Source organism: Halomonas meridiana, from assembly GCF_009846525.1.
GTDB lineage: Bacteria > Pseudomonadota > Gammaproteobacteria > Pseudomonadales > Halomonadaceae > Vreelandella.
On sequence record NZ_CP024621.1, the window covers coordinates 2,268,807 to 2,326,295 of the forward strand.

At 59.1% G+C, this 57,489-nt stretch carries 55 protein-coding genes and 1 pseudogene (2 of these 56 running past the window's edge); 6 read left to right on the plus strand and 50 right to left on the minus strand.

The genetic code is table 11. The features are described from left to right. The 7 genes from lepB to rpoE all read right to left on the minus strand — a co-directional run. On the minus strand, positions 1-184 hold the beginning of the coding sequence (gene lepB, locus CTT34_RS11020; protein WP_159342482.1) for a signal peptidase I. The gene continues 620 nt to the left of window position 1, outside the view; the window shows 184 of its 804 coding nt (coding positions 1-184); its start codon is at positions 182-184; its stop codon lies off the left edge, out of view. Positions 185-199: 15 nt separating this feature from the next. Next, entirely contained in the window at positions 200-2,017 is a 1,818-nt protein-coding gene (gene lepA, locus CTT34_RS11025) for a translation elongation factor 4 (protein WP_153843674.1), read from the minus strand. Between the two features lie 187 nt (positions 2,018-2,204). After that, positions 2,205-3,617, minus strand: a complete 1,413-nt coding sequence (locus tag CTT34_RS11030) for a DegQ family serine endoprotease (RefSeq protein ID WP_159342483.1) — start codon at positions 3,615-3,617, stop codon at positions 2,205-2,207. A 66-nt stretch (positions 3,618-3,683) separates the two neighbouring features. Next, positions 3,684-4,139 (minus strand): SoxR reducing system RseC family protein, encoded by a 456-nt coding sequence (locus CTT34_RS11035; RefSeq protein WP_159342484.1) that lies wholly within the window; start codon positions 4,137-4,139, stop codon positions 3,684-3,686. 2 nt (positions 4,140-4,141) lie between these two features. Beyond that, positions 4,142-5,101, minus strand: a complete 960-nt coding sequence (locus CTT34_RS11040) for a MucB/RseB C-terminal domain-containing protein (RefSeq protein ID WP_159342485.1) — start codon at positions 5,099-5,101, stop codon at positions 4,142-4,144. Between the two features lie 52 nt (positions 5,102-5,153). Then, positions 5,154-5,888, minus strand: a complete 735-nt coding sequence (locus CTT34_RS11045; protein ID WP_159342486.1) for a sigma-E factor negative regulatory protein — start codon at positions 5,886-5,888, stop codon at positions 5,154-5,156. Positions 5,889-6,128: 240 nt separating this feature from the next. Further along, on the minus strand, positions 6,129-6,728 hold the full coding sequence (rpoE, locus tag CTT34_RS11050; RefSeq protein WP_159342487.1) for an RNA polymerase sigma factor RpoE: 600 nt from the start codon (positions 6,726-6,728) through the stop codon (positions 6,129-6,131). A gap of 354 nt (positions 6,729-7,082) precedes the next feature. Between rpoE and CTT34_RS11055 the strand changes: the two genes are divergently transcribed. After that, complete coding sequence (locus tag CTT34_RS11055; RefSeq protein WP_159342488.1) at positions 7,083-8,159, plus strand: 3-deoxy-7-phosphoheptulonate synthase; 1,077 nt, start codon at positions 7,083-7,085, stop codon at positions 8,157-8,159. Between the two features lie 83 nt (positions 8,160-8,242). Here the strand turns inward: CTT34_RS11055 and dinG are convergent, their stop codons facing one another. Together dinG and rhlB are read right to left on the minus strand one after the other, a co-directional pair. Continuing rightward, the gene (dinG, locus tag CTT34_RS11060) at positions 8,243-10,372 is read right to left on the minus strand and encodes an ATP-dependent DNA helicase DinG (RefSeq protein ID WP_159342489.1); all 2,130 of its coding nucleotides are present in this window, start codon (positions 10,370-10,372) and stop codon (positions 8,243-8,245) included. A gap of 5 nt (positions 10,373-10,377) precedes the next feature. Continuing rightward, positions 10,378-11,652: an ATP-dependent RNA helicase RhlB gene (rhlB, locus tag CTT34_RS11065; protein ID WP_159342490.1), complete on the minus strand. Its 1,275-nt coding sequence runs from the start codon at positions 11,650-11,652 to the stop codon at positions 10,378-10,380. Positions 11,653-11,797: 145 nt separating this feature from the next. On the opposite strand from rhlB, the gene CTT34_RS11070 reads away from it, so the two are divergent. Both CTT34_RS11070 and xthA read left to right on the plus strand, forming a co-directional pair. Next, positions 11,798-12,046, plus strand: a complete 249-nt coding sequence (locus CTT34_RS11070; protein WP_159342491.1) for a hypothetical protein — start codon at positions 11,798-11,800, stop codon at positions 12,044-12,046. Continuing rightward, entirely contained in the window at positions 12,046-12,873 is an 828-nt protein-coding gene (gene xthA, locus CTT34_RS11075; RefSeq protein ID WP_159343765.1) for an exodeoxyribonuclease III, read from the plus strand. The genes CTT34_RS11070 and xthA overlap by 1 nt, the downstream gene beginning before the upstream one ends. A gap of 123 nt (positions 12,874-12,996) precedes the next feature. Here xthA and CTT34_RS11080 read toward each other — a convergent pair whose 3' ends face one another. The 13 genes and pseudogenes from CTT34_RS11080 to CTT34_RS11140 all read right to left on the minus strand — a co-directional run bounded on the left by CTT34_RS11080 (position 12,997) and on the right by CTT34_RS11140 (position 24,865). Beyond that, positions 12,997-14,154, minus strand: coding sequence for a tetratricopeptide repeat protein (locus tag CTT34_RS11080; RefSeq protein ID WP_368026774.1), 1,158 nt, complete (start codon positions 14,152-14,154; stop codon positions 12,997-12,999). Positions 14,155-14,161: 7 nt separating this feature from the next. Next, on the minus strand, positions 14,162-14,914 hold the full coding sequence (locus CTT34_RS11085) for an energy transducer TonB (RefSeq protein ID WP_159342492.1): 753 nt from the start codon (positions 14,912-14,914) through the stop codon (positions 14,162-14,164). Further along, positions 14,911-15,318, minus strand: coding sequence for an ExbD/TolR family protein (locus tag CTT34_RS11090; protein ID WP_159342493.1), 408 nt, complete (start codon positions 15,316-15,318; stop codon positions 14,911-14,913). The genes CTT34_RS11085 and CTT34_RS11090 overlap by 4 nt, the downstream gene beginning before the upstream one ends. Further along, positions 15,311-15,853, minus strand: coding sequence for a MotA/TolQ/ExbB proton channel family protein (locus CTT34_RS11095; RefSeq protein WP_159342494.1), 543 nt, complete (start codon positions 15,851-15,853; stop codon positions 15,311-15,313). Before CTT34_RS11095 ends, CTT34_RS11090 begins: the two co-directional genes overlap by 8 nt. 1 nt (position 15,854) lies before the next feature. Next, a pseudogene (locus CTT34_RS11100) lies at positions 15,855-17,215 on the minus strand (MotA/TolQ/ExbB proton channel family protein). Continuing rightward, positions 17,212-17,991, minus strand: a complete 780-nt coding sequence (locus CTT34_RS11105; RefSeq protein ID WP_159342495.1) for a DUF3450 domain-containing protein — start codon at positions 17,989-17,991, stop codon at positions 17,212-17,214. The pseudogene CTT34_RS11100 and the gene CTT34_RS11105 overlap by 4 nt, the downstream one beginning before the upstream one ends. Positions 17,992-18,207: 216 nt before the next feature. Further along, positions 18,208-19,179 carry a class 1b ribonucleoside-diphosphate reductase subunit beta gene (gene nrdF / locus CTT34_RS11110; RefSeq protein ID WP_159342496.1) on the minus strand — a complete coding sequence of 324 codons (972 nt, stop codon included), beginning with the start codon at positions 19,177-19,179 and terminating at the stop codon, positions 18,208-18,210. A 41-nt stretch (positions 19,180-19,220) separates the two neighbouring features. Further along, complete coding sequence (gene nrdE / locus CTT34_RS11115; RefSeq protein ID WP_174788525.1) at positions 19,221-21,416, minus strand: class 1b ribonucleoside-diphosphate reductase subunit alpha; 2,196 nt, start codon at positions 21,414-21,416, stop codon at positions 19,221-19,223. Beyond that, entirely contained in the window at positions 21,383-21,832 is a 450-nt protein-coding gene (gene nrdI, locus CTT34_RS11120) for a class Ib ribonucleoside-diphosphate reductase assembly flavoprotein NrdI (RefSeq protein ID WP_159342497.1), read from the minus strand. Before nrdI ends, nrdE begins: the two co-directional genes overlap by 34 nt. Positions 21,833-21,841: 9 nt before the next feature. Continuing rightward, complete coding sequence (nrdH, locus tag CTT34_RS11125; protein WP_058577666.1) at positions 21,842-22,063, minus strand: glutaredoxin-like protein NrdH; 222 nt, start codon at positions 22,061-22,063, stop codon at positions 21,842-21,844. Positions 22,064-22,316: 253 nt separating this feature from the next. Beyond that, on the minus strand, positions 22,317-22,928 hold the full coding sequence (locus CTT34_RS11130; protein WP_159342498.1) for a superoxide dismutase: 612 nt from the start codon (positions 22,926-22,928) through the stop codon (positions 22,317-22,319). Positions 22,929-23,143: 215 nt separating this feature from the next. Beyond that, the gene (locus CTT34_RS11135) at positions 23,144-24,070 is read right to left on the minus strand and encodes an electron transfer flavoprotein subunit alpha/FixB family protein (RefSeq protein ID WP_159342499.1); all 927 of its coding nucleotides are present in this window, start codon (positions 24,068-24,070) and stop codon (positions 23,144-23,146) included. A gap of 45 nt (positions 24,071-24,115) precedes the next feature. Beyond that, complete coding sequence (locus tag CTT34_RS11140; protein ID WP_062373473.1) at positions 24,116-24,865, minus strand: electron transfer flavoprotein subunit beta/FixA family protein; 750 nt, start codon at positions 24,863-24,865, stop codon at positions 24,116-24,118. Between the two features lie 374 nt (positions 24,866-25,239). On the opposite strand from CTT34_RS11140, the gene CTT34_RS11145 reads away from it, so the two are divergent. Further along, the gene (locus CTT34_RS11145; protein ID WP_159342500.1) at positions 25,240-26,904 is read left to right on the plus strand and encodes an electron transfer flavoprotein-ubiquinone oxidoreductase; all 1,665 of its coding nucleotides are present in this window, start codon (positions 25,240-25,242) and stop codon (positions 26,902-26,904) included. Positions 26,905-26,969: 65 nt separating this feature from the next. Here the strand turns inward: CTT34_RS11145 and CTT34_RS11150 are convergent, their stop codons facing one another. From CTT34_RS11150 to CTT34_RS11235, 18 genes are all read right to left on the minus strand, one after another. After that, positions 26,970-28,478 (minus strand): diguanylate cyclase domain-containing protein, encoded by a 1,509-nt coding sequence (locus tag CTT34_RS11150; RefSeq protein WP_159342501.1) that lies wholly within the window; start codon positions 28,476-28,478, stop codon positions 26,970-26,972. Then, positions 28,471-28,896 (minus strand): type 2 periplasmic-binding domain-containing protein, encoded by a 426-nt coding sequence (locus CTT34_RS11155; protein ID WP_159342502.1) that lies wholly within the window; start codon positions 28,894-28,896, stop codon positions 28,471-28,473. Before CTT34_RS11155 ends, CTT34_RS11150 begins: the two co-directional genes overlap by 8 nt. Positions 28,897-28,907: 11 nt before the next feature. Then, on the minus strand, positions 28,908-30,077 hold the full coding sequence (locus CTT34_RS11160; protein WP_254436368.1) for a porin: 1,170 nt from the start codon (positions 30,075-30,077) through the stop codon (positions 28,908-28,910). Between the two features lie 153 nt (positions 30,078-30,230). Next, the gene (locus CTT34_RS11165; protein WP_159342504.1) at positions 30,231-32,441 is read right to left on the minus strand and encodes an ATP-dependent helicase; all 2,211 of its coding nucleotides are present in this window, start codon (positions 32,439-32,441) and stop codon (positions 30,231-30,233) included. Then, positions 32,438-32,998, minus strand: a complete 561-nt coding sequence (locus CTT34_RS11170; RefSeq protein ID WP_159342505.1) for a DUF1285 domain-containing protein — start codon at positions 32,996-32,998, stop codon at positions 32,438-32,440. The genes CTT34_RS11165 and CTT34_RS11170 overlap by 4 nt, the downstream gene beginning before the upstream one ends. Positions 32,999-33,024: 26 nt before the next feature. Beyond that, complete coding sequence (locus tag CTT34_RS11175; RefSeq protein WP_159342506.1) at positions 33,025-33,858, minus strand: TatD family hydrolase; 834 nt, start codon at positions 33,856-33,858, stop codon at positions 33,025-33,027. A 36-nt stretch (positions 33,859-33,894) separates the two neighbouring features. Beyond that, on the minus strand, positions 33,895-34,230 hold the full coding sequence (locus tag CTT34_RS11180) for a PilZ domain-containing protein (protein ID WP_159342507.1): 336 nt from the start codon (positions 34,228-34,230) through the stop codon (positions 33,895-33,897). A 23-nt stretch (positions 34,231-34,253) separates the two neighbouring features. Further along, on the minus strand, positions 34,254-35,237 hold the full coding sequence (locus CTT34_RS11185) for a DNA polymerase III subunit delta' (protein ID WP_159342508.1): 984 nt from the start codon (positions 35,235-35,237) through the stop codon (positions 34,254-34,256). Next, positions 35,228-35,881 carry a dTMP kinase gene (tmk, locus tag CTT34_RS11190; protein WP_159342509.1) on the minus strand — a complete coding sequence of 218 codons (654 nt, stop codon included), beginning with the start codon at positions 35,879-35,881 and terminating at the stop codon, positions 35,228-35,230. The genes CTT34_RS11185 and tmk overlap by 10 nt, the downstream gene beginning before the upstream one ends. A 49-nt stretch (positions 35,882-35,930) precedes the next feature. After that, a complete protein-coding gene (gene mltG, locus CTT34_RS11195) occupies positions 35,931-36,935 on the minus strand; it encodes an endolytic transglycosylase MltG (protein WP_159342510.1) in 1,005 nt (334 codons plus the stop codon). A gap of 18 nt (positions 36,936-36,953) precedes the next feature. Further along, positions 36,954-37,760, minus strand: a complete 807-nt coding sequence (pabC, locus tag CTT34_RS11200; protein ID WP_159342511.1) for an aminodeoxychorismate lyase — start codon at positions 37,758-37,760, stop codon at positions 36,954-36,956. 6 nt (positions 37,761-37,766) lie between these two features. Next, positions 37,767-39,005: a beta-ketoacyl-ACP synthase II gene (fabF, locus tag CTT34_RS11205; protein WP_159342512.1), complete on the minus strand. Its 1,239-nt coding sequence runs from the start codon at positions 39,003-39,005 to the stop codon at positions 37,767-37,769. Positions 39,006-39,199: 194 nt separating this feature from the next. After that, the gene (acpP, locus tag CTT34_RS11210; RefSeq protein ID WP_008956801.1) at positions 39,200-39,433 is read right to left on the minus strand and encodes an acyl carrier protein; all 234 of its coding nucleotides are present in this window, start codon (positions 39,431-39,433) and stop codon (positions 39,200-39,202) included. A 124-nt stretch (positions 39,434-39,557) separates the two neighbouring features. Next, positions 39,558-40,301, minus strand: a complete 744-nt coding sequence (fabG, locus tag CTT34_RS11215; RefSeq protein ID WP_159342513.1) for a 3-oxoacyl-ACP reductase FabG — start codon at positions 40,299-40,301, stop codon at positions 39,558-39,560. Between the two features lie 52 nt (positions 40,302-40,353). Continuing rightward, complete coding sequence (gene fabD / locus CTT34_RS11220; protein WP_159342514.1) at positions 40,354-41,313, minus strand: ACP S-malonyltransferase; 960 nt, start codon at positions 41,311-41,313, stop codon at positions 40,354-40,356. Positions 41,314-41,467: 154 nt separating this feature from the next. Further along, complete coding sequence (gene plsX, locus CTT34_RS11225) at positions 41,468-42,481, minus strand: phosphate acyltransferase PlsX (RefSeq protein ID WP_159342515.1); 1,014 nt, start codon at positions 42,479-42,481, stop codon at positions 41,468-41,470. Between the two features lie 40 nt (positions 42,482-42,521). Further along, entirely contained in the window at positions 42,522-42,692 is a 171-nt protein-coding gene (gene rpmF, locus CTT34_RS11230) for a 50S ribosomal protein L32 (RefSeq protein WP_009099300.1), read from the minus strand. A 36-nt stretch (positions 42,693-42,728) separates the two neighbouring features. Beyond that, positions 42,729-43,277: a YceD family protein gene (locus tag CTT34_RS11235; protein ID WP_159342516.1), complete on the minus strand. Its 549-nt coding sequence runs from the start codon at positions 43,275-43,277 to the stop codon at positions 42,729-42,731. Positions 43,278-43,436: 159 nt separating this feature from the next. Here CTT34_RS11235 and CTT34_RS11240 point away from each other — a divergent pair, with 159 nt between their 5' ends. Beyond that, entirely contained in the window at positions 43,437-44,039 is a 603-nt protein-coding gene (locus CTT34_RS11240) for a Maf family protein (RefSeq protein ID WP_254436369.1), read from the plus strand. Positions 44,040-44,041: 2 nt separating this feature from the next. On the opposite strand, the gene sppA is transcribed toward CTT34_RS11240, so the two are convergent. The 3 genes from sppA to CTT34_RS11255 are packed head-to-tail and all read right to left on the minus strand — an operon-like array spanning position 44,042 to position 46,811. Then, a complete protein-coding gene (gene sppA, locus CTT34_RS11245; RefSeq protein WP_159342517.1) occupies positions 44,042-45,157 on the minus strand; it encodes a signal peptide peptidase SppA in 1,116 nt (371 codons plus the stop codon). 9 nt (positions 45,158-45,166) lie between these two features. Beyond that, positions 45,167-45,859, minus strand: a complete 693-nt coding sequence (locus tag CTT34_RS11250) for an HAD family hydrolase (RefSeq protein ID WP_159342518.1) — start codon at positions 45,857-45,859, stop codon at positions 45,167-45,169. 10 nt (positions 45,860-45,869) lie between these two features. After that, the gene (locus tag CTT34_RS11255) at positions 45,870-46,811 is read right to left on the minus strand and encodes an RluA family pseudouridine synthase (RefSeq protein WP_159342519.1); all 942 of its coding nucleotides are present in this window, start codon (positions 46,809-46,811) and stop codon (positions 45,870-45,872) included. A gap of 688 nt (positions 46,812-47,499) precedes the next feature. On the opposite strand from CTT34_RS11255, the gene rne reads away from it, so the two are divergent. Beyond that, positions 47,500-50,910: a ribonuclease E gene (rne, locus tag CTT34_RS11260; protein ID WP_159342520.1), complete on the plus strand. Its 3,411-nt coding sequence runs from the start codon at positions 47,500-47,502 to the stop codon at positions 50,908-50,910. A 60-nt stretch (positions 50,911-50,970) separates the two neighbouring features. On the opposite strand, the gene murB is transcribed toward rne, so the two are convergent. The 7 genes in view from murB to CTT34_RS11295 are tightly spaced (at most 55 nt apart) and all read right to left on the minus strand, a layout consistent with a single transcriptional unit that may run on beyond the window. Further along, positions 50,971-51,990: a UDP-N-acetylmuramate dehydrogenase gene (murB, locus tag CTT34_RS11265; RefSeq protein WP_254436370.1), complete on the minus strand. Its 1,020-nt coding sequence runs from the start codon at positions 51,988-51,990 to the stop codon at positions 50,971-50,973. After that, the gene (locus tag CTT34_RS11270) at positions 51,980-52,447 is read right to left on the minus strand and encodes a low molecular weight protein-tyrosine-phosphatase (RefSeq protein ID WP_159342521.1); all 468 of its coding nucleotides are present in this window, start codon (positions 52,445-52,447) and stop codon (positions 51,980-51,982) included. Before CTT34_RS11270 ends, murB begins: the two co-directional genes overlap by 11 nt. After that, complete coding sequence (kdsB, locus tag CTT34_RS11275) at positions 52,444-53,229, minus strand: 3-deoxy-manno-octulosonate cytidylyltransferase (RefSeq protein WP_159342522.1); 786 nt, start codon at positions 53,227-53,229, stop codon at positions 52,444-52,446. The genes CTT34_RS11270 and kdsB overlap by 4 nt, the downstream gene beginning before the upstream one ends. Then, a complete protein-coding gene (locus CTT34_RS11280) occupies positions 53,229-53,438 on the minus strand; it encodes a Trm112 family protein (RefSeq protein WP_159342523.1) in 210 nt (69 codons plus the stop codon). Before CTT34_RS11280 ends, kdsB begins: the two co-directional genes overlap by 1 nt. Next, entirely contained in the window at positions 53,431-54,447 is a 1,017-nt protein-coding gene (gene lpxK, locus CTT34_RS11285) for a tetraacyldisaccharide 4'-kinase (protein ID WP_159342524.1), read from the minus strand. The genes CTT34_RS11280 and lpxK overlap by 8 nt, the downstream gene beginning before the upstream one ends. Beyond that, a complete protein-coding gene (msbA, locus tag CTT34_RS11290) occupies positions 54,444-56,180 on the minus strand; it encodes a lipid A export permease/ATP-binding protein MsbA (protein ID WP_159342525.1) in 1,737 nt (578 codons plus the stop codon). The genes lpxK and msbA overlap by 4 nt, the downstream gene beginning before the upstream one ends. A gap of 55 nt (positions 56,181-56,235) precedes the next feature. Continuing rightward, positions 56,236-57,489: the 3' portion of a DNA internalization-related competence protein ComEC/Rec2 gene (locus CTT34_RS11295; protein ID WP_159342526.1), read on the minus strand. The gene runs 1,011 nt beyond the window's last position; 1,254 of the gene's 2,265 nt are visible here — the last part of the coding sequence; the start codon falls outside the window, past its right edge; it ends in the stop codon at positions 56,236-56,238.

The window sequence follows — 57,489 nt, forward strand, 5'->3', positions numbered from 1 at the left end:
AGTAGTCAACGGGCCACGGCTCTTTTAAGAGCTTCTCCCGCGTCGGCGCATCCAAGCCTTCCATGGTGGCTTTTTCCGCCTTGGCCACACGCTCACGGCGCTTTGGCCGAAGCACCAGCACATCCAACAGGTAAATGGCCCCGGAGAGCGCAACGGCGAGTACCAGTAGTAGTGAAAAATCCATGTGGGGTTCGTATCCCTAGTCGTTAACCTTGAGCACAGCAAGGAAGGCATCCTGGGGAATTTCGACACGCCCCACCTGTTTCATCCGTTTCTTACCGGCCTTCTGTTTCTCTAGCAGCTTTTTCTTACGGCTAACGTCGCCGCCGTAACACTTCGCCGTGACGTTTTTACGCAGCGCCTTCACCGTGGAGCGGGCCACGACTTGGCCACCAATCGCCGCCTGGATCGCGACGTCGAACATTTGCCGTGGGATCAGCTCTTTCATCTTTTCCACCAGCAAGCGACCGCGCGAGTGGGCATGGTCACGGTGAATGATGACCGCCAACGCATCGACTTTGTCGCCGTTGATCAAGACATCCAGACGTACCAGCTTCGCGGCTTCGAAACGTTCGAAGTTGTACTCCAGCGAGGCGTAGCCACGAGAGATGGATTTTAAACGGTCAAAGAAGTCCATGACCACTTCGGACATGGGCAGCTCGTAAGTAAGCTGGATCTGATTGCCCAGGAACTGCATGTCGAGCTGGGTACCGCGGCGCTGCTCGCACTCGGCGATGACGTTGCCGACGAATTCCTGCGGCACCAGAATGCTGGCCCGCACGATGGGCTCACGCATCTGCTCCACATCGGCCATGTCGGGCAGTTTGGAGGGGTTGGAGACATACTGAATGTCGCCATTCTTCATGGCCAGCTCGTACACAACCGTCGGCGCCGTGGTGAGCAGGTCCAGATCGTACTCACGCTCCAGACGCTCCTGGATGATCTCCATGTGCAGCGTACCGAGGAAACCCACGCGGAAGCCGAAGCCCAGCGCATCGGAGTTTTCCGGCTCATACTCCAGCGACGCGTCGTTGAGAGCCAGTTTTTCCAGGGCATCGCGGAAGTCTTCGTAATCGTCTGCGCTGACCGGGAACATACCGGCATAAACCTGAGGCTTCACTTTCTGGAAACCGGGGAGACGCGGTACGTCTGGCGTCTTGGTATGGGTAATGGTATCCCCCACCGGCGCGCCGTGAATCTCTTTGATACCGGCGACGATAAAGCCAACCTCACCGGCGCGAAGAATATTGGTCTCTTTGCGCAGCGGTGTGAAGATACCGACTTCGGTGGCGTTCCAGTCGCGACCCGTCGACTTGATACGGATCTTGTCGCCTTTGCGCAGCGTGCCGTCGAACAGGCGCACCAGCGACACGACGCCCAGGTAGTTATCGAACCAGGAGTCGATGATCAGCGCTTGCAGCGGTGCTTCGGGGTCCCCCTTGGGCGGCGGAATGTCACGCACCAGCCGTTCGAGCAGCTCGTTGATGCCGATACCGCTTTTTGCCGACACTTGGCAGGCATCCGTGGCATCCAGGCCGATGATCTCCTCTACCTCCTGAGCAACCCGGTCCGGGTCGGCCTGGGGCAGGTCGATCTTGTTCAGAACGGGCAGCACTTCTAGGCCCTGTTCGATGGCGGTGTAACAGTTGGCCACCGACTGCGCTTCCACCCCTTGTGCCGCATCGACGACAAGCAGCGCCCCTTCACAGGCGTAGAGTGAGCGCGACACTTCGTAGGAGAAGTCGACGTGCCCTGGCGTGTCGATGAAGTTGAGCTGGTAGACCTGGCCATCGGCAGCGGTGTAGTCCAGCGTCACCGACTGCGCTTTGATGGTAATGCCCCGCTCACGCTCGATATCCATGGAGTCGAGCACTTGCTCCTTCAGCTCACGTTCTGTCAAACCGCCACAGGTCTGAATCAAACGGTCAGAGAGCGTCGATTTACCGTGGTCGATGTGGGCAATGATGGAGAAATTGCGAATATGCTTGAGCTTTCCGCTGGAAACGTCATGAGACATCGAGTGTGTTCTGCCTTATTGGTACGCAAGCGTAGGTGTTGCGGCGCTGGGCCGAAGGGCGAAAAACGGAAACCGCACCACTGCATTGCCAAAGTTCATCAAAAGATAAGCGCTATTGTAGCGATATGCGCGGGATAGGAACAGCAGTCCGGCGAGAACCGCCGGACTGGAGGGAGTGGCGTACAGATTATTCGAGGCGAAGCGCGACGAATAGAGAGCGACCATCGCGATACAAACGCACTGGAATCGCCCGATCGTTAGGCAGCGCTTCGACGATACGCATTAGCTCGTCCGCCGATGCGACACTGCGATGGTCGATACTCACCAGGATATCGCCAGCGCGAAGCCCTGCCTGCGCCGCAACGCTGTCCGGCTCGACCTGACGCACCTCAACGCCGCCATTGATCCCCAAACGCTCACGGGTGGCTTGGTCGATTTCTGCAACGGCCACGCCCAAGCGCACTTGATTGTCGCTGCCCGATGCCGAAGCGGACGCTTGCATATCTGGCCAGCTACCCAGCTCGACGGTTTCCGATACCTGCTCGCCATCACGCATCAGCGTGAGTTCGACATCGTCTCCCGGTGCCACGCGACCAATCAGACGGGGCAGCGTGCTGGAGCGATCCACTTCTTCGCCGTTGACTTCGAGGATCACGTCACCTGCTTGCAAACCACCTTGAGCCGCCGGTCCTTCTGGGTCTAAATCGGCAATCAGTGCTCCAATCGCTTCACTCATACCGAACGACTCGGCCAAGTCCTGCGAGACGGGTTGGATCATCACGCCCAACCAACCGCGATTCACGCGACCATCTTCACGAAGTTGGTCAGCCACATCCATGGCGACGTTGATGGGAATGGCGAACGAGAGCCCCATGAAGCCGCCACTACGGGTAAAGATTTGCGAATTGATACCGATGACTTCGCCTTCCAGATTAAACAGCGGGCCACCGGAGTTGCCGGGGTTAATGGCGACATCGGTTTGAATGAACGGCACGTAAGCATCACGCGGCAAGGTGCGGTTGATCGCGCTCACGATCCCTGCCGTCACCGAGTGATCGAACCCAAACGGAGAGCCAATGGCCGCGACCCACGCCCCCACTTTCAACTCGTCGGAATCGCCCAAATTCAGCACCGGCAAGTTATTGGCGTCGATTTTCAGCAGCGCCACATCGGTTTGCGCATCGCTACCAATCAGTTCGGCGGGCAATTCACGACGGTCGTTGAGGCGCACTAGAATTTCATCGGCATCCTGCACCACGTGCGCATTGGTCATCACATAGCCATCGGCACTGATGATGAACCCCGAGCCGAGCGATTGGCGCTCTTGACTTCGACCACCGCCGCCGCCACTGCCGGGAGGCGTGGGAAAGCTATCGCCAAAGAAGTGACGGAATATTTCGGGGATTTCCTGATTGCCAAACCCCTGTAGGGCCGGGCTTCGCTGGACCGTTCGACTCGTGGAAATATTGACGACACCCGGGGCGGCGTCTTCTACCAGCTCAGTGAAATCGGGCAGCGTTTGCGCATGGGCATGTTGGCCGATCAAGAACATCGCGACCAAGCATATCCATAGTGTCGAGGGGAGAACCAAGCGCTTCATGCAACAGCTCCTAGTCAAGCAGATACGAAACGAAGGGAGTGCAACTCTTAGCGAGCTACGGAACAACTAACTGACCAAGCGCGGCCGGAAGCGTTCCATCCGCCCGCGCATTAGGTATTTAAGGGTCAATACGCTGCACATCAAGGTACCAAAGAACAGCATCACACCTAGCCATTCACGCCCTCCAAGCAGCGAGGCCAACCCTGCCGCCAGCATTGCCAGGAACAGCGGCACGGCATATATCAACAGCGTTAGGTGGCTGACTTGATGCTTGGGCAGCGCAATCGTGACGGTGCTACCTAAGGGATACGCTGCGTGGTGTGAAAGGGGCGAGGGGGAAGGAAGTACGGTGATGCGCTGCTGTTGGCGGCGGGCTAGTAATCCCATACCGCAACCACGTCCCTCGGCGCACTGCTGACAAGTGTTAGCAAGGGAGACATCGACGATCACCCCGGTCTCGGTATGCCCTACTACACTGCCCGTTCTGAATAGCGGCTCGCCTCCAGTGTCAGAGTGTGCCATGGCTAGGGCGCTATACGGACGGATTGCACGATACGCTGCAGCATATCTGGCGGCAGCTCACCAACGCCGACCAGCTGCCAGCACTGCTCACCCTCGGACACCAACGAAATCGCTGCCGTGGAGACGCCCAATCGGTGCACGCCCTCTTCGAGCATGGGTTGCTCGACAGGGCTGACGAAGAGGCTCACCGCTGCCAAACCATCGCTATAGACCCGTTGATTCGTGACCGCTTGCCCTGGCTCCTGTGATTGGGCAATGAAGCCCTCGGGCAGCCAATCGACTTGCCATGAGTGAGACGGACGCTCGGTACTCACATCGCCAGCGACATTGCCCTCATAAAGCGAAGGCGACTGAAGCTGGGTAATTTGAAAGGTTTCTAGTACACGCTCTTGGTGGTCGCTCATGACATGCTTGAGCAGCAGCCCTGTCGATTTATCGACCCACCATGCGTGCAGATAACGCTGCTGATCGCGAGGGGAAAAACGCAGCTCCACCGCGTCACGTCCAGCGACACGCGCATCGTCTTGGAGGGAAATATCATAATGAGAGGCGACGTGTTCCGCCCAGGCTTGCGAGGCGCTGAGCTCGCCACCCTCTTCGGGAGTAAAACTCGCCATATAGCCTGCAATGGAGCGGCGCTCGATACTGACGGAAGGCCCATCCAAATGCTGTACGACCTGCTGACGCACACCCTCTCGAATGCGATGGGATAGCGCCAGCGTTCTGACACCCAGCGCATCGATGGTGACCGCACGTGCCTGAAAATCATAGCAGTGCCCTGCCACCATGCTACGCGCTAACCATGCCTGGGCAGAGTCGGGCACCGAATCGTCGGCAACGGCCGAACAGTCAATGGCGGGCTGCGCATCCGCGTTGACCGAGGAGGGAGCCAGGCTTACAACGACCAGCCCCCACGCCAACGCCAGCGGGACTCCCCAAAAGCTTTTTCTAGCAGTCGCCATACCGATCAAACAGCCTCTTACGTCACGATGAGGTTCAAAACGCGTTAGCGAACTACCGCTGACCCAATGGCTCGGTCACCGATGAACGCATCAGTGGCATCCAGCTGTCGCCACTGCCGTTGGCTGCTCCCTGAGCATGCTGCTCTAGGTACGATTGCAACATGCGCAGTTGATCCACATCGATCGCTGTGGCTTGCTGGGCCATCGTGCCTTGCGGTGCCACCGGCGTTGAGAAGCCCGATTCACTGATATTCATCAAGCCGCCATTGCCCGACTGGCCGTTGATACGAAAAGGCGTCGGCTCGAACATGGGCATTTCAGACGGCATCATTGATGCAGGCTGCGAGGCGCCCAAATTGACCGGCTGCACTTGAGCCCCCACGCTGGACTGCGAGGCGACCGTGTTACTACCTGGCTGAGCAGTGCCGGTCGAGCCGTTACCGCTAAAGAACTGAACGCCGGTAATGACCATCAGCGAAACGGCAGCCGCGACACCAGCACCACGGGCAAAGGAGATGCCACCGGCGCGGGCAGGGGCAGCGACCGTTTCACTCTCCATCACCGGGGCAGGCTCTTCGTTGAGGCGCGCCAGGATGCCTGCCGATAGATCGACACTGACATCGACGCTGCGCTCGCGCTGCATCATGCTGCGTGCCAAATGGTAGCGACGCCATGTCTCTGCCGCATCGGCATCGTCAGGTAGTGATTTCAACACTCGGCGCAATTCAAGCTCATCACTTTCGTTGTCCATCAATGCTGAAAGTGATTCCCGTGTGTTTTGACTCATACTTCACACCCTCACACTGTGTTAGAAGAAGCTCAGCGACCACACGGCTCATGCGTGTTTCAGCCGCAAAACCTCGCAGGCCAAGACCCTGTTACTCAACCATCGCCAGCGCATGGCAATGCGATGGTTTAACGCGATCATGCTAGACAGCCTCTATGACGCTTCACTTGCCAGACAGTTCACTAAAAACGCAAAAACGTAAATATTTGTGACGCCTGCGCCCGATTCATTGGACGCGGCTCATTCGTCTCGACTGTTGCGAGCCGTGGTGACCAGCGGGCGAATATGCTCATCGACGGCCTCCCGCGCGCGAAAAATGCGCGAGCGAACGGTCCCTACCGGGCACTGCATGACTTGCGCAATATCTTCGTAGGCCAACCCGTCCAACTCGCGTAGCGTAATGGCCGTCCGCAAATCGTCAGGTAGCTTTTCGATCGCTTCGAAGACAGCCGCTTCCAGCTGGTCGCGGGCAATGGACGCTTCGGGTGACTCGGCATCCGCCAAGCGACCGCTTTGATCGACGATTTCCGCATCAACGATATCCAAGTCACTGCCGGGCGGCCGACGACCGCGAGACACCAAGTGGTTCTTGGCCGTATTGATAGCGATGCGGTACATCCAGGTATAGAACGCGCTCTCCGCTCGAAACTTACCCAGTGCCCGATAGGCTTTAATGAAGGCTTCCTGCGCAACGTCCTGCACTTCCGCATGGTCGTGCACGTAACGCCCAATCAAACCGATGATTTTGTGCTGGTACTTCTTCACCAGCAGATCAAAAGCACGTGTGTCACCTTTCTGAGCACGCTCAACCAGCTGTTGGTCCGTTTCACGAGTGCCCATTCACACGCTCCTTCTGCTCGTACGCATCGCGCCGAGCATTGTTTCTTTGTCGCCCTGGTGTTCGGGCCTTCACAGCGAGCAGCATAGCGTCCCTTGGGCATCTGTTAATTTTCATGGAGGACATCGGCAGGCGACCTTGGCCTACCCCTCGGTGGTGGTGCGCAAATGAGCTTGCGCCAATGTCATCTAGTGTTACGCGTTCTTAGCAGCGCATCAAGCGCTTACCCCCTTTCTTAAAAACCCTGAGGCTGACATTTTTCCTTAATGCAAAGTTCCGTAACAATTGATTTTTACCACCGTGACGCGCCATAGTAGTGACCACTTTTCGCCCATCGCGCACGCACAGGTAGCAAGATGTCAGATCAACAGGTTAGTAACCTTAACGTCCTGGCCCAGGATGTTCTTACCACGCCCGACGCACTGAAGAGTGCTATCCCCCTAACGGAAAGCGCCGAGCGCTCGGTAATCGAGGGTCGCCAAACCATCCAAAACATTCTGGATGGCAAAGATCCGCGTTTGCTGGTGGTCGTTGGCCCCTGCTCCATTCACGACGTCGAAGCAGCGCTGGATTATGCGCGCCGCCTGCGTACGCTAGCGGACCAGGTCAGCGACAGTTTGTATATCGTGATGCGCGTCTATTTCGAAAAGCCGCGGACGACCGTGGGCTGGAAAGGGTTGATCAACGACCCGCACCTGAACGACTCTTTCGAAATTGACGAAGGGCTGCACATTGCCCGTAAACTGCTGGTCGACTTGGCGGAAATGGGGCTACCGCTGGCCACCGAGGCGCTTGACCCAATCTCGCCCCAGTACCTGCAAGACTGCATTAGCTGGTCGGCCATTGGCGCTCGCACTACCGAGTCCCAAACGCACCGCGAAATGGCCTCCGGCCTCTCCTGCCCCGTTGGTTTCAAAAACGGCACCGACGGTAGCCTGGACGTAGCGATCAACGCGCTGCAGTCCGTGGCGAACCCGCATAACTTCTTGGGCATCAACCAGGCCGGTCAGGTCGCCATCATCCGCACCCGAGGCAATGCCTACGGTCATGTGGTACTACGCGGCGGTAACGGCAAGCCTAACTACGACAGCGTGAGTGTCGCACTGGCAGAGAAAGAGCTGAAAAAAGCCAACCTCTCGGCCAACATCATGATCGACTGCTCACACGCCAACTCGAATAAAGACGCCGCCCTGCAGCCGCTGGTACTGGAAAACGTCACCAACCAGATTTTGGAAGGCAATACCTCCATCATCGGCTTGATGGTGGAATCCAACATTGGTTGGGGCAATCAAAAAGTACCGGCCGATTTGAGCCAGCTGCAGTACGGCGTATCGATCACCGACGCCTGCATCGATTGGGATACTACCGTCGAGACGTTCACTCGCATGAACGAAAAGCTCGCGTCCGTTTTGGCCAAGCGCGCCGCTCAATAACGCGCACCTGCCATCGAAACGTCCCGCCGGGCTGCCGCTCGCCGGGACGTGTTCGTTTCCCATCCCCTAACGCGACCTATCGACTACGCCTGTATATCCCGCTTGAAAGGCGGCAGCGCATCCAACAATGCCTGACCATAGCGCCGCGTGATCACACGGCGATCCAGCAAGGTAATTACCCCGCGATCACTCTCTTTTCGGATCAAACGACCACATGCTTGCACGAGCTTGATCGACGCATCCGGCACGCTGATACGCATAAAGGGATTGCCGCCCTGACTCTCGATCCATTCTGCCAGCGTCGCCCCCACGGGATCATCGGGCACGGCAAACGGTAGCCGGGTAATCACGACATGGGTGAGGTAATCCCCCGGCAAATCGATCCCCTCGGCGAAACTTGCCAAGCCAAAAATCACGCTCCCCTTGCCACCATCCACCGCTGCTCTGTGTCGCTCGATGAGCTCTCGTTTGGGCAGTGCGTCTTGGGCCAAGATGCGCTCTTTTGCCGCGGCAGGCAGCGCTTTTTCGACCGCGCGCAGCTGGGCACGAGAGGAAAACAGCACCAGCGCCGCCTCCTCCTCGCCGAGCTGTGACACAAAGCTCACGATCGCACGCTCATGCGCTTCCCGGTCGCTAGGGTCCGTCGCCTCGGCGGGCACTCGTAAGACGGCGTTGGCATAGTCAAACGGGCTGGGCAGGGCCTGATAGCGGTATCGGTTTGCCAATCCGGCGCGCTCTTGCAACCGCTCGAAGCGGCCCAGCGCCGTTAACGTGGCGGAGGTCACCACGGCCCCGTGGCAGCGGCCCCACAAATGCTTGGCAAGCGTGTGCGCGGCCGACACGGGGCTGGCCGAAAACTCGATCTCTGGCTCCCCCGCCACACGGCTGAGGGTTATCCAGCGCGCGCTCGGTGGGGCATTGGGAGCATCCTGCTCGCTGAACGCTTGCCATAAGGCGTGGGCATCCAGTGCGCGGCCGTGAAGGAGTGCCATCAGCGGCAGCCAGGCCTCGGCTTGATCACGGTCCAAACCGGTTTGCTTATCCGGGTCGAGGCTTTCACGCAAGATATCGCTGATACTCTCCAAACTTCTTGAGAGAGTGGCAAACATGACAAGCAGCTGTTGCGCCTGTTCCCGCAACGCCTCAGGCACTTGGCCTTTCTCAAAACGCTGCTGGTGGCTAGCCTCTTCATCGGCAAGGCCGTTTTCCCGTCCAGCAAGCTGATGCCCCATGCTAAACACGTCGCCCAGCGCGGGCTCCAATCCATGCAGCAGTTCGGGCAACCCGGCCAGCAGTCGGGCAATGGTGGGTTGAACCGCCAGCCCCTGGTGCAAATCCGTCAAACTACTTTTCAGAGTTTTCAACCAGCGCAGACAGCCGTGCACGGCAAAGCGGTGGGCAAAGTGCGATAGCGCTTTGTCCGGCAGGTGGTGGCCTTCGTCGAAGATAAAGATGCAGTCAGCGGGGTCCGGCAAAATGGCACCGCCACCAAGCGCCAAGTCCGCCAACACGAGATCGTGATTGGCGACGATAACGTCAGCATTCTCCAGCTCTCGACGCGAGCGGAAAAAGGCGCAGGCACCGAAGTGGCCGCAGCGGCGACCGGTGCACTGGCGGTGGTCGACCGTCAGCTGTCGCCAGTGCGCGTCCTCGATCGACACCGGCCAGGTATCGCGGTCGCCTTCCCAATCGCCCTTCCCGTAGGCGTCGGCCATATCGGTCGCCAGGACGTTGAAGTCGCTGCTATCGGCTTGCAACGACTGCTCGAACAGCGACAGCGTTGGGTTGGGCTCACTGCCCTCCAAAGCTTGATCCAGCCTAGCCACGCAAACGTAACGTCCGCGTCCTTTGGCTAGAGCGTAGCGAAAGGCCACGCCGCTATGGCTCGCCAGTGAAGGTAAATCTTGGTTGAGCACCTGCTCTTGAAGGGCCACGGTGGCCGTCGACACGATGAGCCGTTTGCCCTGTGCCTTGGCGATGGGCAGCCCCGCAATGAGATACGCCAGTGTTTTGCCCGTGCCGGTACCGGCCTCCAGCACGCACACATGACTATCGCTAACGCGCTTTCCTTCGCTGTCGCACTCGATGTCCCCCAGCGTTCGGGCGATTTCGGCGATCATCAAGCGCTGCCCGTAACGGGGTGTGAGCTCGAGCTTCTCCACCACGTTACGGTAAGCCTGCTGAATATCGTTTTTTAGCGCGTCATTCAGCATTCGAATTACAGCATACCTTCCGGCGGGTGTTCGCAGGGCAGCTTACCGTTGATATAGCGCTCAATCTCTGGCAAGGAGAACGCGTCCTCTTCGCCCACGAAGCTGATCGACACGCCTTTGGCCCCTGCACGGCCGGTACGACCGATGCGGTGAACATAATCTTCCGGATCTTCGGGCAGCGTGTAGTTGATGACGTGACTCACATCTTCGATATGAATGCCACGGCCGGCCACGTCGGTGGCTACCAGCACCTGCACCTCCCCTTCGCGGAAGCTTTCCAACGTCTTGATGCGCTGATTCTGCGGTACATCACCAGACAGCATGGCCGCACTGACCCCGGCTTTTTTCAGCAGGTCGTCGAGTTTGCGCACGAGATCCCGGCGGTTACCGAACACCATGACACGCTCGAAGCTCTCCTGCTCCAGTAGCTTCACCAGCAGCCGCTGTTTGTCGTCGTCGGAAACGAGGTAAACACGCTGATCGATATCTGCCTGATTCTCGACGGTCACCTCGATCTCGACATGCGCCGGATTGAGCGTCCACTGACTCGCCAGATTGAGAATATCGTCCGTGAAGGTGGCCGAGAATAGGAACGTTTGACGCTCCTCTTTCTTTGGCGTGTAACGAATGATGCGCTTCACATCGGGAATGAACCCCATGGAGAGCATTCGATCCGCTTCGTCGAGCACCAGCACTTCGGTTTCGGAGAGGTCGATATCGCGTTTCTGGTGGAAGTCCAGCAGACGCCCTGGCGTCGCGACCAGGATATCGATCTTCTTACCCAGGCTTTCGCGCTGTTTTTGGTAATCCATACCGCCCACGACGCTGGCGACGTTGAGCTGAGTGAAACGCGCAAGTGCCTTGGCGTCTTTCTCGATTTGCAGCGCCAGCTCACGGGTCGGCGCAATGATCAGCGCACGGGGAGCCCCCGGCTTTTGACCATCCGGCGTCGGCTCTTCGAGGAAGTAAGCCATGACAGAGATCAAAAAGGCGGCGGTTTTACCGGTGCCCGTCTGCGCTTTACCGACGATGTCGCCACCTAACAGGGTGTGGCGCAGCGCTTCCGCTTGAATGGGCGTGCAGTACTCGAACCCCTGAGCATGTATCGCGCGCATCAAAGGCAGCGGCAGATCAAAGTCATGGAAGCGCCACTTGCCGGCGACGGCGGGCACCTGAAACTGACGAAGATCCCAGTTCGACTGACGACGACGCGGTTTCCGACGGCGACGTTTAGGCTTGCGGTTCTGGGCCGATGCTGTGGTCTGTTCCGACTCGCTCATAGGCTGTGTATCTGTCCATTGCTGTGGATGTTAGGCATCACGAAGTGCGCATTGTACCAGGGGTTGGCGATAAGAGCGCGCCCTGCTGTCGAAGGAGCACGCTAGCCTGTTAGAATGAGGCATACATTAACCCAAGGAGCGCGACATGACGCGTAAGAAAAAGACTCGTTCATTGGCGGATAAAGTGACGATCCGCACCGGTCGCCGCAAAGATTATAAAAAGTGGCGCCATGAGAATCCTGATCAAGTGACCTCGTCGCGCCGCTTCGTTGCCAAAAAGCAGCAGCAGCGTAAGCTTCAGGCCGTGCGCAAATTGGCGCGCCAGCAAAGCGGCCAAACGATCGCCATCCATCCTGACAAAGGGGGCGATCACTCACCAGGAGAGCCGTCTTGATGCGTTTGGTTTCGTTCAATATCAATGGGATTCGGGCACGGCTGCACCAGCTTCAAGCGCTGATCGATACCCAACAGCCCGATGTCATCGGCCTTCAAGAAACCAAAGTACAGGACAGCGAATTCCCCGTGGCCGACGTAGAAGCCATGGGCTATCACGTTTTTTACTATGGCCAAAAAGGCCATTACGGCGTTGCACTGCTGTGCCGCCAACAGCCGCAAGCGGTGTTTTACGGCTTTCCCGATGACGACGACGATGCCCAGCGGCGCATGATTGGCGTCAAGTTGCTCGCGGAAGACGGCGAGCCGGTCACGGTATGGAACGGCTACTTCCCTCAAGGCGAAAGCGTCGATCACCCCACCAAGTTTCCGCACAAAGCGCGCTTTTATCAACAGCTCGCCAACCTGCTCAATACTCAGCACGCTCCCGAAGAGCGACTGGCGGTCATGGGTGATTTCAATATCTCACCTGAAGATCAGGATATCGGCATAGGCGAGACCAACCGGAAGCGCTGGCTGCGGGAGGGCAAAACCAGCTTCCAGCCCATCGAGCGCGAATGGCTGGAAGGCATCAAAGCGTGGGGGCTGAGCGACAGCTACCGTCTGTGCCACCCGAAAAATGACGAATGGTTTAGCTGGTTCGACTATCGCTCAAAAGGCTTTGACCGAGAGCCGAAGCGCGGTCTTCGCATCGACTACATCCTAGTTTCAAAGCCCTTGGCCGACTGCGTGACCGATGCGGGTATCGACTATCCGCTGCGGGCCATGGAGCGCCCATCGGACCACGCCCCCACCTGGAGCGACTTTTCAGTCACACTCCGTTCATGACGCTGCAAGCGCCGGAGGCTCACCACCGGCGCCCGCTTTAAGATACGACGATGGCTGTTCAAACCTAGCAAGGTCTTGAGAGCAAGGCAGTCGAGCCACTTAGAGCGACGGCTTAGGCAGACATCATTCAAAGTACGCGAGCCACTGCTCTGCTTGGGCATCCCCTAAATTGGCCGCTTGGGTCAGCGCAGCTTCGGCTTGGCGATCCTCTCCCCACCCATAGGCTAGCTGGCCGTACTGCCGCCAATCGCTTGCTGAATCAGTCAACGTTGCCAACTCTCGCCACGCCTCGAGCGCCTTGTCGACATCCTTGGCCTGTTGCCAAGCCGTGGCGCGCAAGCGAAGCGTGGCTTCATCGCGGGGAAGCGTGCCCGCCTCTAGAGCCGCCTCTAAATGCTCGGCAGCGCGTGCAGGCGTCCCTCCGGCCATATGCAGCTCGATCAGGGTGCGGCGTTCCTCTGGCGTAGAAAACTTACCCAACTGCCAGGCTGCTTCCCAAACGGCGGCGGCCACACCTATCTGGCCTGCCTGCTGGGCAAGTCCGGCTGCTTGGCGCCATGCATCGGGGTCGCTGTCGGCATTCAACCCGCCCAACAGCCAGCTCAGCGCCTGTGCGTTATCTCCTGTGTTTCGGAGTACGACATTGGTGAGCGTTTGCTGGTCAGCGGTCAATTCCCCTTGTTCAAGCAGCGGCGCCAGCCACTCCATGGCCTGCTCCCAGCGCTCCTCTTCTGCCAACAGACGCACGAGCTGCCAAGCCGTGTCCGCGTAGCGATCACTGCCCGACGACTCGGATAGCCACTGTTCATACAGGGTAATGGCCCGATCTCGTTCGCCTGCGGCGCGGCGTAGCGACGCTTCGTCCCGCAGCCAGCGACGCAGCTGGCTATCGGGAACGCTAGGCCGTTGGCGGGCGCTGGCCAGCTCATCGGCAGCAGCAAGAGGATCGCCCTGGCGCACCAGCGCACTGGCGGCTAGCTGATGATAAAGCGCGCTCGCCCATTGATCCGCGCGATTACCGCCCGAAAGCCGCTCTGACTGAGCTCGCGCATGGGTGATGATACGGCTTAGCACATCAGGGTCAGCAGAACCGCTTGGCTGGCTGGCCAACTGGCTCTGAAGCCGATTCAGGTCTTGAATCATGTCACCCGGCAGCGGCTCATTGGCCGTCGCGGTGATACTCAGCGCGCTCAGTAGTATGACGCCCATCCATTGCGGCATCGTACGTTGACGGTGAGCGACAACGATAGGGCTGGTTGACGGATTTTTTCTTAGCGACATGTCACCGCTACCTTAACTGGAACTCAATACGCTGGGTGGCGCGACGTAACTGCTGACTGGGCTCGAACTGCCAGCGCGCAATCGCTTCTCGTGCGGCGTCTTCGAACACCCGGCGAGGCTGGGCATTGGTCACTCGAATGGAGCTTCCATCGACACTTCCATTACGCTGGATGACGAATTCCACCTCCACGAATCCCTCCATACCGCGGCGCTGTGCACGAGGCGGATAAGACGGATTGACGCGACTCGTCGGAGCTACTTGCCCCACACTCACCGGCTCGTTCGAGGGCGCAGGCTCTGCCGCCGGGGCCGCTTCCTGCTGCGCAGTGGCAGGCTCAGGAGACGGGGCCGCCGTTTCCGTAGGTTCGGGGACGGGTTCCGGCGCAGGCTCAGGTGCTGGCTGGGGCTGCGGTGTAGGCTCAGGGCGCACCTCGGTCAGCTCCGGCAGCTCGCTTTCCAACTCGACGGGCTCTACCGGCGCGTCGGGTAGCTCCACGTCTGGCAGCGCAATCGCGCTAGTGGCGACCGGCGCAGGGGCTGGCGTCGGCATGGTCGGTGGCGGGGGAGCGGCTTGTGCAGGCGCCGGGGGGGGTGTCTCCTGTTCGGGCGCCACCTCCGGCGCTTCCACTACCGCCATGGACATCGACATGATGGGCTCTTCCACCTGCTGCTCTGGAGGAGCTACCAGTAGCGCTAGCATCCAGAAGAGCCCGATGGCCAGGGCAATACCGCCTAGCATCGATAACACATGCCGCATCATGGCCCACTCCGACTCGCTGCCACGGCGACCTGCTCGACACCCGCCTGCTGAAGACGGTCCATGACCTCGATCAACACGCCGGTCGTGGACTCTCGGTCGGCCTGAATGACCACCGAGCCCTCACCGCTCAGCATTCCAGCCACCTTCTGCCCAACGCGGTGAACGTCCACGGGCTGGCCATCCACCCAAACCGCCCCTTCCGGCGTGACGGCAACCAACACTTGGGCATCGGGGCGCGGGGTGGCGGCCGACGCCTCAGGGCGATCGATCTCCACTCCGCTCTCTTTGATAAAGCTGGTCGTGACGATAAAGAAGATCAGCATGATGAACACCACGTCCAACATCGGCGTCAGGTTCACCTCGTTGCTATCGTCAGCAGCCTCTATGGAACGGCGTCTACGCATCACTCTCCTCCAAGGCACGCGCTAAGCGGTCATGCAGACGCTGGTCTTCGCGGCGAATAACGTGCTCTAAACGGCTAATAAACAGCATACCCACCACCGCAATGGCCATGCCCGTCAGCGTAGGCAGCGTTGCCCGGGCAACGCCATCGGCCATGGCTCGAGCTTGATGGGTATCGCTCATCGAAAGGCTATCGAAAACGGCAATCATGCCCGTGACCGTCCCCAACAACCCGAGTAGTGGGCAAAGCGCCACGAGCAGCTTGATCCACGGCAGCGGCTGGCGCAGCTTGGCCACCAGCGCAGCACTCCATACATGGCGTAGCGTGCGCGCGCTCCAACTGCGGTGGTCGCTGCGCGCCGCCCAGCGGCGCACCAGCTCATGGCGTGATCGCCGCCAGCTAAAGCGGTAATACCACCACCGCTCGATCGCCATGGCGAACACCACCACGGCCACCAGCGCTAGCACTACGAGTACGGCACCACCTGCATCGAGCAGCCGCTCAACGGGCGCCAGCCAAAGGGGTAACGTAGGCATACTAGGTCACCGTGCGAGCATAGGCCGTCGATTGCGCTTCCAAGTGATCTGCCAGCGTGGCGCTTGACTCACCTTCGATCACCTGAGTAATGAAACGACTACGGCTAGACAGCGCCGTTTGGGCAAACAGCAGCGGTACCGCCGTCACCAAACCCAGTACCGTCGTGACCAGCGCCTGACTGATCCCCCCGCCATTAACTGCGGGTCGCCCGTGCCAAATACCGTGATGGCTTGGAACGTTACGATCATGCCCGTCACGGTGCCCAATAGGCCCAGCAGCGGTGCAATGGCGGCTAGCAGCTTGACGATGGGCTGACCACGCTCGATTTTAGGCAGCTCGGCGAGTACCGCTTCATCCAACCGCGCTTCCAGCGCCTCCGGGGTTTGATGTTTGTCCATCTCCTTGAAGCGCTGTAGAACACGCCCCAGAGGATTATCGGCACTGGGCTGATCCAGGGCTTGTCGCTGACGACGTACGCGTGCGCTAACCAACAACAGATACAGGTACTGCGCCAAAGCGACCAGCAGGCCGATGCCACCTAGCAGGACGACCACGTAACCGACATAGCCACCCTGCTGAAAACGCTCCCACAGCGAAGGCTGTTGAGCCAGTGCCTCCAGCACGCTGCCTTGGGTGGGGTCGATGGCAAACGCACGGCTCTCTCCCTGATGATACGCCGCCAGAAGCTCGCTGACCGCTGACGGGGTACGCGGCATTTCGGCGAGGGCGCCCTCCTCATCTTGCCCTTGCCGCAGCAGCGCAGACTCGGTGAAAGCGGCAAAATCACCCAGTCGAACGACGCTGCGCGGCGCTATGTCGCCGCTGGCATCCGCGACAGGCAATTCCAAGCGCTCGGCACGGCCCGTGTCCATGGTGAGAGCCGCCAAACGATCGACGACAGCCTCGATGTGCGGACGCTCCAACACGTCGACATCGTTTAAACGCGGTGGCAACGCATCGGCTTCGAGCGTTAGCCAGCTATCCCCTCCCAGCTCGTTGCGAAGTTCTTCACTGTGACGCGTTAGATCTGCCAATAGCGCCGTCAATGCCTCGCCCTGCTCCTCTTGGCGCTGAGCAAGTGCCTGCGCCTGCTCGTTCTGCTCGTCCTGCTGCGCTTCGAGCGCAGCCTGCTGCTCTTCGGCAGCCGAGTGGGCATCACGCGCCTCTTGCAAAGCGGCCTCTAACGCGCCTTGATCGTCCAAGAAAGATTGAAGACGCGCTTGATCACGCGCTTGGGCAGCCTCGCGAGCCTCTCTTAACGAGCCGACATCGTCGCTTTGGGCCATACCAACGTTGCTGCTCAACGCGCTGACCAGCAGCGTGAGGCAGAACCAGGCCTTGGGGCGAGAAAACAGACTCATGGCTGCGCTCCTTGGTCGTTAGCCGTGATCGAGAGTGGGAGCTGTAGAAGTTCTGGGGTGCGCTGGTCGGCCGCAATCCGCAGTCCGTTACGCACCTGGCGGCGAGCAGCCTCGTCGAGCGCGAGCCACGTCCCCTCTTCTTTATCCCAGACCCCTCCTTCGCGGCCATCGGGCGTCACGTAGTAAAAGCCAATACGGCCAATCCTCAGGTACTCCACTTCCCTGGGGGAAGCACCCGCTATTTCCAAACGGCCACGCCAGCTATCGACCTCGCGCCCATAGGCGAGCTCCGCCCGCCAGGCTTCGATTAGGCTTGCAATACGTTCGGCGCTACCCGCTTCGGGACTACCCGCTGACGCCACTCGGGCGAGGCGCTCATCGGTCAAAAAAGGCAGGTCTGACTCGATCCAACGGGTAAGCTGTTCGGTCATGTCCTGTTCGATCATGGGCAGCGCTGCGCGGGTATCGCTCAACGTATCCAGCGCTTGATTCAAGCGTTGCTGGCGTTCGGCCTCACTGGCCAAGCGGCTACTGAGCGTGGCGTTAGCAGCTTCCATCTGACGGGTTTCCCGCTCCAGGCGACGCAGCTCCTCAATAGCGGACCGTGTGGCTTCATCCGCACTATCGATTTGCTGTTGCAACTCAGACTGGGCTTGCTGGGCCTCGACACTTTGGGCCGCTTGATCCATCGTCTCATCACTTGCCATGAGCGTACCGCTGACTAGCACGCCCGCTAGGCAACATCCACGCAAGGCAAAGAAAGGCCTGTTCAGCACGTTATGTCTCCGTCACTGCTCAGCGCGCCATCAACCTCGGCGCGCTAAAACTCATTAAGTATAAGAACGATTTGCGTTTAACGCGTGCAGCGCATAGCGTACCACTAATAGAATTAATGACAATATTTATCATTAACATTCACTGACAGTAACTCGAACGGCAGGCATAAAAAACGGGAGCCTTCGGCTCCCGTAGCGGGCATCACAGCACGACCCTCAAAACGCCCAGTCGTCGTCTTCGGTGGCGACGGCTTTACCAATGACATAGGAGGAGCCCGACCCGGAGAAGAAGTCGTGGTTCTCATCCGCGCTGGGAGAGAGCGCGGCCATGATCGTTGGGTCGACGTCCGTCACGCTGCTGGGGAACAGCGGCTCAAAGCCCAGGTTCATCAGGGCTTTGTTGGCGTTGTAGTGAAGGAATTTCTTCACGTCTTCCGAGAGCCCCACTTCATCATACAGCGACTCGGTGTAGCGAACTTCGTTGTCGTACAGCTCCAGCAGCAGCTCGTAGGCGTAATCTTTGACTTCCTGCTGACGCTCGGGCGTCTCTTCTGCCAGTGCCTGCTGGAACTTGTAGCCCACATAGTAGCCGTGTACCGCTTCATCACGAATGATCAGACGAATCAGGTCGGCGGTGTTGGTCAGTTTGGCGTGACTGGACCAGTACATGGGCAGATAGAAGCCCGAGTAGAACAGGAACGACTCCAAGAAGACGCTCGCTACCTTACGCATTAGCGGATCGTCAGAGCGATAGCGATTCAAAATCAGCTCTGACTTCATCTGCAGCGTCGGATTCTCTTCGCTCCAGCGGAAGGCATCGTCTACATCCCGCGTGGCACACAGCGTCGAGAAAATCGAGCTGTAAGAGCGCGCATGCACCGATTCCATGAAAGCGATATTGGTGTATACCGCTTCTTCATGGGGAGTGCGAGCGTCATCCATCAGCACGGGGGCGCCCACGCTGCTTTGAATGGTGTCCAACAGCGTCAAACCGGTAAACACGCGAATGGTGAGCTGTTTTTCCTGCTGTGTCAGCGTGTTCCACGACTGGATGTCGTTGGAGAGCGGTACTTTTTCTGGCAACCAGAAGTTGCTGGTCAGACGGTTCCACACCTCGAGGTCTTTATCGTCCTGAAGGCGGTTCCAGTTGATCGCATTCACTCGCGACAAACGTTGCATTATGGTCATCAGCGTTCTCTCACAAACATCATCTTAAAAGCGTTACCCGATCACAGCGTGCAGGAGACGCAGCCTTCCACCTCGGTGCCTTCCAGGGCACTTTGGCGTAGGCGGATGTAATAAAGCGTCTTGATACCTTTACGCCAAGCGTAAATTTGCGCCTTGTTGATATCCCGCGTGGTGGCCGTATCCGGGAAGAACAGCGTCAACGAGAGGCCTTGGTCCACGTGCTTGGACGCTTCTGCATAGGTATCGATGATTTTTTCAGGGCCGATCTCGTAGGCATCCTGGAAGTAATCGAAGTTCGCCTCGTTCAAGAACGGGGCCGGATAATAAACGCGACCCAGCTTGCCCTCTTTGCGAATTTCGATTTTCGCTGCCACCGGGTGAATGCTCGACGTGGAGTGGTTGATGTACGAGATAGACCCCGTTGGCGGTACCGCTTGCAGGTTACGGTTGTACAGGCCATGCGCCATCACCGAGGCTTTCAGCGTTTGCCAATCGTCTTGCGTGGGCAGTGCAATACCGCTGCGCTCGAAAAGGTGACGGACTTTCTCGGTACGCGGCAGCCACGCCTGGTCGGTGTACTTATCGAAGAACGTACCCGATGCATAGGTAGAGTCTGCGAACCCGGCAAAGGTCTCACCGTGTTCGATGGCCAACTGGTTCGACGCACGAATGGCATGGAACGCAACGCAGTAGAAGTACAGGTTTGTGAAGTCCAACCCTTCTTCTGAGCCGTAATAAATATGCTCGCGAGCCAGGAAGCCGTGCAGGTTCATCTGGCCAAGACCGATGGCGCGCGATTTGGCATTACCCTCGGCGATGGAGGGAACGCTGCGCAGATTACTCATTTCAGACACGGCGGTCAGGCCGCGAATGGCGATCTCGACGCTGGTGCCGATATCACCGGAATCCATCACCTTGGCGATGTTCATCGAGCCGAGGTTACAAGAGATATCTTGCCCTACCTGACGGTAGCCCAAGTCGTCGTCGTACTCGGTCGGCGTGTTAACCTGCAGAATCTCGGAGCACAGGTTACTCATGTTGATACGGCCCGCAATCGGGTTGGCGCGGTTGACCGTATCTTCGAACATGATATACGGGTAGCCAGACTCGAACTGCAGCTCAGCCAGGGTTTGGAAGAAGGCGCGAGCATTGATCTTGTGCTTGCGAATGCGCGCGTCGGCCACCATTTCATGGTACTTCTCGGTCACGCTGATGTCGCCAAACGGCACGCCGTAGACGCGCTCAACATCGTATGGCGAGAAGAGGTACATATCGTCGTTGCGCTTGGCCAGCTCGAACGTGATATCGGGAATGGTCACGCCCAGCGACAGCGTTTTGATGCGGATTTTCTCGTCCGCGTTTTCACGCTTGGTGTCCAAAAAGCGCAGAATGTCCGGGTGGTGGGCGTTGAGATAGACCGCTCCGGCACCTTGACGCGCACCAAGCTGGTTGGCGTAGGAGAACGCGTCTTCCAGCAGTTTCATGATCGGAATGATGCCCGACGACTGGTTCTCGATACGCTTGATCGGCGCGCCGGATTCGCGAATGTTGCTGAGCAGGAAGGCCACGCCGCCGCCACGCTTGGAGAGCTGCAGCGCGGAGTTGATGGAACGCCCGATGGACTCCATGTTGTCTTCGATACGCAGCAAGAAGCAAGAGACCAGCTCGCCCCGCTGGCGCTTACCACAGTTCAGGAAGGTGGGCGTCGCAGGCTGGAAGCGGCCGCTGATGATCTCGTCGACCAGCGACTTGGCCAGCGCTTCATCGCCACGCGCTAGCGTGAGCGCCACCATGCAGACCCGGTCTTCATACCGCTCGAGATAACGTTTGCCGTCGAAGGTTTTGAGCGTGTAGCTGGTGTAGTACTTGAACGCACCCAAGAAGCTCGGGAAGCGGAATTTGTACGCATACGCCTGCTCGAACAGCGCTTTGACAAACGTAAAGCTGTACTGCGCCAGCACGTCGGCTTCGTAGTACTGCTCTTCCACTAGGTAGTCCAACTTCTCTTCCAAGGAGTGGAAGAACACGGTGTTCTGATTGACGTGCTGCAAGAAGTACTGGCGCGCCGCTTCGCGGTCTTTATCCAACTGCAGTTCGCCGTTGGCACCGTACAGGTTCAACATCGCATTCAGCGCATGGTAATCCAGCGTGCGCGCCTCGGTGGCTCCCGCAGCAGGGCGTTGATCTGCCGAGTTTTTTGCAGCTACGTTCTTAGAGACTGAGCTTGACGTTTCCAAAACTCTTCTACTCCTTTGCGGACCTTGGCGACATCGTCATCGGTACCAAACAATTCAAAACGATAAAGCAGCGGCACTTGGCACTTTTGGGCAATGATTCGCCCCGCCAAACCGTATGCGTCACCAAAATTAGTATTACCAGCAGCAATGACACCTCGTAAGAGGTGTCGGTTGTGCTCGTCATTTAAAAACCGAATAACCTGCTTTGGCACAGCCCCATTGGCCGAGCCACCTCCGTAGGTGGGGGTAACCAATATGTAGGGCTGCTCAATGCGTAGCGTCGGGGCTTCACGATGTAACGGCAGCCGCTGTGCACTTAAACCAAGCTTTTCAATAAAACGATGGGTGTTGCCTGACTTGGTGGAAAAATAGACCAGCGTACCTGCCTGCTCGGCTTCCACGTCAGCAGCGTGCATGGGTGACGATTACGCCAACGCTTGGATGCGGTCCGGACGGAAGCCCGACCAGTGCTCTTCACCGACGACCACGACAGGCAGCTGGCGGTAACCCAGCGCTTCGACTTCTGCTTGAGCACCCGTTTCGGCGGTAATGTCGATGACGGTGTAATCAAGGCCTTGCTTATCCAGCGCGCGATAGGTGGCCGTACACTGTACACAGGCAGGCTTGCTATAAATTTGGATTTCCATGGCTATTTTCCCTTTTCATAGCGGCAATTTTCAGGTAGTGCGCAGCGCTTGCTCTACCCCTCTAAAAGTCACCACGCATACTATATATAGACCAAGAGAAAATCAATTCAAGCATATATGGTATTTTTTCATCCACAGGTTATTGACAGTTCATGCCCAGCGCTATACCCAGACACAAAAAAACCGCCCCCCTGGTAGGGAGCGGCTTTCCAGCGGTGTCAGTAACTGACACCGCCCTCACAGGTCGTGAGTATTAGGCGATGGCGGCTTGGTAACGACGCTCGACATCTTCCCAATTCACCACGTTGAAGAAAGCATCCACGTAGTCTGGACGCTTGTTCTGGAACTTCAGGTAGTACGCGTGCTCCCAAACGTCCAGACCGAGTACGGGCGTGTTGCCGTGCATCAACGGGCTATCTTGATTGAGGGTATTTTCGACGACCAGCTTTTTCTCAGGCGTGACGGACAACCATGCCCAGCCGCTGCCGAAACGGCCCAGCGCGGCTTTTTTGAAGGCGTCTTTGAACGCATCAAGGCCGCCCAGCTCTGCGTCGATGGCTTTAGCCACGTCGCCATGCGGCTGGCCGCCACCGTTGGGTGACATCATTTGCCAAAACATGGAGTGGTTAGCGTGGCCGCCACCGTTGTTGATAACGGCTTGGCGCTTCTCTTCGGGTACGCGATCCAGATTCGCCACCAGCTCTTCCACCGGAACGTCTTCTAGACCGGTGCCTTCCAGCGCACCGTTCAGGTTGGTGACGTAGGTGTTGTGGTGGCGAGAGTGGTGAATTTCCATCGTCATCGCGTCGATGTTCGGCTCGAGAGCATCGTAAGCGTACGGCAGTTCAGGAAGGGTATGTGCCATGCTATCTTCTCCTTGAGTGGCTTCTGTTGCGTTCACTACATTAGGTGTGGTCTTACTCCACCCTTTTCAACCACCGCCCCGGCAATTTTTTACCATCGGCGGCAAATCTTTGTCCCAGTACCTTAGTCAACTATTGTCAGTTTATCGAACCCGCCCGCAATAAAAAAGCCGACTTCTGGCGAAGTCGGCTTTTGACAGGCAGCAAGTTCAATGACTTACAGCTTGCTTTCCAGCTCCGGCAGGATCTCGAACAGATCCCCGACCAGGCCGTAGTCTGCCACCTGGAAAATCGGCGCTTCGTCGTCTTTGTTGATCGCGACGATCACCTTGGAGTCTTTCATGCCCGCCAAGTGCTGAATCGCACCTGAAATACCCACCGCAATGTACAGCTCAGGCGCGACGATCTTACCAGTCTGGCCCACCTGCATATCGTTGGGTACGAAGCCAGCGTCTACCGCCGCGCGGGAAGCGCCAATGGCCGCGCCCAGCTTGTCGGCAATGCCGTCCAGCAGCTTGAAGTTCTCGCCGTTACCCATGCCACGGCCACCGGAGATGACGACCTTGGCACCGCCGAGTTCCGGGCGGTCGCTCTGGGCCAGCTCTTCTTTGACAAAGCTGGATTGGCTGTTGTCAGCGGCGAACGCTACCGCTTCCACGGCTGCGCTGCCGCCCTGGCCCACCGCATCGAACGCGGTGGTGCGCACGGTAATGACTTTCAGCGCGTCGTCACTTTTGACCGTGGCGATAGCGTTACCGGCATAAATCGGGCGCAGGAAAGTATCGGCGTTCTCGACGCCGATCACATCCGACAGCTGGCTGACATCTTTCAGGGCCGCCAAGCGTGGCAGGACGTTTTTACCGGTGGTGGAGGCGCTGGCCAGTACGTGGGTGTAATCACCCGCCAGCTCCACCAGCAGCGCGCCCATGGGCTCGGCCAGCTGGTGGGCGTACACGGCGTTGTCCGCCACGCGTACTTTGCTCACGCCGTCGAGTTTGGCGGCCGCGTCAGCGGCGGCCTGGACGCCTTCACCGGCGACCAGCACATCGATATCGCCACCAATGGCTTGGGCCGCTGCCACGACGTGGGCGGTGGCGCTGGCCAACTGACCTTCATGAAGGTCGGCAAGTACCAGAATGCTCATAGAATTCACTCCTTTCAAAGCATGTCGATCAACGTCACGCCGACCTTAGATCACTTTGGCTTCGTTTTTCAGTTTGTCGATCAGCTCGTCGACCGAGGCGACTTTGATACCGCCTTTACGCTCGGCGGGGGATTCCACTTTGAGCAGCGTGACCTTGGAGGCCACTTCCACGCCGTAGTCAGCGGGGGTTTTGACATCCAGCGGCTTTTTCTTGGCCTTCATGATGTCCGGCAGCTTGGCGTAGCGCGGCTCGTTGAGGCGCAGATCAGTGGTGACGATGGCCGGGAGTGTCAGCGCGACGGTTTGCAGGCCGCCGTCAATTTCACGCGTCACGTTGACCTTGTCACCATCTACCGCGACTTCTGAGGCGAAAGTGCCTTGCGGCAGGTTAGTCAGCGCGGCGAGCATCTGGCCGGTCTGGTTGTTGTCGGTGTCGATGGCCTGCTTGCCGAGGATGACGAGGCCGGGCTGCTCTTCGTCCACCACTTTGGCCAGAAGTTTGGCCACCGCCAGCGATTCGGCGCGTTCGTCGGTTTCAATATGAATGGCGCGGTCAGCCCCCAGCGCCAGTGCGGTGCGCAGCTGCTCTTGGGCGGCCTTGGGGCCCACGGTCACGGCCACGACTTCGGTGGCTACGCCCTTCTCTTTCAGGCGCACCGCCTCTTCCACGGCAATTTCGCAGAAGGGGTTCATGGCCATTTTGACGTTGGTAAGGTCCACATCAGAATGATCCGCTTTGACGCGGATTTTGACGTTGTAGTCGATGACGCGTTTCACCGCGACGAGTACTTTCATAGGTTCCTCGCTTGGCTCGTGATAGAAGCCGTTAACCTGACTAGGCGCCGCCACCTAGTGGCCGCGCTCAAAATTCATGCAAGCGTTTGATAGGCTAGTAAATGAAAAACCCTATCAATTTGCCACAGCCTACCCACCAGCAACAACTTTCTCTTCGTGCGGCCTTGGTCGTAGCCCGCTGGTATCGCTGCTCGTACCGACACTTATAAAGTGTGCTTTTGCCATCGTAGGGGTGACCTGACACGGGTATTATGCCTATCATGGGAGATAACCAGAAGCAAACGACCGTTTTAAATTAAGGCCATCTTTTCATAAGCTAGTGCCCATTCGCTAGCCCGATACAGATGGCACTTATGAGAATAAGGAGAAACCGGGTGGAAAACGTTGAACGCGATGTAATGGACTTTGACGTTGTCATCGTCGGCGCAGGCCCATCAGGGCTTGCCGCCGCTTGCCGCTTGATGCAGCAAGCCAACGAGGCCGAGCAAGAACTCACCGTCTGTGTCGTGGAAAAAGGCTCAGAGGTCGGCGCCCACATTCTCTCTGGGGCCGTCTTTGAACCTCGCGCACTGGCGGAGCTGTTTCCCGACTGGGAAGAGCGTGGTGCGCCTCTCACGACCCCTGCCGTTCGCGACGATGTATACCTGCTCAAAGATGCCGACAAAGCGCAGAAGATTCCCAATGCGCTCGTGCCGAAAAGCATGCACAACACCGGCGGCGATTTGACGCGCTACGTGATCAGTGCGGGCAACCTGTGCCGCTGGCTTGCGGAGCAGGCAGAATCGTTGGGCGTCGAGATTTTCCCAGGGTTCGCCGCTCAGGAAGTGATCGTCGAAGAGGGTGTCGTTCGCGGTATCTTGATTGGCGACATGGGCGTCGGTGCCGATGGCACTCCTAAAGATGGCCACATGCCCGGTATGGAGCTGCGCGCCAAGTACACGCTCTTTGCCGAGGGTGCGCGCGGCCACTTGGGCAAGCGGCTGATCAATGACTTCTCTTTGAATGCAGGCCGTGACCCACAGCACTACGGCATCGGCTTGAAAGAACTATGGGATGTGCCCGCCGACAAGCACGAGCCCGGCTTGGTCGTCCACGGCTCTGGTTGGCCGCTGGATAGCAATACCCACGGCGGCTGGTTCCTTTACCATGCAGAGAATCAGCAGGTCGTCGTTGGGCTGATCATGGATCTTGGCTACCAGAACCCGTGGCTATCACCGTTCGATGAATTTCAGCGCATGAAGCACCACCCGGTGCTAAGCCAATACCTGGAAGGTGGTAAACGCGTGGCCTATGGCGCGCGGGCCATTGCCAAAGGCGGGTACAACTGCCTGCCGAAAATGACGTTCCCTGGCGGCCTGCTCATTGGCTGTGATGCGGGTACGCTCAACTTTGCCAAGATCAAAGGCCTACATACCGCCATGAAATCAGGCATGGTCGCAGCCGAGAGCGTCTTCGAGGCCATCCAAGGGGGTGATGAAGGTGGGCAAGAGCTCGCCAGCTTCACCCGCAAATGGGAAGCCAGCTGGGCCTATCAGGAGCTCAAAGAGAGTGCGAGCTTCGGCCCGGCCATACATAAATACGGCACGGTCGGCGGCGGCGCCTACAACTTCGTGAACCAACTGCTGGGCAATAAACTCCCCAACGTTCATGACACCACCACTGACCATGGGGCACTAAAGCCAGCCGCCGAATTCGAGAAAATCGACTATCCGAAGCCGGACGGCAAGCTATCGTTCGATAAATCCACCTCGGTGTTTTTATCGAATACGAACCACGAAGAGGATCAGCCTTGCCACCTGCGCCTTGCAGACCCCGATCTACCGATTCGTGAGAACTTGCCCAAATACGCCGAGCCCGCACAGCGCTACTGCCCGGCCGGGGTGTATGAAGTCGTCGAAGATGATCAAGGCCAGCCGCGCTTTCAGATCAACTTCCAGAACTGCGTGCACTGCAAGACCTGCGATATCAAAGATCCAGCCCAGAACATTACCTGGGTAGCTCCTGAAGGGGGCGGTGGTCCCAACTACCCCAACATGTAACTGCGTCTCGCCGTTGGCTGCCCAAACGAGGGCAGCCAACGGTGCTCCCTTCTGCATTCGCGCCTTTAGCGCGACGGCTCTTCATGAAAATACGCGGTGTTCTTTCCCGCCTGCTTGGCGCGATACATGGCGGAATCGGCACGCTTCATCAGCGTTTGCTCATCGGCTCCATCGTCTGGAAACAGCGCCACTCCAATACTGACCGAAATCAAACACGTCTGTCCCTGCAACGAGAAAGGCTCTTGAATCGCAGCCACCAACTGCTCGGTGACACGCGTCACGGGCTCCCGCTGGGTGATGTGTCTTAGCAGAATGACGAATTCATCGCCTCCCAGCCGGGCGACAACGTCGTGTTCACGCACGGAAGATAGCAGCCGTTTAGCCACCAGCTTGAGCAGCTTATCCCCCGCCTCATGGCCCAACGTATCATTGACGCTCTTGAAGCGATCTAAGTCCAAGAATAGAAGCGCAAAGCCTCCCTCCGTCCCCCGGTACCGCCCAATCGCGTGATCCACCAAATAGCTAAGATATGCCCGGTTCGGCAACTGGGTCAGCGTATCGTGAAACGCAAGATGTTCGATATAGTGCGCGTGACGCAGCCGCTCATCCGTCACCCGCTGACGCTCGCGGTGAAGCTGGTGGCTAAGCCGCGCCAGAAGCCCGAGGATCATCAGTGCCGCAAGACTCACGAAGAGCGCGCGCAGCCAGTAGCGACGTTCCATCGGGTAAGCGCGCGCCAACTGCTCCTCCACGGAGATACCGACCACGATGGACAAAGGGAAATGGAACAGTGGGCGTACCAGCGTTAGCCGCTCGACATCCTGCCAACGGGTAATGAAGGGCGTGTCGTCACTACTCATGATTTTATCATACGTCGGTAGCGCCATGGCGATGCTGGAGTACAGCCGAGTACCGCTTCGACCAATGCGGGTGACGTTACTCGCATCCACTAGCGCAAGTAGCCCCTGCTCTCCCAAGGCATTCTCGTTATAACCGCTAACGAAGTAGTCAGCGCCGACGGTTAGCGTCACCCACTCGGTCGCATCACGACCATGGCTCAGCATTCTGGCAAACAGCAGCTGCTGTCGCCCCGCCGACGAAAACGCCTCGACCAGCAGCCCGGGGGCCTCTGGCAGCGCAGGCACACTGTCACGCTGCGTGGCCGGCTCCCAAGCGCCCGTACGCTCTTTGACCCGTCCCTGTCCGTCTACGATGCTGACCGAAAAAATCACCTCAGGGGGCAACAGGTTACGCTCCGCCAGCGTTGCTAAAATGTCTGAGCGCTGCTGACTGGCGACGAAGTCGACGAGCTTCAACGTCGCATCGATCTCCCGCAGCGATCTCAACACCCTGGCTTCGTAGGTGTCCGCCATGTCACCAATCGAGAGTTCGATTTGGCGCTTGATCGCGGCCTGCTCACGGCTGACCAGATAGTGGGTGCTACTCAGAATGACCAGCACGATCAACACCCCGGCCGCGCCAAAGAGCGTCAGCGGCTCAGCTAGCCGATGTCGCCATGAGCGCGCGGCATGTTGCGCGTCCAGGCGCAGTACTGGACCTCGGATGTTATTCAACGGTGACCACCTTCAACCGCTCGTCCAAAAATCGAGCGTCAATGTAGCCGAGCGCGTTGGGATCGCGAACGAGCCGCTCTACCACCGCCTGACTATCCGCAAAGGTTTGTGGCGGTTGACCGCGTCCCGTAAAAATCAGCCTTGCCCAGTGAGCGCGCAACTGGGCCGGTGTTTTTCCAATGTAGTGACGATAAAACTCGCCGCGCTCCCGTGACCGCTCGGATTGGTCGATAGGCGTGACCACCGCTCGCCCCTGGCGCAGCGTTCGGCTCTCCAAGTAGAGGTCTTTGAGCTCTTGCCGCTGAATCCGGGTCAATTCTGCCTCGGCGGATACCACCACGAGCAGATCCGCAACGCCTGTACAAGGAAGTAGAGCGAACAGTAAACAGCAGCACCATCGGGGTAATCGCTTAGCCATCGTCACTCTCCCTAAAACACAAAGTCGAGCGCAAGGCTGAACAAATTCATGTCGCCACCTGGCTGAAAGCTGGGCTGCTGATTGATCAGCCCACCAGGCGATCCAGAACGAAAATCGATATGGTCATACTGTACCGTCAACGCCATTCCGGGTCGAAAATCCCATCGCAAACCAAGAGTGCTGCTGTCCTGAGACAGACTGGACGACAAGAGCGCATTGAGCGTGCCATTGAGCAATACGGCCGCATCGGACAAAGGAGGCGGATAAAGCGCCGAGGGCAGGCCCGGCTCGAACCGATTGCTGAGCACGCGGGCTCGGCCCACCCCTGCATAGGGGGTCCATTGCCCAATGCGGTATCCCGCCGTCATGTGGGCGCTTTCGATAGTACCCAACAACGTTGACGATGAGAGCCGCGCCCACTCCCCCTCTACGAACCATGAACCCGGGTCGTAGTTTACGCCAACGCTCAAAATACGCACCGGTTTGCCACCCACTTCGTAGCGGTCGGCCAGCGCCTCTCCAGGCGGTCCAAACAGTCGATACACATCAAAAAACTGGGTCAACTCCTGCGCTCTGACATTGACCTCGCCATAGCTGGCAAAGAGCGTCGTATCGCCCCAGCGGGTGTGCTGAGAGACTCCCCACGAGTCAGAAGACTCGATATCCCCCGTTTCATATTCAAGGCTACCGCCACCGTAGCTAAGACGCAGATCGTTAATCGACTCTCCCAGATAGTAGCGATAGCGTAGATCGACGCCATCGAAGTTGGCGACGGGAACCAGACGGTAAATTTCCGCAGGCGGTCTGACCCAAGGCGTCGCAAAACTCACTTTGCGGTATTCGGAGTTCATAAAGCTGCCTTGCACCATTCGCCCAGCACGGAGGCTGAGCGTCGGCGTGGCGTCATACTGCAGATACGCCCACTCGATGTCTGGGGAGAAAGAACCATCGAAGCGCTTTTCGCTGACGACCTGTACGGTCGCGGAGAGTGAAGAGGTGGCGGCTAGCGTCGTTTGAAGTCCCAACCGGCTATCGACTTCAGCACTCCACTCCCCGCTGTAGCCAGCGCCGGAGGACGCCAGTGGGTCGGCGACGAAATCGGCATTGGTCACATCGGAATGCACCACGCCCAGCGTGCCAAACCCATTCAGGGTAACGCTAGGCAGTGAGGTGTCGGCCATGGTAGCGCCGCTGTATACCGCGAGAGAGATGGCGCAAGACCAGACGAACTGCCTTCGCATGCCGATTACCTGTTGGGTAAATAGTTAACTGCAAAGCATTTAATCGGCCAGATTAGGTGAAGTCAAACACCATGTGCGCGCGGAGCGTCAACGTCAGCTCACGGCGCTGTTCGCAGGCTCCATGATTTCGATAGGCGCGCGGCGCGCGATCAAACGTCGCCGCCCCGCCTGGGCAAAACGTACGTCGATGACCGGGTCCGAGGGGTTTCCTTCGACGGCCGCGACTTCGCCCTCGCCAAAGACCGCATGCAGCAGTCGCTGGCCAGGGTAGAAGTGGCTATTGGCTTGGTAGCCGGCAGCGGGTTCTTTCACCTGGGGTGCCGCCAAGGGAATGTCCTCACGCCCCACTTTTGTCAGATAGCGCCCCACCAGACTGGGAGAGTTCACCTCAATGGGCTCGCTAGGCGGCCGCGAGTGCGCGAGGCACTCGGCAATGCGCATACCGTCCTGCCAGGCGCTTTCCGCGATGAAGCGACTCGGCTTATGAGCTCCGCCATCGTGCAGCACGAGCAGTTGCTCCTTGGCACGAGTGATGGCGACATAGAATAGCCGCCGCTCCTCTTCTAGCCGCTCATCGCTGAGGGGATTGTCGCGGCTGTAGTGAGGAAAGTCTTCTTCATTGACGCCCGCCACCGCGACCAAGGGCCACTCCAATCCTTTGGCACCGTGCACCGTGCTGATCAGCACGCCACCTGCCTGATTCTCTACGGGACGCTCGAGCAGTTCGATAAACGCATCGGGATCTTGCACGCTCTGGGCCTGCTCGATCAGCACGTCCAGCAGGCGCACGTCCTCCTCCCCCTTATCGCGTCTCGCCGCGGCGCGCTTCAACGTCTTTTCCGCATCGATAGCTTCGACCACGTGGCTAAGCAGTTTTGCCGGTGGCCAAGCACTCAGCGTTGGCAACTCACACAGCAATTCCCAGCGTTTTTTGAGAGTGCGCCGCTGGAGCGGTTTCAATGAAGCCAGCACGGGTTCATGGCGCTCCGGCCACTGCTGAGTGCTCGCTAGCTGGTGGGCCAAGCGCTGCAAACGCTCTCTGGCAACGAACGGGGTCGGCTGGGCTAATAGCAGCAGCAGTTGTTCGGGATCGTGTAGCAGTTCAGAACGCCTGGAGAGCTTCAAATAGCCAGCCAGCGCTTGCACCAAAGGCAAGCGAAATACGAAGCGGTCTTCCCGCAATAGCCGAAAGGGAATGCCCGCCTGAAGCAGTGCGAGCTGGAACGGTACCGACAGTGCCCAACTACGCACGAGCAGGCTGGCATCGCTCAATGCCCGCCCCTGGGCCTGCCAATCCACGAGTGCATCCAACAGCAAGCGGCTGCCTTGGCCCACAAAGACACGGGTATTGGGATTTTGGGCGTCCGCCAAACAGAGCTGATCCGGCCGACGCTGATTGGCCATGATGGCGTGATTGGCCGTGAGCGCCAGCGCGTGACCATGACGAAAGGTCATCGACAGGGGATAGTCGGTGGCGTCGCCGAAGGTAGCGGTAAAGTTCTCCAGCATCGTATCGGGACGCGCCCCCCGCCACTCATAAATGCACTGATTGGCATCGCCAACCGCCATGACGTTCGCCGTGGGGCCAGCCAACACGGCAAGCAGCCGCTGCTGAACCGTATTGATGTCTTGATACTCATCGACGATCACATGATCCAAAAACCCTTCGACACGCTGGCGAAGTGAGGCATCGGCTTCCAGGGCCTGCAAGGGGCGGTAGAGCAGATCCGCATAGCTCATCACTCCCTCCGCCTCCAGAAGGCGTTCGGCCTCGACGAAGGCGGCAGGAAAGTAGTCCGTGTCTGGCTCGAACTGAAGCCGCTCGTAGAGCGTCTCAGCGGGCAACATTTCCGCCTTTACCAACCCGCAAAAATGCGCCAGCGCTTCCAACCGGTCGCCCTCTAGCGCAGCGTCGCGGCGCTCCACTTGGTCGGCCAGCACGTTCAAACTGGCCTGACGCAGCAAGCGCTCCATCTGCCACTCGGCGGAGAGTAACCGTCGAGGCGCCAGCGCCCCCCAACGACACAAGCTCTGAGTGAGACGATGTCCTAAAGAGTGAAACGTGCGCACATCAGGCAGCGGCTGCCCCGCAGGCGCCATACTGGCCAAGCGTCGCTGAAAATCCTCTTTTGCGGAGCGGTTGAACATCAGCACCAGCATCCGCTTGGGAGCAACGCCGCTCGACAACAGATGCAGTACTCGCGCGGCCATGGTCGTGGTCTTACCCGCCCCTGCCACGGCGGCAACACGAGCATGCCCTTCGCCATGGTGAACCACCGCTTGCTGTTCGGCCGTTAGCTTCACGGCGCCTCACTTGGCATGCTATCGCTCCATTGGCCAAGCGGGTGCCAGTGTCCTGCACTGTAGAGCAGGCAAGCCGTGTGCCCTTCGGCGGTTTCGTCGACGCGGGCTTGCTCCACCAAGCGATAGAACACGTTACGATGCAGCCGAGCCGCCAAGCCAAAGCGAATGGCACACTCGGGTGCTAACTCGCCGTCGGGTGTCATCGACAGCGATAGGGGGTGATCACCGTCCAGACGCACCACATCCTCGAACTGGGTCGTCAGCCACCAGGCATCGTCGCGAAAATCGGCCTCGACGATCATTAAAGGGCGATCGTCAACGGTCACTCGCCAGCGCTCCGCAGGAGTCACCAGGCAATACCCGTCCGCATCCCGCCGTAAAAGGCTGGCAAGCAGTTTAGCAATCGCCGGGCGCGGGAAGGGCCTGCCTTCATGCAGCCAAGTGCCATCCGCCTGGATACGAATGTCTATATCGCCCGATAGCGCGGGCTGCCAAGTGTCGACAGGGGGAATGGTCGCCGAGCCGCCGGATTGCTGAAGTAGCCGATCAATGTTCATTGCCATACTCCCCAAAAGACCGCGCGTTACACTACCAGTCCAGATTGTGCCAGCGCCTCTTTTACATGGGCAGGCGCATCGGGCGCGGCAGCACGGAAAAGATGGTAGAAGTTCACCGTCGTCTGCATGGCGACTTCGTCGACGCTGATGCCTCGTTCACGGGCAATGCACTCAGCCACCTCGACGACCCACGCGGGTTCGTTGGGCTTACCGCGGTGGGGAACGGGTGCCAAGTAAGGGCTGTCGGTTTCGATGAGCAGCCGATCCAATGGAAGCTGGCGTGCCAGCGTGCGTAACGACGCGGCATTGCGAAAGGTGATAATACCGGAGAGCGAAATGTAAAACCCCAGCCGCACGGCTTCTCGGGCCATCTCCAGGTCTTCGGTGAAGCAGTGGATCACACCTCCCACCTGCGGATTGCTATGCTCCCGCAGTAGCGCCAACGTATCTTCTTTCGCATCACGGGTATGAATGATCACCGGTAGCTCTAGTTCGCTCGCGGCCATCAGGTGCCGTTTGAAGCGCTCATGCTGGACGCTTAGCGGTACGCTCTCCTGGTAGTGATAATCCAGCCCGGTTTCGCCAATGGCCACCGCGCCATACTGCTCGGCAGCGTCGACGATCTCGTCGACGCTGGGTTCGTGCGCCGCTTGATACAGCGGATGCAGACCGGCGGAGATCGCAACGTCATGGTGCTCTCTGGCAATGGCGGCGAGCCCAGGCAGCTCCTCCAGCGTCGTCGAAATCGCGAGAAACTGGCTAACGTTCGCGTGACGCGCAGCGTCCAGGGTGGCCGCCACATCGCCACCGTGGGTATGTTCCGATAAACGGTCGAGATGACAGTGAGAGTCGACAAACATGCAGGGCTCTTTGAGTGTAAAGAAAAAAGTGCTGAATTAGAGCGTAAATGAAGGAGGCGCTTTATCGAGCTGGCCCGCCAGCAGCGTCTCGATACGATCGCGAACGGAGTAATCCTGCTGGCTGAAGTGCACGCCAATGCCCGGCATACGCCGACCGCTCACGCCTTCGGGAGATATCCAAATCACCTGCCCTGTCACCGAAAGACGCTCACTCTCCCCTGGCAGGGTCAGCAGCAGCATGACCGACTGCCCAAGGCCGTAGAGTGTTTTCGTCGGTACGAAAATACCTCCACGGTCCAAAAAGGGCATATAGGCGGAAAGCAGCGTCGGCACATCCGGTATCGTCAAAGAGAGCGCTTTTTGGGCAGCCATCACGACCTCGTTACAACAAGTGGTTAGGAGCGCAGCAGCGCAGACCAGCGAACTAGCCACGCTTCCAAAACGAGCTGGGGATTTGGGTTGGCCCCTACGGCGAACAGGCGGCGCTGCTCTCGGGCGTAATCCAGCAGCCGGAACCAGTCTTGAACGCGGCCATTTTTGACCGCCTGTCGATAGAGCGGCACCAAATCGGGATTGTGCAACACGCTCTGCTCGCCGGAAAGCCCCAGACGAATCAAGTCCTCAAGCCATGCGATACCGTACCACAAGATGGCATCGATGGCTTGGCGATCCAGCCTCGCGGCTTCTGATACCGGCTCTGCACCGCGAACCAACTGCTCGAAACAGTCGTGAATCTGATGCCGTAGGGCACGCTCATCGGGGGCAGCAAGTTCCACTGCCAATAGCGGTAACCCGCCGGAGACGCGCCACCAAAAGTGTGCCTCATCACCTCCCAGGTGCTGCGTCAGCCAGCCTTTACATGCCTCGAACGGTACGCTGGCCAGTGGCCACTGCTGACAGCGTGAGCGAATGGTCGGCAGCGTGCGAGACGGCACGTCCGATAGCAGGATAAAGAGCGTTTTGTCGCCAGGCTCTTCCAAGCTTTTCAACAGCGCATTGGCAGCGGCAACGTTCATCGCTTCCGCCGGGGAAATGACAATAACGCGATAACCGCCTTGCTGGGCCGTTTGCGACACGAACCGGTTCACATCGCGGATCGGGTCGATACGAATTTGACGCTTCCCCTCCTCCGGCGACACCCGCAACAAGTCAGGGTGATAGCCCGAGGCCAGCATGGCGCAGCTATGGCACTGTCCGCAGGCCTGATCGCCTGGCGCTGCACACAGCGTTCTGGCGATCAGCGCCTCCGCCAACTGCTGCTTGCCGACGCCATGGGCACCGCTGATCAGCAGCGCGTGGGGGAGTCGTCCGCTATCGGCCAGACGCACCAACTGCTGCCAGGTCGAATGGTGCCAGGGCAAAACGCCGGTTACCGCCATTGCGCAACCCGCTCTTCCAGCACACGACTCAGCGCTACTTGAACGTCTTGCAGCGGCTGGGCCGCGTCAATGAGCGCAAAACGCTCCGGCGCAGACGCGGCTCTTTCTAGATAAGCGCGGCGCACGGCCATGAAGAACTCCACACGTTCTTGCTCGAACCGATCACGCTGCGTATTGAGATCGCGCAAACGGCCCTCAAGGCGCTCCTTGGCAGCTTCTGGGGACATATCGAGCAGTAGCGTCACATCCGGGGCAAGCCCCCGCTGCACGAAATGCTCCAACTGTGCGATACGCTGTGCATCGATACCACGTCCACCGCCCTGGTAGGCAAAGGTCGCGTCGGTGAAGCGATCACACACCACCCACGCGCCCCGCGCCAGCGCGGGCAGAATTTTCTCCGATAGGTGCTGCGCACGGGCGGCAAAGACGAGTAGCAGTTCAGCGTCCACGCTCAGTGGCTCATTGGGCGACGGGTCGAGCAGCAGCTCGCGGATGGCCTCTGCACGTGCCGTACCACCTGGCTCCCGTGTGCGCACCACCTCGATCCCCCGCTCCTTTAGCCACGCTTCGACAAACGCTACGTTGGTCGACTTACCGACTCCCTCACCGCCTTCCAGAGTGATGAAGCGCCCACGCTTGCTCATTGCTGCCCCTTACTCAATTGAGACACCATCTATGGTCGATGGCGGCGATTTAACGATTACGAATATAGCGATTGACGGCATTATTATGCTCGCGCAAGGTGCGCGAAAAGTGGTGCGTGCCATCGCCTCGGGAGACGAAATAGAGCGTGTCGCCAGGCAGAGGGTTCACCGCGGCCTCCAGCGCAGCACGCCCCGGCATGGCAATCGGGGTGGGCGGCATACCGTCGATCACGTACGTGTTGTAAGGCGTCGCTTCCCGCAGGTCTGCACGGGTGATTCGGCCATCATACCGCTCCCCCATCCCATAAATGACCGTTGGGTCCGTCTGTAGACGCATGCCACGCTCCATACGCCGCTTGAAAACGCCGGCAATTTCCCGACGCTCTTCCGGCGCACCGGTTTCCCGCTCGATCAACGAGGCCATGATGAGCGCTTCGTAAGGGGAATCGATCGTGAGATCCTCGTCCCGTTCTGCCCACACCTCCTCCAGAATACGCTCCATCCGCTCCAGCGACTGACGCAAGATGTCCACATCGCTCATGCCCAAGTGATAGCGATAGGTGTCGGGAAAGAACCAGCCTTCTGGATACGTACCATCACGGCCCAAGAGCGACATGATCTCTTCATCGCTCATGTCGGCCGTGCGGTGCTCAAGCTTGGGAGCCGTATCGAGCAGGGCGCGCATTTGGCGAAACGTCCAGCCCTCAGGCACAGTCAGCGAGTAGGTCACGACATTGTTACTGCCAAGTAGAGCAATGACCTCCAATCCGCTCATCCCAGGCATGAGACGATACTCACCCACGCGCAGCAGCGGCACTTGCTCTGGGTCGATGCGAGCCAGCAGCCGATACGCCCAGGCATCCTCTAGCACGCCTTGCGAAGCCAAATCACGTACGACCTGATGAAATCCAGCACCTGCAGGTACTTGGTAAAGGGTGGGCTCCTCAAGGGTAATGGGTGCCGCAAGGCGCTGCTGCCAATAGGCATAGCCACCCAGCACGGCGGCCATGGCCAGCACCACCAATACCCCTAAGACGGCAAATAACCGTTTCACGTTGATACCTCGATCATGTTATGGAAACACGCTTGGATAGCCCAGCAGCCGATGCGCTTCGGTTTGTAACGGGTCCACTGCAAAACGCGGCCAAGTTGCCAGCTCGCAACCGTGCGCCTCTCTCAATTCACGCACGGGCCAAACCCCTTGCACTGAATTGCCTACCCAGAGTCGCTCGACGCTGGGTAGGTCGTCGACGGCCAGCGGCGCCTCATGGATGATGCCAGCGTCAAGCAGAGCCGCGCGCAAGGTCCCCGCAACACCGCACTGATCGACGCGCGGGGTATACAGGCGTCCCCGTGACGCCCAAAAGAGATTCATGCTGGTGGCTTCCACGACGTTACCTGCTTGGTCCACGAGAAGCCCTTCGGCGACATGGGGCTCGTGCCACTCCTGACGCGCCAGCACGTTCTCCAGACGATTGAGATGCTTGATGCCTGCGAGTAGCGGCTGGTGCCCCAACCGAAGGTGGCATAGACGCACGCACACACCATGCTGCCAACGCGATTGATTGGCCGTAAAGGGCGTACGTCGAGCCAACAGTCGTGGTGCTACCTGATCAGGTAACGCATACCCTCGACCGCCGCTTCCACGGGTCAAGATCAGCTTGAGAACTTCCAGCGCTGCCTCAGGTGGCGATTGCCACGCCTGAGACAGCTGCCGAGCAGACGGCAATGGAATATTCAAACGTTGGCAGCCCTTTGCCAATCGGGCGTGATGGTACTCCCACAGCACGGGCTGCCCATCGCGTAGCAAGACGGTTTCGAATAGACCATCGCCATACGCCAGCCCGCGGTCATCGAAGGGCACCTGGGGCATCGGCATCAAGGCTTATACCTTCTTGAACAACAGCGAGCCGTTCGTGCCACCAAAACCAAACGAGTTCGACAGCGTTACATCGATACGCATGTCACGAGCAGTATGGGGGACGTAGTCGAGATTGCAGCCCTCTTGGGGGTTGTCCAGGTTGATGGTGGGCGGCGCCACCTGATCGCGAATGGCAAGAATGCTAAAGACGGCTTCGACAGCGCCAGCCGCTCCCAGCAGGTGACCGATCATCGACTTGGTGGAGCTTACGGCCACGTGCTGCGCCGCACTGCCCAGCACTTTCTCGATCGCACGACTCTCAGCCAAATCCCCCGCTGCCGTCGACGTGCCGTGAGCATTGATATAATGCACGGCCGACGGATCGATGGCGGCATCTTTGATGGCATTGCTCATAGAGAGGGCAGCGCCACGACCATCCTCCGGCGGTGCCGTCATGTGATAGGCGTCATCGCTCATACCGAAGCCAGCCAGCTCTGCATAGATATGCGCACCGCGTGCTTTCGCATGCTCATACTCTTCCAGTACTAGCACCCCCGCACCATCCGAGAGCACAAAGCCATCTCGGTCCGCATCCCAAGGACGGCTGGCCGCCTGCGGATCGTCATTACGCGTCGATAGCGCTCGCGCCGCCGAGAAACCGCCCAGGCCAAGCGGTGTGGTAGCCATCTCCGCGCCGCCACAAATCATCACGTCCGCATCGCCGTACGCAATGGTGCGAGCGCTATAACCAATGTTGTGAGTGCCGGTGGTACAAGCAGTCGTAATGGCGATGTTCGGCCCTTTGAAGCCGTGCTGGATCGCCATGTTGCCCGAGATCATGTTGATAATGGAGCCCGGTACGAAGAACGGCGACACGCGACGTGCACCGCCTTTGTTGAGCGCATTGTGGTTATGTTCAATCATTGGCAAACCACCAATGCCTGAACCGATAGCCACACCGATGCGCTCGGCGTTCTCATCGGTGCACTCGATGCCTGAATCCTGAATGGCCTGCGCACCAGCGGCCATGCCGTACTGAATGAACAGATCCATCTTGCGTGCATCTTTGGGATTCAGGTAGGGACTAATATCAAAATTCTTTACCGAACCGCCAAACCGCGTATTGAAGCCACTGGTATCGAAGTGCTCAATCGGCGCAATGCCGCTTTTACCTGCGACGATGTTCGCCCACGACTCATTGACACTATTACCCACTGGGGTCACCAGGCCTAACCCAGTTACCACTACCCTTCTTCGCGCCATCAGCTTTCCTCCAGGCATCCATGGTGACACGACCCATCTGGGTCATTTGCTGCAGAAATTTGGTGACTAGTATAACGGAGTTTGAACGTTATATTCATTGTGAGCGTAAAGCAAAAAAGCCGTCCCCTATCAGGACGGCTTTTTTAATACGGGCGGGCAACACCCCACCTTGGTTCTTTGCGATAACCGCGCCCTTACTGGTGGGCGTTGACGTAGTCGATCGCTTCTTGAACCGTAGTGATTTTCTCAGCTTCTTCATCAGGAATTTCGGTGTCGAATTCCTCTTCCAACGCCATCACCAATTCAACGGTGTCCAGAGAGTCGGCACCCAGGTCTTCAGTGAAAGAAGAGCTGTTCTGGATGTCTTCTTCTTTAACGTTCAGGCGCTCTGCCACTACTTTCTTTACGCGCTCTTCAATAGTACTCATCAACGTACTCCAGTCGTTCACATTAGCCGTTATAGATAACCAGCTATTTGGAAACCGCAAGCCAAAAGCTGCGGGGTAGTTTATAGACGCCCTTAGGTTGACGCAACCGCCAAACCCAAGGCCATCAACGCATATTCATACCGCCATTCACATGCAGCGTTTCACCGGTGATATACCCTGCGGCATCACTCGTCAAAAAGCCCACGGCGGCGGCGATTTCTTCTGGCCCACCCAAGCGTGCCAGAGGAATCTGTTTGAGCAACATTTCATGCTGCGCTTCAGGCAGTGCCTCGGTCATATCGGTAGCGATAAAACCGGGCGCAACGGCGTTGACCGTGATGGCACGAGACGCCACTTCACGCGCCAGTGCGCGACTAAAGCCTTCCATACCGGCCTTGGCCGCCGCGTAGTTCGCCTGCCCCAGGTTCCCCATGGTCGCCACGACAGAGCTGATCGACACGATCCGCCCAAAACGCGCCTTGGTCATTCCCCGTAAACAGGCCTTGCTGACACGATAGACGGATTTGAGGTTGGTATCCATGACGGAATCCCACTCTTCCTCTTTCATCCGCATTAGGAGGTTATCACGGGTAATCCCCGCGTTGTTAACCAAAATCGTTGGCGCACCAAAGCGCTCGCCAATCGTCTTGAGCACCTCATCGATGCTCGCCTGGTCGGTGACGTTCAGGCACATGCCCGCGCCTTCGATGCCGTTGGCTTTCAAATCGGCATCGATGTTCTCGGCGCCAGCGGGGCTGGTGGCCGTTCCAATGACGATGCGTCCCTGGCGACCAAGCTCATGAGCAATGGCGCGACCAATACCGCGGCTCGCTCCCGTCACTAGGGCGACACGTTTTTCTTGCGTCATAACACGTTTCCTTCCACTGAACTAAGCAAGGGTAGCTGATATTCGCCGTTTATCACGCATTACCCGCTAATGTTTCGCGCGCAAGCTCGAGTGCTGCATCCAAACTGTCGGGGTCGTTGACCGCTAACCCCTTGGCACCGCGAACGATACGCTTATTGAGGCCAGTTAGCACCTTGCCCGGACCACACTCAATGAAGACATTAGCACCTTGCTCCGCCATGGCTTCAACGCAGGAGGACCACCGCACGGGTTGGTAGAGCTGCTCGATCAAACGAGTACGAAGCGTGTCGACATCCGCATGGGCTTGGGCGTCGACGTTTTGAATCACCGTGTAACGGGGGGCACGCAGTTCGATCGACTGCATCGCCTCGGCAAGACGCTCGGCTGCCGGGCGCATTAACGCGCAGTGGGAAGGCACCGAGACCGGCAAGGCCAGAGCACGCTTAGCGCCTGCCTCTTGGCAAGCCGTTATCGCGCGCTCGACGGCGGCCTTGCTGCCTGCAATCACGACCTGCCCTGGGGAGTTATAGTTCACGGCGGACACGACATCACCTTGCGCAGCGCTGGCACAGGCGGCCTCTACGGCGGCATCGTCCAAGCCGAGGATGGCGGCCATACCGCCTTGTCCGGCGGGCACGGCTTCCTGCATCGCTTCGCCGCGCAGGCGAACGAGCTGCACACCTTCGGCAAACCCCATCACGCCGGCACAGACCATCGCACTGTACTCGCCAAGGCTATGACCTGCCATCACGCTGGGACGGGGACCTTCCAGCTCTTGCCACACACGCCAGATAGCCACACTGGACGTGAGTAGCGCAGGCTGGGTGCAAGCCGTGGCATTCAGCGCGTCTTCGGGACCTTCCTGGACGACCTTCCACAGGTCATAGCCCAGCGCGTCGGACGCTTCCTCAAATGTCGTTCCCACCACACTGTAGCGCTCGGCCAGCTCTCGCAGCATTCCAAGCTGCTGAGAGCCTTGCCCGGGAAAAATGAGGGCAAGGGGTTGAGACATGTCGTTCACCTTTGCTCTTGTAGGCATTTGCTCAGTTGAGCGATAGGCGTGGTCATCGGCAACGCTGACGAGCAGCGCAAGGCATCTCCTACTGCCGCCGATCACCCGCAAAAGTCATACAACGTCATGTGGCACCTTCTCACTTGCCGCGGGCTTACGCCCAACGCTTGGCAAGCTGCATCGGCAGGTCGTGCTCGACCTCTTGCAAGGCTCGCTGAATAGCATAGTAGAACCCATCTGCCCGGGTACCACCATGACTCTTCACCACAATCCGTTTTAGCCCAAGTAGGCTTGCGCCGTTATATCGAACGGGATCAAGCTCTTGCTTGAGCCGTTTCAGCACAGGTTTGGCCAGTACACTTGCCAAGCGCCCGCATAGGCGTGACTCGAACGCCATCTGCACACGCTCTACCAACATACGGGTCAAACCTTCGCTCGCCTTCAACGTCACGTTACCGACAAAGCCATCGCACACCATGACATCAATCTCGCCCTGAAAGATGTCGCCGCCTTCCGCATAGCCTTGATAGGCAAAGGGCAGTGATGATGCCCTCTCCTGAAGCAGGCGATTCGCTTCACGCACCACGACACTGCCTTTGGTCGCCTCGGCACCAACGTTCAACAGCGCCACCCGTGGATGCACGACACCATCCACACAGTGCGCCATAGCGGCTCCCAGCACGGCAAAATCGACGAGCCGAGAAGCAGGAGAATCCACATTGGCCCCTAAGTCCAACAAATAACAGCGTCGACCGCCTCGCGTTGGAATCGCAGTGCTGATAGCGGGCCGTGAAAACCCTGCAATCATGCCTAACTCGCGTCGAGCCAGTGCGACTAGCGCCGCTGTATTACCAGCGCTAACCCCCGCCATGGCACGGCCGTCCGAGACATCTCGCAGCATGTGCGCCATGCTCGTATCGTGACCATGGCGGAGCGCCCAGGCCGCCGAGGCGTGTTGCGATACCACGCTAGGCGCATCGTAGGCGACTAAACGTGACGCTGCCGCAGCCAGAGGCTGCGGCAAGCGCAAAAGCTCAGCGGTAATCCGCTGGCGGGGGCCGAACAGAGCGAGCTCAAGGTCAGGACGTTCGATCACTGCCTTTGCAGAGCCTTCGATAATGGCACGGGGGCCTTGGTCACCCCCCATAACATCAATCGCTAGGCGCATTGCACCCACGCTGTTCCGCCACTCGTTAGGATGTTAAGGATTAAACCTCAACGACCTTACGACCACGGTAGAAACCGTCCGGAGAGACGTGGTGACGCAGGTGAGTCGTACCGGTTTCTTTGTCCTGAGACAGAGTCGGTGCGCTCAGCGCATCGTGGCTACGACGCATACCGCGCTTGGAACGAGTTTTACGGTTCTGTTGAACTGCCATGGGTGTTTACTCCAAGGTATGTAGGGTAAGTGATGCTTACTTTTTGCCTTTCAAAGCGCCACTGCTTTTCAAAGCATTGAGCACCGCGAAAGGGTTCTTGGCTGAAGCGGACTCGTCCGCCGCGCCTTCGGTCTTGCTGACCAGCTGCTCCGCCGAGACATGGCATTCGGTCTCATCGTGATAGACCACTTGAGGCAAGCTGAGAATGAGCTCATCCTCAACCACCGTCAGCAAGTCCAGCTGTTCATTTTCCACCAGCACCGGCTCATGACTGGCAGGCAGCTCGGCGGCCAAGGCTTCGTCGGTAATCATTCCAAGCAGGAAGTCACTAGCAACGTCTTGGCTAAGCGGCACCATACAGCGGCGACAAGGCAGCGCCAGGGTCGCTTGCAAATGGCCACGAATTTCGCGACGGCCTTGGGCATCCACACCAAACTCGAGCACGACATGACAGTCGCCGGTTTGGTCACCTGCTTCTTCAGCAAGGCGGGGCAGCTTATTCAGCGCCACTGAGCCTTCGAGTCGTTCGCGGCGGGCTGCAAGCTTATAAGGCTCAACCCGGCTGGGGAGTTGTGAGGTCAACATAGGCGCGCAATGATAGGCACTCGCCCCCCTGGTGTCAAAGCTCATGGCATAATTCTTCTCGGTTTATCGATGACAATAGCACCATTAGGCATGTCACTACGCTTTCGCTACACTCACTACCGGTGCTTATTGCACCCTTCAGGCCACAAGGAGACGACAGTGCCGCAAACGCAAAACGCCCCCCTCGTGCTCGCTTCTAGCTCCCGCTTTCGCCAAGCGCTACTAGACCGACTGCACTTGCCCTACCAGTGCCATTCACCCGACATCGATGAAACGCCCCTCGATGGCGAGTCTCCCCAGGCATTAGTGCATCGTCTCGCATTGAGCAAAGCCAACGCGGTGGCCGAACGTTTTCCACAGCACTGCATCATAGGCTCCGACCAAATTGCGCTGTTCGAGGGTGACATTCTCGGCAAACCGCACACGGCAGAGCGCGCTCGCGCCAACCTGGCGCGCTTTTCAGGACACAAGGTAACGTTTTTGACGGGCCTCGCTTTGGTCGACACACGCCATCAGCGCCACCACGTGCACATCGAACCGTTCGAGGTCGTGTTCCGCACCTTGAGCGAACAGGAAATCGAGCGTTACGTCACACTGGAAAAACCCCTCGATAGCGCTGGCAGCTTTCGCATGGAAGGGCTAGGCATCGCGCTCTTCGAGCGCCTCGAGGGGCGTGACCCCAACGCGCTGATCGGGCTACCGCTCATTGCACTCTGCGACATGCTTCGCCAAGTGGGCATGAACCCCCTTGGCGATGCCTGACGCTACTGAACTTGAAACTTTATTGGCGCATGACGGGTGTGAACACCCAGCACCTCGGCCGCCGCCTGAGTAAAGCGACGCGTTAGACGCTCGAAGGGATCCAAGCGCGGCGTGTAGTTCTCCCAGGACGCCTCGCCCACCTGGGCACGAGCAACCTGCTCCAGGCTCGCCAACTCGTCGACCAACCCTAAGCCCAACGCCTGCTCGCCGCTCCAGATCAGCCCGGAAAAAATATCCGGGCTGTCACTCAAACGCTCCCCTCGCCCTGCTTGCACATCGTCGATGAACTGCTCATGGGTTTGGGTGAGCACGCTTTGCCAGAAGCGCGCCACGTCCTCATCCAACGGCTGAAACGGGTCCAGAAACGCTTTGTTCTCGCCCGCCGTCATGACACGACGCTCCACCCCCAACTCGGCAATGGCCTCTTGAAAACCGAATCCGGCATAAATGACTCCAATCGACCCTACCAAGCTGGCGGGAGACGCCACGATCTCATCAGCCGCTGCCGCGATGTAATACGCACCGCTGGCACCAATGTCTTCGATCACCGCAATGATCGGCTTATCACCCTGCTCACGCAGGCGCATGATTTCGGTGTAGATACGTTGCGACTGAACAGGGCTCCCCCCCGGGCTGTCGATGTGCAGCACGACGGCGGCGGCACCGGGATTTTCCCACGCTCGGTTCAAACCTTGAATGATGCGCTCCGCATTGGCTGGGGCATCGCTGGCGATGACCCCATGGACTTCCACCAGCGCCAAATGCTGCTGGGCGGGCACGGCGGCGGTCGGCTCCGCCAAGAACACGCGATAGAGCGTCGTCGTCAGCGAGATCAATACCAGCGCGAGCAGCATGAGCCGGAAGAACAGTTTCCAGCGGCGACTTCGACGCTGTTCGGTCAGCACACCACCGATCCAACGATCCATCATCTCGAGCTGAGCCAGCCGCTGTCGCTCTCGCAGCGTCTCGGCGTCGTCCCCTTGCGCACCTACCGGTGCTGACGCCCCCTCTTGAGCAGGTACTTCGGGCCCTTGCGTCCAGCGATCATGGTCACTCGGCGACGCACGGTCTCCAGGCGCCTGCCCATGACGCTCATCGCGCCGCTGATCATCACTCATCGTCGATTCCTACGTTGCGTTTCTTGAAGTCTTGACCTGCCCATCCTGAGACTCGCCGTAAAGCCACTGGAATAGCGACGGTATGTCGTCAGCCACCCATATGGGCTGACTGGCCGCTAAACGGGCGGGCGTGTGCACCCCGTATGTCACGCCCACTCGATCCATTCCCAAGGCGCGAGCCATCTCCAAATCGTACTCCGTATCCCCCACCATGACCGCCCGTTCTACCGGCACCTGCAGCTCGACCAATATCTCATGCAGCATTTGTGGGTGCGGCTTCGAGCGAGTTTCATCGGCAGTGCGGCTCGCGTGAAAAAACTGGCCGCTCCCCGTCTCGCGAAAGATGCGATCGAGCCCGCGACGGCTTTTACCCGTCGCGACCGCAAGCCGTTGCTGAGGGCGTTCTCGCAATTTAGCCAAGTGCGCCTCCACTCCGTCGAAAAAGGGCATCGGCGTCGTGTTCCCCTCCACGAAGTGGTGAGAGTAACGCTGGCGCAGCCGCTCGGCCTGCTCCGGAGAAATGCCCGGACACAGTTTAGCGATCGCTTCGGGTAGCCCCAGCCCAATAATGTCTTCGATGGCCTTCACGTCCAATTCGCCCCATTCGGCATCTGCCGCTGCGGCCTGCATGCAGGCAACGATTTTGGGCACGGAATTCATCAACGTGCCGTCCCAATCGAAGATAATCAGCTCGTAACGCATACCCTTCCCCTTATTGACGTGCGCGATTGAGCGTCTCTTCGAGCGCTTCTGGAAGCGGCGCTTTTACCGTCACCGGCCTGCCATTACCGGGCTCTGGAAACGTCAGCGAACGTGCGTGGAGGAATAGACGACCCAACCCTAACTGCTTGGTCAACAAACCGCTGTCACGGGTCGCGTATTTATCGTCGCCTAACAGCGCGTGCCCGGCATGCGCGGCGTGCACACGAATCTGATGGGTGCGCCCGGTCACGGGCTCCGCTTCGATCAGCGTGACTTTCTCGAACGTCTCCACCACCGAGAAGTGAGTACGCGACACCTTGCCATTGGGGTCTACCCGTACGCGTCGCTCACCGTTGCCCGCGTCGAAACGGTCTAACCGGGCGCTTTCGTATGTTTTGCGGGCAGGCCAGCGCCCGGCGACCAGCGCCAAATAGCGCTTGTCCATGCCGTGCTTTTTCAACGCATCGTTGAGGGTAACCAGCGCATCGCGGGACTTGGCGAGTAGCAAACAGCCAGAGGTATCACGATCGAGACGATGCACTAGCTCCAGGAACGTCAGATCGTCACGCACTTGGCGCAACGCCTCGATCAAGCCAATCTTGACACCGCTTCCTCCATGGACGGCCAGCCCGGACGGCTTGTTCAGCACCATCCAATCGGGGCCTTCCATGATCACGCTCCCCACCAGTAGGTCGCGCAGGTTGTCGCTGACCTCTTTTACCGCCTCCTTAGGCGCTAGGCGCAGCGGCGGCACTCGTACCAAGTCGCCAGACTGAAGGCGATAATCGACCTTGACCCGTTTTTTATTGACGCGAACTTCCCCTTTACGAACGATGCGATAAATCAGTGCGCGGGGAGCGCCTTTCAATCGCGTCATCAAAAAATTATCGATTCGCTGACCTGCTTGTTCCGGGGCGATTTCCACCCACTGTACTTCACGCCCTTCGGACATTGCCGCGTACTCCTGGTGACATTCTTTAACGTCAGGCTAAAAACGGCATTCTAACGTAGACCTAGCGGCATTGCGTCAATTGCTGGTGGTTGTCTTTACTGTTATATTCCAAAGCGCTCATCGGCCAACGTGGCCGGGCCGAACGTGGCCCGCTTTTATCACTTATGTATAGCGAAAGATGGCCCACGTTTTGCCTTCGCACCTGCCCGACAAACACGCAGGTCAGAGCGAACCAAGTAGCGATTAGTGTACGCACTGCCTACTGATAACGTATTGAAATGTAGTAACTCTGTCGTTCAACCATCGTTCGACGACAGAGAACGTCAGGCCCTACCAGCAACGGCGGGCCCGTCATTAAATAAACGTTACGCCCCTGCCAACAGCCCCTGTTCGTCACAAGGCGCTGCGACGCTGGGGCGCTAAGATCAACGCTGTGCCGATACCGGCGTTGGCGAATCGATGAATGCCAGGTGTGGGCGGTGTCAGCAGAGCCGGATGGACGTGACAGCCACCGAAACACGTTCTGCCGCCGCCACGTACTCAACGCCCTTTCGGCCGGGTTGGCACGACTGCCTTCCCGGCTTAATGCGTCAGCATAACCATGCGCCGAGCACAAGCACGCAGCACCCAGCGATTCGCCGACGCTCGCTTTCAAAGCACGTCGGCACGCCATGCTACGTGAGACAACATGAAACGGATGCTAATTAACGCGACCCAGCCTGAAGAGCTGCGGGTCGCACTGGTAGATGGACAGCGCCTGTACGATTTGGATATCGAGTCCGGCGCTAGGGAACAGAAAAAAGCCAATATTTATCGGGGTAAGATCACCCGCGTAGAGCCCTCTCTCGAAGCTGCGTTCGTGGACTTTGGCGCTGAACGCCATGGCTTCCTTCCTTTGAAAGAAATTTCCCGCGAATACTTCATCAAGGACGTGTCTGGTCGCCCTAGCATCAAAGAGGTGCTCAAAGAGGGCCAGGAAGTCATCGTTCAGGTCGATAAAGAAGAGCGCGGCAACAAAGGCGCAGCGCTGACCACCTTCATCAGCCTTGCGGGTCGCTTTTTGGTATTGATGCCTAATAACCCGCGTGCAGGCGGTATTTCACGCCGTATCGAAGGCGATGATCGCAGCCAGCTCAAAGACGCGATGGGTCAGCTAACCGTTCCTGACAAAATGGGGCTGATCGTTCGTACTGCCGGCATCGGCCGCAGTTCCGAAGAGCTGCAGTGGGACCTGGATTACCTCGTGCAGGTGTGGGAATCCATCACGACGGAAGCAGGCAAACGCTCCGCTCCGTTCCTGATCTATCGCGAATCCAACGTCATCATTCGCGCCATGCGTGACTACTTGCGCCAGGATATCGGCGAGGTATTGATCGATAGTCCCGAGATTCACGCCGAAGCGCTGGCGTTCATTCGCCAGGTCATGCCCTCGTACCAGCAGAAGATCAAGCTGTACGCGGATGAAGTCCCCCTCTTCTCCCGCTTCCAGATCGAGTCACAAATCGAAACCGCCTACCAGCGGGAAGTGAAGCTGCCGTCGGGTGGTTCGATCGTGATCGACCACACCGAAGCCCTGGTCTCCATCGACATCAACTCTGCACGCGCCACGCGGGGCAGTGATATCGAGGAAACCGCGCTGCAAACCAACTCTGAGGCCGCCGACGAGATCGCCCGTCAGCTGCGCCTTCGGGATATTGGCGGCTTGGTCGTGATCGACTTCATCGACATGGGGCCTGCACGCAATCAGCGTGAAGTCGAAAACCGCATGCGCGACGCGCTGAAGCTAGACCGCGCACGCGTTCAAATCGGACGCATTTCACGCTTCGGCCTGATGGAAATGTCGCGGCAGCGCCTGCGTCCCTCCTTGGGCGAAACCAGCGGCGTTGTGTGCCCGCGCTGTAACGGTCAGGGCACCATTCGTGACGTGCGCTCGCTATCGCTCTCCATCATGCGCCTGATCGAAGAAGAGGCCATGAAAGAGCGCAGCGCCCAGATTCGCGCCATCCTGCCGGTCCCGGTGGCCACGTATCTGTTGAACGAAAAGCGCAGCGTGCTGGCGGATATCGAGTCGCGTCAAGGCGTTCGGGTCGTCCTGCTTCCCAGCCCTGACATGGACACGCCCCATTACGATGTCCAGCGCCTGCGGGATGATCATTTAGACGAAGATGACAGCCACTCGCTCTCCAGCTTCGAGCTGTCGACCGACACCGACGTCGGCAAAGAGCCAGACCCAAGCTTTGCGCCGCCGGCGCAGCGTGCCGAAGCTGCAGTGAAGAGCGTCGTGCATAACGCCCCGGCGCCTGCATCGCTGCAAACCGAAGAAGCGCCTGCTAAAGCCGCTGCCCCAGCGCCCGCCGCCGAACAGCCTAGCGTGCTCGGCCGCTTCATCCGTGGCTTTGCCAAGCTATTGGGCGGTGATGACAGCGCTCACCAGACGGCCAACGAGGCGGAAGCGCCACGTAAGGCATCCGAGCAGCCAAGCCGCCCGCCCCGCAACGAGCGACGCAGCAAACCGGCTCAGGAGCGTAACGACAGCACGCCCAAGCAGGAACAGCGCAGCGATAACGCCAAGAGCGATCAGCGCGGCAACGCGGCGGGGAACACCGGATCACGTAACGAAGATGCCAGCGACAAGCGCAGCGGCCCAAGCCGTACGCGTAATCGCCGCCGCCACCCCCAACAAGACGATAGCAAAGGCCAAGAGAACGCGAAAAACACGCGTCAACAGAGCCCTAAAGAGAGCGTAAAAGAGAGCCCGAAAGAGACCTCCAAGGAGGAGTCTGGTAAACCTCAGGAGCCTCGTCGCGACAAGCCACGGGAGAACAAACCCAAGCAGGACAAGCAGGACAAGCAGGAGGAGCGCGCACCTGCAGCGCAGGCCGACGACAGCCAGCAGGATGACGGCAAGCCGAAGCGCACCCGCAACAACCCGCGCAACCGCTCGCGTAAACAGGCGCTCAACCCGCAGGCCGAAGCCGAGCAGTTGAAGCTGCAAGCGGACGCTGCAAAGGCGCCCCAAGCCACTGATGACTCCGCCAGCACAGCCCCCGCAGATGCGGCTCCTAGCGCTGATGCCTCCTCCCAGGCAGCCGAAGCCCCTCAGGCCACGGCCACCGAGGCGCCGACTGACGCCGAGACGATGCAACGCGAACAGGCCGCCCAACCTGCGGAAGCGAGTCCTGAAGTGAGCTCTGGAGAAAGCAGTGGAGAAAGCACTGAAGAGAGCACTGAAGAGAGCACTACCTCAGAGCGTGCAGCCAACAGTGGCGACAAAGCTCGCAAATCGACGCGCCAGCGCCGTCAATCCAAGCCGGAAGCCGACGCTAAAGACGCAGCGGTACCGGTCACGCCGCAGGCCGAGCCCGCCTCCACGGAAGCAGCTAGCCCTGCGGAGCCTGACGACGTTACTGCAGCGCGCACGCCCACCGCTGATAGGCAGGAATCGCGTGTAGAGGCGTCAGCAACAGAGGCACCCAAAACCGACGCGCCCGATACACGCGTTGCCGAAGCAAGCGATGACCAGGCCCAGCCAGCCGATCATGCCACAGCGCCGCAGTCCACGGATGCGTCTCAAACGCCCGAGACCACCCCGGCAGAGGCCGAGGCAAGCAGCACTGCGCCTGACCAAGCACACGCCGAAGCAGCGGAAAACAACGCACAGGCAGCGCCGGTAGCAGACGTCGACACCCAGTCCAAAGCGGAAACGGCGGAAACGGCGGAAACGGCGGAAACGGCGGAAACGGCGGAGCAAGATAACGTTGACACAGCGCCCTCTGCAAAGCCTGAAGACGCACCGACCTCCGAGGCTACCTCTCCAGCAAGCGAACGAACTGCCGAGAAGACGCCCAGCGATGCCGTCGCCGACGAAGCGACATCCGCGATGCCCCCTGCGACCGAGCAGGAGCCTGCGGCCACTGCTACGACCGAGCAGGAGCCTGCGGCCACTGCTACGACCGACGAGGTGTCTGCGCCAGCGCCTGCTAGCGTTGCCACCGACGAGGAAGCGCCTAAACCGCGCCGTCGTCGCCGTCGTGCCCATAACGATCCGCGTGAGCTGCGCAAGCAGCAGAACGCTCAAGGCCAAAACTCGCAAGAGTAACGGCCAGACACGAAAAACCCCGCTCCGGCGGGGTTTTTTTATGGCAGCAAGAAGCGCGGTTTAAACCACACGAGGCTCCGGCTCTAGCGTCACGGCAAACCGCTCGTGTACGGCGTTTGCCACGCTCTCTGCAAAACGCAGCAGCCCAGGACGGTCGCCTCCCCCAAAGTGCACGAGCACTAGCGCTTGTCGCTCATGCACGCCAAATGCGCCGTCACGATGCCCCTTCAACCCACACTGATCGATCAGCCATCCTGCCGCCAGCTTGGTGTGCTGATGGGCTTGAGGAAAGTGCGGCATCTGCGGATATGCTTGCAGAAGTCGCTGCGCGTGTGCATCACTTACCACTGGATTCTTGAAGAAACTACCCGCATTGGCGAGCACGGCCGGATCCGGCAACTTCTCTTGACGAATGGCGCAGACCGCCTGAGCGACCGCCAGTGGCGTGGGCGAAGCCGATATGCGGGACGCCAAATCGCCATAGCCCAGCACGGGACGTGGGTGCTCGGAAAGCCGAAGAGCCAATTGAGTAATCACCACTCGACCCGCCAGTGCCCGTTTGAAGATACTATCGCGATAGCCGAACTGACAGGCCTTGGCGCTCAACCAGCGCGCCTCCCCCGTAGCCAGCTCGACCACCTGGACACCTTCCAGCACATCGCTCAGCTCGACGCCGTAGGCCCCGATGTTCTGTACCGGCGCCGCACCGCAATCACCTGGAATGAGCGCCAGATTCTCCGTTCCCCAAAGCCCTCTGGCCGCCAAGGCCATGACCAGCGAGTGCCAGTTGACGCCAGCGCCGACGAACGCCACAACGCCCTCTTCCCGGCGCTCCAACCACCAGTGGTTAAGCGCCGGTCGCAGCGCCATGCCCATGAGAGTAGGCGGCAACAGTACGTTGCTGCCACCGCCGAGCAGAGTGATGGGCCACTGCTGGGCATGGGCATGGTGAAGCGCCGCCTGTAGGTTCGATAGCGTGGTGGGCGCGGCATAGTGCTCTACCCGACAGGGTAGGCGCAGCGTATTGGCAGCAGACAAATCCACCCAAGCGGCTGATTGGTTCACAGCGTCAGCGACCACGGGTTAGCTCGTCGATCAATCCAGCACTGGCCTGCTCGATCATGTCCAACACCTGCTCGAACCCCTCCTCGCCGCCATAGTAGGGGTCGGGCACATCGGTATTGGGCAACCCGGCATACTCCAACAGCAACCCTGTTTTGGCCTGACTATCGGCGGGCTGTAACGCCCGAATGGCCGCCAAGTTGTCGCGATCCATGCCCAGCACGTAATCGAACGCATGGAAGTCGTTCACCGTTAGCTGTCGAGCACGCAAGTGGCTGATGTCGACGCCACGCCGACGTGCGGCCGCCTGGGCGCGCGGGTCAGGGGCTTTACCCACGTGCCAATCGCCCACGCCGCAGGAGTCGATGTCGATACGTTGAGTGAGCCCTGCCCGCGCCAACGCCTGCTGAAAAACGCCTTCCGCCGTGGGTGAACGGCAGATGTTGCCCAAGCAAACAAACAGTACGCGTGTCATGACTGCCCCCCTTCTACCGCCAACAGCGCTCTGACGCGAGCTAGATCCTCTTCCGTATCCACACCGGCGGGGTTCACCGCACCGGCCAACGCTACCTGAATCGCGTAGCCATGCTGAAGGGCGCGCAGCTGCTCTAACTGCTCCAACTGCTCTAGCGTGGAGGTCGGCAGATCCTGATAGGCTGCCAAAAAGCTTGCCCGATAAGCGTAGATACCGATATGGCGTAGCCATGCGTCGGTGTCCAATAAGTTGGGGGGATGTTTGAAATGCTCCCGATCCCACGGGATCGGCGCACGCGAGAAATACAGCGCCCGCCCTTGAAGCGAACGCACGACTTTCACCACGTTAGGATTGAAGAGCGTGTCCACATCCGTGATCGGTTCCGCCAAAGTGGCCATCGCGGCATCGGGATCGTCGGCCAAACGGAGCGCCACCTGATCGATGAGCACGGGAGGGATAAGCGGCTCATCTCCCTGGACATTGACTACCAGCGTCTCGTCGCTAAGGCCGAGCGTCTCGGCGACTTCGGCCAACCGGTCCGTGCCTGACGGATGGTCGTCGCGCGTCATAATGACGTCTGCCCCGTAGGGCAACATGGCCTCACGAATACGCTCGTCGTCGGTGGCAATGACTACGCGGCTTGCCTGGCTTTGGCTGGCCCGCCGCCACACATGCGCCACCATCGGCTCTCCCGCAATGTCCAGCAGCGGTTTACCCGGCAGCCGCGAGGAGCCAAACCGGGCGGGCACTACGGCGATAAACGGCGTCGACGTATCTGCCATCACGCCTCCCCGGTACGGCCAGGTGACGTGGACAGCTTCTCGTCGGCATCCATCTGCCGCGCCTCTTCGGGCAGCATGACAGGAATGCCGTCCTTGATCGGGTAAGCCAACCCGTCGTAATGGCAGCAAAGCTCCTGAGCTTCGCGGTCGTACTTCAGCTTGCCGTTACACAGTGGGCAAACCAGCATTGCCAGCAGTTCCTTATCCATCGGTGCTTCCCCTTTGAGTCAAGTCGGACAGCCTGTCGCGCAGCCAGTCCTCAAATGCACGTGGAAGCTGGGCTTCCACCTCCAGTACCCAGCTATCAGGCGGTGCGAACGCCTGACACTTCACGGCGTCTTTCGCCGTCATGATGATGGGGTGCTTCGATGCAAACCGAAACGTATTGGCATCGAAAGGCTGGTGATCGGCCAACGGATGCATCTCTCCGCTGACACCTAACGTCCGCAGCGTATCGAAAAAGCGCTGTGGATGACCAATGCCCGCCAATCCGTGAACCGGTAACGAGAAAGGCAGCGGTGCCAGAGGGCGCTGCTCTCCGGAGCTCAGGTGGCGCCAGCGCGTGGGTACCAGCGTCATGGGCACGCTGTCGATCTTCAACGGGCGCTGCAAAGCTCCATTGACGATCACCGCATCCACGCTCGCTAGCCTAGCCGCCGATTCCCTCAACGGCCCTGCCGGAAGACAGCGTTGATTACCCAGCCCCCGGGTGCCATCGATCACCACTAATTCAATATCGCGCCCCAGGGCCAAATGCTGCAAGCCATCGTCGCTGATCACTATGTCGCAGCCCTGCTGCACTAGCATAGCGGCCCCCCGGGCGCGCTGTGGATCAGCCACGACCGGCACGCCGGTCTGCTGCGCCAGCATGAGCGGCTCGTCACCACTGTGCTGCGGGTCCGTTGCCGAGGTTACCAGCAAGGGATAGAGCGGCGCTTTGCCTCCATAGCCCCGGGTGACGATACCCGGCGAAAACCCTTGGGCCTGCAGCCAGCGGCTGAGCCATGCCACCAGCGGAGATTTGCCGGTGCCGCCTAGCGTGATGTTGCCGACCACGATCACGGGCACCGGCACTCGCCGTACCATTTGTTGACCAAGCGCATAGCGCGTTGCACGCCGCTTCATAAGATAACGGTATAAATTACCCAGGGGGTAGAGCGGGGTCAGCCAAGCGCTACCGTCATAGGCAGCTTTCAACCAACGCTCGGCCAAGCTCATTCGTTCTCCTGGAACTGCAGTTGATGGAGCGCAGCGTACGCCCCACCCTTTTCCAGCAGCACCTGATGGGTGCCCTGCTCCACGATTCGCCCTTGATCCATCACCAAAATGCGATCGGCGCGCTCAATGGTAGAGAGGCGATGGGCAATCACGAGCGTGGTGCGCCCTTGGCATACATGCTCCAGCGCTTTTTGAATATAGCGCTCGGATTCCGTGTCGAGGGCGGAGGTCGCTTCGTCCAAAATCAAAATCGGGGCGTCTTTGAAGATTGCTCGTGCAATGGCAAGCCGCTGACGCTGCCCGCCTGAGAGCATGACGCCGTTCTCCCCGACTACCGTCGCATACCCTTCAGGCAGCTTTTCGATGAACTCGCTGGCATAGGCAGCTTCGGCCGCTGCCTTGATGGCTGCCGGATCGGGGTCTGTCACCCCATAGGCAATATTGTCGGCAATCGACGCATTGAACAGCGTGACCTGTTGGGAGACCAGCGCAATGTTCTGACGCAGCGGACCTAGGGCGTACTCATCGGCATTCACGCCATCGATCAAGATACGCCCCTCGCTGGGACGGTAGAAACGCGGCAGCAGGCTCACCAGGGTGGACTTACCGCTTCCCGAGCGGCCCACAATGGCAACCAGCTCGCCTGGGGCAACGTCCAGATTCACGTGATGCAACACATTTGGCTGGTCGTCCCCATAGCGGAAGCTGACATCCTCGATCATCACATGGCCGGTCAGCTTGCTGGGGAGTCGGGTGCCTTCGTCTCGTTCCGGCGCAAGGTCAAGTAGGCCAAACAGCTCAGACGCCGCTGCAATCCCTTTTTGAATCTCACCGTTGATTTCGGTGAGCTGACGTACCGGTTTGATCATCAGCGCAGCGGCCGTAATGAAGGCAACGAACTCGCCCGGCGTCATGTTTTCCATGAGCGAAGGCGCCATGGCCAGCCACACCAGTAGCGCCATGGATATCGCTACCAGCATCAGCACGACAGGCGAGCTGACCGCACGTGTCATGGCCTCTTTCATACTTTGCCGACGATTCTCTTCACTGACCCGCTCGAAGCGCTGCTTTTCGTAAGCCTCTGCGCCATGGGTCCGCACCACGCGATACCCCGACAGTGCCTCCGACGCCACGTGCGTCACATCGCCCATGGAGTGCTGAATGCGCTTGGAAATGCGCCGAAACCGCTTGCTCACGTAGCTCACCACACCGGCAATGATCGGGGTAACCCCCAAAAACAGCAGCGTTAGCATCCAATTGGTCCAAAACAGATAGCCAATAAGACCAATCACGAACAGCCCTTCTCTCAGGATGATCGTAACGGCATTGGTCGCGGCTCCCGCCACCTGTTCGACATGATAGGTCACTCGAGACACCAAATGGCCGCTGGAGTGATGGTCGAAGAAGCGCCCCGGTAGGTGCAACAAGTGCGCGAACACGTCACAGCGCAGGGTGTGGATTACATAGCGCCCAACGTATGCCATAAAATAAGTGCTCAAAAACGTTCCTAGACCGCGGGAAGCAAACATGAGCACCACGAACAGCGGCAGAAAAAAACGGAAAGCGGCATCGGGGTTTTGAATCCCATCGATCAGCCGCTTCATCATCTCCGCCAGCGCGGTGCTCGACGCTGCGTAAATCACGAAACCTACCACCGCTAGCGCAAACGCGCGCCAGTGTGGCTTCACGTAACCCAATAACCGCTTATATAACATCCAACCTGAATCAGTCACACGCGCTCCCGGCAGTAGTGTGCAGTGGGGCGATTCTACCTGATGGTGGCCCGCTTCAACACCGCTGATGCCCTCCTGCTAGGGCGCGCATGGGCCGCACCGAGATGGGTTGCCCAGGCGTGAGCAAAAAACGCAGCGCTCCGTCATGGGCGGTACTCCACAAACAGCTCTGCTGCTGCCGAAAACGCCGCACCACGTCGTCGGCAGGATGCCCGAACGCATTGTCTCTCCCTGCACTGAACACTACGTGCTGTGGCGTGGTATGACGGACGAATTGAACGCCCGAACTCGTTGCGCTGCCGTGGTGCCCTGCCACTAAAACGCTGACTGGACCATCGAGCTGCGTGAGAAGCTGGCGCTCCACTTGCCGGCCTACGTCCCCCGTCAGCAGCAGCTGGTGCTCACCGACCTTCACTGCCAAGACGCAGGAGCGATCGTTCGAGGAAAGCGCGTTCTCACCCCTCGGTGGCCACAGAACGCGATAGCGAATGCCATCCATTTGCCAGTGCTGCCCTTGACGACAGGGCCAGCCCGCGACCGGTAACGCCTCACCCTCGGGTGCCCACCACTGCCCCACCTGATGATCGGCCAATAGCGCGTCGACGCCTCCAGCATGGTCAGTATCCGCATGGCTGACGATCACTTGATCGATGACTTGACCGGGAGGCCACAGACTTTGCAGCGGCATGAAGCCACTGCGAAAACGCGGCCCCGTGTCATAGAGAAAACGACGGTTGGCGCTGCGCAGCTCGACCAGTTGGCCTTGCCCCACGTCATGTACGGTCACACGAAGCTGCCCATCGGCCAGCGCCGTCTCTCGGGGCCACCCGGGTAGCGTCGCGACGAGCGCCAGCGACGCGATCCCAAGCCAGCGCGGCATGGCAGGCAATCCCCAGCACAGTGACACCAGCACCAGGCTTCCAGCGAGTGGATAGACCAACGGGGCAGGCGGCTGCCAGAGAGGAGCCGCGTCGACCGCGACACGCAACAGCCAGTGAAAAGCCGCCAACGCCTGCTCGAAGACCCACCAAGGCAGCATTTCAAGGCCGGGCAGCGGCGAGAACAGCCAGCCAATCAGCGCGCTCGGCACCATGATGGAGCTGACCCAAGGCACGGCTAGCAAATTGATCAAAGGTGCAACGGGGGCCACACGCCCAAACGCCAACAGCACGGCTGCCGCCATCAATGGGGCAAGTAACAGTTGGGAGCGCAACAATGCCCAGCACCAGCCCTTGATACCGCGAGGCCGAGCGCGCCCCTGCCAAATGATGATCAACCACCCCACTGCCAAGAACGATAGCCACAGCCC

Excerpts from the sequence above, each read along its gene's own strand:
- fabD (WP_159342514.1), bottom strand. The coding sequence starts at position 41,313 with ATGTCTCAACCCCTTGCCCTCATTTTTCCCGGGCAAGGCTCTCAGCAG.
- CTT34_RS11085 (WP_159342492.1), bottom strand. The coding sequence starts at position 14,914 with ATGATGCGGCATGTGTTATCGATGCTAGGCGGTATTGCCCTGGCCATC.
- CTT34_RS11135 (WP_159342499.1), bottom strand. The coding sequence starts at position 24,070 with ATGAGCATTCTGGTACTTGCCGACCTTCATGAAGGTCAGTTGGCCAGC.
- fabG (WP_159342513.1), bottom strand. The coding sequence starts at position 40,301 with ATGACGCAAGAAAAACGTGTCGCCCTAGTGACGGGAGCGAGCCGCGGT.
- rhlB (WP_159342490.1), bottom strand. The coding sequence starts at position 11,652 with ATGAGCGAGTCGGAACAGACCACAGCATCGGCCCAGAACCGCAAGCCT.
- fabF (WP_159342512.1), bottom strand. The coding sequence starts at position 39,005 with ATGGCGCGAAGAAGGGTAGTGGTAACTGGGTTAGGCCTGGTGACCCCA.
- CTT34_RS11235 (WP_159342516.1), bottom strand. The coding sequence starts at position 43,277 with ATGTTGACCTCACAACTCCCCAGCCGGGTTGAGCCTTATAAGCTTGCA.
- rne (WP_159342520.1), top strand. The coding sequence starts at position 47,500 with ATGAAACGGATGCTAATTAACGCGACCCAGCCTGAAGAGCTGCGGGTC.
- CTT34_RS11255 (WP_159342519.1), bottom strand. The coding sequence starts at position 46,811 with ATGTCCGAAGGGCGTGAAGTACAGTGGGTGGAAATCGCCCCGGAACAA.
- CTT34_RS11035 (WP_159342484.1), bottom strand. The coding sequence starts at position 4,139 with ATGGCACACTCTGACACTGGAGGCGAGCCGCTATTCAGAACGGGCAGT.
- CTT34_RS11180 (WP_159342507.1), bottom strand. The coding sequence starts at position 34,230 with ATGGCTGCCCAAAAAGCGCTCTCTTTGACGATACCGGATGTGCCGACG.
- CTT34_RS11095 (WP_159342494.1), bottom strand. The coding sequence starts at position 15,853 with ATGCCTACGTTACCCCTTTGGCTGGCGCCCGTTGAGCGGCTGCTCGAT.
- CTT34_RS11070 (WP_159342491.1), top strand. The coding sequence starts at position 11,798 with ATGACGCGTAAGAAAAAGACTCGTTCATTGGCGGATAAAGTGACGATC.
- xthA (WP_159343765.1), top strand. The coding sequence starts at position 12,046 with ATGCGTTTGGTTTCGTTCAATATCAATGGGATTCGGGCACGGCTGCAC.
- lepA (WP_153843674.1), bottom strand. The coding sequence starts at position 2,017 with ATGTCTCATGACGTTTCCAGCGGAAAGCTCAAGCATATTCGCAATTTC.
- nrdF (WP_159342496.1), bottom strand. The coding sequence starts at position 19,179 with ATGACCATAATGCAACGTTTGTCGCGAGTGAATGCGATCAACTGGAAC.
- nrdI (WP_159342497.1), bottom strand. The coding sequence starts at position 21,832 with ATGCACGCTGCTGACGTGGAAGCCGAGCAGGCAGGTACGCTGGTCTAT.
- CTT34_RS11280 (WP_159342523.1), bottom strand. The coding sequence starts at position 53,438 with ATGGATAAGGAACTGCTGGCAATGCTGGTTTGCCCACTGTGTAACGGC.
- CTT34_RS11030 (WP_159342483.1), bottom strand. The coding sequence starts at position 3,617 with ATGAAGCGCTTGGTTCTCCCCTCGACACTATGGATATGCTTGGTCGCG.
- CTT34_RS11185 (WP_159342508.1), bottom strand. The coding sequence starts at position 35,237 with ATGGCGGTAACCGGCGTTTTGCCCTGGCACCATTCGACCTGGCAGCAG.
- plsX (WP_159342515.1), bottom strand. The coding sequence starts at position 42,481 with ATGCGCCTAGCGATTGATGTTATGGGGGGTGACCAAGGCCCCCGTGCC.
- CTT34_RS11270 (WP_159342521.1), bottom strand. The coding sequence starts at position 52,447 with ATGACACGCGTACTGTTTGTTTGCTTGGGCAACATCTGCCGTTCACCC.
- CTT34_RS11160 (WP_254436368.1), bottom strand. The coding sequence starts at position 30,077 with ATGGCCGACACCTCACTGCCTAGCGTTACCCTGAATGGGTTTGGCACG.
- kdsB (WP_159342522.1), bottom strand. The coding sequence starts at position 53,229 with ATGGCAGATACGTCGACGCCGTTTATCGCCGTAGTGCCCGCCCGGTTT.
- CTT34_RS11175 (WP_159342506.1), bottom strand. The coding sequence starts at position 33,858 with ATGTTTGTCGACTCTCACTGTCATCTCGACCGTTTATCGGAACATACC.
- pabC (WP_159342511.1), bottom strand. The coding sequence starts at position 37,760 with ATGCCGATGCCCCAGGTGCCCTTCGATGACCGCGGGCTGGCGTATGGC.
- CTT34_RS11090 (WP_159342493.1), bottom strand. The coding sequence starts at position 15,318 with ATGCGTAGACGCCGTTCCATAGAGGCTGCTGACGATAGCAACGAGGTG.
- sppA (WP_159342517.1), bottom strand. The coding sequence starts at position 45,157 with ATGAGTGATGATCAGCGGCGCGATGAGCGTCATGGGCAGGCGCCTGGA.
- nrdH (WP_058577666.1), bottom strand. The coding sequence starts at position 22,063 with ATGGAAATCCAAATTTATAGCAAGCCTGCCTGTGTACAGTGTACGGCC.
- CTT34_RS11155 (WP_159342502.1), bottom strand. The coding sequence starts at position 28,896 with ATGGCTAAGCGATTACCCCGATGGTGCTGCTGTTTACTGTTCGCTCTA.
- CTT34_RS11130 (WP_159342498.1), bottom strand. The coding sequence starts at position 22,928 with ATGGCACATACCCTTCCTGAACTGCCGTACGCTTACGATGCTCTCGAG.
- CTT34_RS11140 (WP_062373473.1), bottom strand. The coding sequence starts at position 24,865 with ATGAAAGTACTCGTCGCGGTGAAACGCGTCATCGACTACAACGTCAAA.
- CTT34_RS11250 (WP_159342518.1), bottom strand. The coding sequence starts at position 45,859 with ATGCGTTACGAGCTGATTATCTTCGATTGGGACGGCACGTTGATGAAT.
- CTT34_RS11170 (WP_159342505.1), bottom strand. The coding sequence starts at position 32,998 with ATGAACATTGATCGGCTACTTCAGCAATCCGGCGGCTCGGCGACCATT.
- CTT34_RS11080 (WP_368026774.1), bottom strand. The coding sequence starts at position 14,154 with ATGTCGCTAAGAAAAAATCCGTCAACCAGCCCTATCGTTGTCGCTCAC.
- CTT34_RS11045 (WP_159342486.1), bottom strand. The coding sequence starts at position 5,888 with ATGAGTCAAAACACACGGGAATCACTTTCAGCATTGATGGACAACGAA.
- CTT34_RS11040 (WP_159342485.1), bottom strand. The coding sequence starts at position 5,101 with ATGGCGACTGCTAGAAAAAGCTTTTGGGGAGTCCCGCTGGCGTTGGCG.
- tmk (WP_159342509.1), bottom strand. The coding sequence starts at position 35,881 with ATGAGCAAGCGTGGGCGCTTCATCACTCTGGAAGGCGGTGAGGGAGTC.
- lpxK (WP_159342524.1), bottom strand. The coding sequence starts at position 54,447 with ATGAGCTTGGCCGAGCGTTGGTTGAAAGCTGCCTATGACGGTAGCGCT.
- dinG (WP_159342489.1), bottom strand. The coding sequence starts at position 10,372 with ATGCTGAATGACGCGCTAAAAAACGATATTCAGCAGGCTTACCGTAAC.
- rpoE (WP_159342487.1), bottom strand. The coding sequence starts at position 6,728 with ATGGGCACTCGTGAAACGGACCAACAGCTGGTTGAGCGTGCTCAGAAA.
- CTT34_RS11055 (WP_159342488.1), top strand. The coding sequence starts at position 7,083 with ATGTCAGATCAACAGGTTAGTAACCTTAACGTCCTGGCCCAGGATGTT.
- acpP (WP_008956801.1), bottom strand. The coding sequence starts at position 39,433 with ATGAGTACTATTGAAGAGCGCGTAAAGAAAGTAGTGGCAGAGCGCCTG.
- rpmF (WP_009099300.1), bottom strand. The coding sequence starts at position 42,692 with ATGGCAGTTCAACAGAACCGTAAAACTCGTTCCAAGCGCGGTATGCGT.